The 54,298-nt window shown below is 72.9% G+C and carries 59 protein-coding genes, 1 tRNA gene, 1 other RNA gene and 1 riboswitch (1 of these 62 cut by a window edge); of the genes, 17 read left to right on the plus strand and 44 right to left on the minus strand.

Going from position 1 to position 54,298, the window contains the following annotated elements:
* The first annotated feature begins 493 nt into the window (after window positions 1–493).
* Both ACIPN7_RS27190 and ACIPN7_RS27195 read left to right on the plus strand, forming a co-directional pair.
* Window positions 494–1,729: an NAD(P)/FAD-dependent oxidoreductase gene (locus ACIPN7_RS27190; RefSeq protein WP_400549872.1), complete on the plus strand. Its 1,236-nt coding sequence runs from the start codon at window positions 494–496 to the stop codon at window positions 1,727–1,729.
* A gap of 22 nt (window positions 1,730–1,751) precedes the next feature.
* The gene (locus tag ACIPN7_RS27195; RefSeq protein ID WP_400549874.1) at window positions 1,752–3,113 is read left to right on the plus strand and encodes a DUF4232 domain-containing protein; all 1,362 of its coding nucleotides are present in this window, start codon (window positions 1,752–1,754) and stop codon (window positions 3,111–3,113) included.
* Here the strand turns inward: ACIPN7_RS27195 and ACIPN7_RS27200 are convergent.
* The 15 genes from ACIPN7_RS27200 to ACIPN7_RS27270 form a co-directional block, all read right to left on the minus strand.
* Window positions 3,110–3,757 (minus strand): hypothetical protein, encoded by a 648-nt coding sequence (locus ACIPN7_RS27200; protein ID WP_400549876.1) that lies wholly within the window; start codon window positions 3,755–3,757, stop codon window positions 3,110–3,112. The genes ACIPN7_RS27195 and ACIPN7_RS27200 overlap by 4 nt on opposite strands.
* Window positions 3,758–3,803: 46 nt before the next feature.
* Window positions 3,804–4,436, minus strand: a complete 633-nt coding sequence (locus ACIPN7_RS27205) for a hypothetical protein (RefSeq protein ID WP_400549878.1) — start codon at window positions 4,434–4,436, stop codon at window positions 3,804–3,806.
* Between the two features lie 71 nt (window positions 4,437–4,507).
* Window positions 4,508–5,620 (minus strand): 3-deoxy-7-phosphoheptulonate synthase, encoded by a 1,113-nt coding sequence (locus ACIPN7_RS27210; protein WP_377231953.1) that lies wholly within the window; start codon window positions 5,618–5,620, stop codon window positions 4,508–4,510.
* A 285-nt stretch (window positions 5,621–5,905) separates the two neighbouring features.
* The gene (locus tag ACIPN7_RS27215) at window positions 5,906–6,637 is read right to left on the minus strand and encodes a glutamine amidotransferase (RefSeq protein WP_400549880.1); all 732 of its coding nucleotides are present in this window, start codon (window positions 6,635–6,637) and stop codon (window positions 5,906–5,908) included.
* 31 nt (window positions 6,638–6,668) lie between these two features.
* Entirely contained in the window at window positions 6,669–7,469 is an 801-nt protein-coding gene (locus ACIPN7_RS27220; protein ID WP_400549882.1) for an ABC transporter permease, read from the minus strand.
* Window positions 7,466–8,449: an ABC transporter ATP-binding protein gene (locus ACIPN7_RS27225; RefSeq protein ID WP_400549884.1), complete on the minus strand. Its 984-nt coding sequence runs from the start codon at window positions 8,447–8,449 to the stop codon at window positions 7,466–7,468. The genes ACIPN7_RS27220 and ACIPN7_RS27225 overlap by 4 nt, the downstream gene beginning before the upstream one ends.
* A gap of 26 nt (window positions 8,450–8,475) precedes the next feature.
* Window positions 8,476–9,282, minus strand: coding sequence for a hypothetical protein (locus ACIPN7_RS27230; protein ID WP_400549886.1), 807 nt, complete (start codon window positions 9,280–9,282; stop codon window positions 8,476–8,478).
* Between the two features lie 11 nt (window positions 9,283–9,293).
* A complete protein-coding gene (locus ACIPN7_RS27235; protein ID WP_400549888.1) occupies window positions 9,294–10,085 on the minus strand; it encodes a hypothetical protein in 792 nt (263 codons plus the stop codon).
* The gene (locus tag ACIPN7_RS27240) at window positions 10,082–11,029 is read right to left on the minus strand and encodes an ATP-binding cassette domain-containing protein (protein ID WP_400549890.1); all 948 of its coding nucleotides are present in this window, start codon (window positions 11,027–11,029) and stop codon (window positions 10,082–10,084) included. Before ACIPN7_RS27240 ends, ACIPN7_RS27235 begins: the two co-directional genes overlap by 4 nt.
* On the minus strand, window positions 11,026–11,400 hold the full coding sequence (locus ACIPN7_RS27245; RefSeq protein WP_400549891.1) for a GntR family transcriptional regulator: 375 nt from the start codon (window positions 11,398–11,400) through the stop codon (window positions 11,026–11,028). Before ACIPN7_RS27245 ends, ACIPN7_RS27240 begins: the two co-directional genes overlap by 4 nt.
* A gap of 151 nt (window positions 11,401–11,551) precedes the next feature.
* Window positions 11,552–12,658: an aspartate-semialdehyde dehydrogenase gene (locus ACIPN7_RS27250; RefSeq protein ID WP_400549893.1), complete on the minus strand. Its 1,107-nt coding sequence runs from the start codon at window positions 12,656–12,658 to the stop codon at window positions 11,552–11,554.
* Window position 12,659: 1 nt separating this feature from the next.
* On the minus strand, window positions 12,660–13,937 hold the full coding sequence (locus tag ACIPN7_RS27255) for an aspartate kinase (protein WP_400549895.1): 1,278 nt from the start codon (window positions 13,935–13,937) through the stop codon (window positions 12,660–12,662).
* A 150-nt stretch (window positions 13,938–14,087) separates the two neighbouring features.
* Complete coding sequence (locus ACIPN7_RS27260; protein ID WP_400549897.1) at window positions 14,088–14,861, minus strand: TSUP family transporter; 774 nt, start codon at window positions 14,859–14,861, stop codon at window positions 14,088–14,090.
* 76 nt (window positions 14,862–14,937) lie between these two features.
* Window positions 14,938–15,852 (minus strand): RNA polymerase sigma-70 factor, encoded by a 915-nt coding sequence (locus ACIPN7_RS27265; protein ID WP_400549899.1) that lies wholly within the window; start codon window positions 15,850–15,852, stop codon window positions 14,938–14,940.
* A complete protein-coding gene (locus ACIPN7_RS27270) occupies window positions 15,849–16,775 on the minus strand; it encodes an NAD-dependent epimerase/dehydratase family protein (RefSeq protein WP_400549901.1) in 927 nt (308 codons plus the stop codon). Before ACIPN7_RS27270 ends, ACIPN7_RS27265 begins: the two co-directional genes overlap by 4 nt.
* A gap of 101 nt (window positions 16,776–16,876) precedes the next feature.
* Here ACIPN7_RS27270 and recR point away from each other — a divergent pair, with 101 nt between their 5' ends.
* Together recR and ACIPN7_RS27280 are read left to right on the plus strand one after the other, a co-directional pair.
* Window positions 16,877–17,482: a recombination mediator RecR gene (gene recR / locus ACIPN7_RS27275; RefSeq protein ID WP_182619587.1), complete on the plus strand. Its 606-nt coding sequence runs from the start codon at window positions 16,877–16,879 to the stop codon at window positions 17,480–17,482.
* 11 nt (window positions 17,483–17,493) lie between these two features.
* Window positions 17,494–18,063 carry a DUF5063 domain-containing protein gene (locus tag ACIPN7_RS27280; protein ID WP_400549903.1) on the plus strand — a complete coding sequence of 190 codons (570 nt, stop codon included), beginning with the start codon at window positions 17,494–17,496 and terminating at the stop codon, window positions 18,061–18,063.
* Window positions 18,064–18,066: 3 nt separating this feature from the next.
* On the opposite strand, the gene ACIPN7_RS27285 is transcribed toward ACIPN7_RS27280, so the two are convergent.
* From ACIPN7_RS27285 to ACIPN7_RS27315, 7 genes are all read right to left on the minus strand, one after another.
* Window positions 18,067–19,209 carry an ABC transporter permease gene (locus ACIPN7_RS27285; RefSeq protein WP_400549905.1) on the minus strand — a complete coding sequence of 381 codons (1,143 nt, stop codon included), beginning with the start codon at window positions 19,207–19,209 and terminating at the stop codon, window positions 18,067–18,069.
* Window positions 19,206–20,126, minus strand: coding sequence for an ABC transporter ATP-binding protein (locus tag ACIPN7_RS27290; RefSeq protein WP_400549907.1), 921 nt, complete (start codon window positions 20,124–20,126; stop codon window positions 19,206–19,208). The genes ACIPN7_RS27285 and ACIPN7_RS27290 overlap by 4 nt, the downstream gene beginning before the upstream one ends.
* Before the next feature lie 83 nt (window positions 20,127–20,209).
* Complete coding sequence (locus ACIPN7_RS27295) at window positions 20,210–21,643, minus strand: serine hydrolase domain-containing protein (protein WP_400549916.1); 1,434 nt, start codon at window positions 21,641–21,643, stop codon at window positions 20,210–20,212.
* Between the two features lie 91 nt (window positions 21,644–21,734).
* A complete protein-coding gene (locus ACIPN7_RS27300; protein WP_400549918.1) occupies window positions 21,735–22,562 on the minus strand; it encodes a DNA polymerase beta superfamily protein in 828 nt (275 codons plus the stop codon).
* A 9-nt stretch (window positions 22,563–22,571) separates the two neighbouring features.
* Entirely contained in the window at window positions 22,572–23,177 is a 606-nt protein-coding gene (locus ACIPN7_RS27305; RefSeq protein WP_400549920.1) for an NADAR family protein, read from the minus strand.
* 57 nt (window positions 23,178–23,234) lie between these two features.
* Complete coding sequence (locus ACIPN7_RS27310) at window positions 23,235–23,627, minus strand: VOC family protein (protein ID WP_400549922.1); 393 nt, start codon at window positions 23,625–23,627, stop codon at window positions 23,235–23,237.
* Window positions 23,624–24,088 (minus strand): MarR family winged helix-turn-helix transcriptional regulator, encoded by a 465-nt coding sequence (locus tag ACIPN7_RS27315; protein WP_400549924.1) that lies wholly within the window; start codon window positions 24,086–24,088, stop codon window positions 23,624–23,626. The genes ACIPN7_RS27310 and ACIPN7_RS27315 overlap by 4 nt, the downstream gene beginning before the upstream one ends.
* 77 nt (window positions 24,089–24,165) lie before the next feature.
* On the opposite strand from ACIPN7_RS27315, the gene ACIPN7_RS27320 reads away from it, so the two are divergent.
* Window positions 24,166–24,342: a hypothetical protein gene (locus ACIPN7_RS27320; RefSeq protein ID WP_377230630.1), complete on the plus strand. Its 177-nt coding sequence runs from the start codon at window positions 24,166–24,168 to the stop codon at window positions 24,340–24,342.
* Window positions 24,343–24,353: 11 nt separating this feature from the next.
* Here the strand turns inward: ACIPN7_RS27320 and ACIPN7_RS27325 are convergent, their stop codons facing one another.
* From ACIPN7_RS27325 to ffs, 7 genes are all read right to left on the minus strand, one after another.
* Window positions 24,354–24,770: an NUDIX domain-containing protein gene (locus tag ACIPN7_RS27325; RefSeq protein WP_400549926.1), complete on the minus strand. Its 417-nt coding sequence runs from the start codon at window positions 24,768–24,770 to the stop codon at window positions 24,354–24,356.
* Window positions 24,767–27,340 carry a DNA polymerase III subunit gamma and tau gene (locus ACIPN7_RS27330; protein WP_400549928.1) on the minus strand — a complete coding sequence of 858 codons (2,574 nt, stop codon included), beginning with the start codon at window positions 27,338–27,340 and terminating at the stop codon, window positions 24,767–24,769. The genes ACIPN7_RS27325 and ACIPN7_RS27330 overlap by 4 nt, the downstream gene beginning before the upstream one ends.
* Window positions 27,341–27,412: 72 nt before the next feature.
* Window positions 27,413–27,748, minus strand: coding sequence for a hypothetical protein (locus tag ACIPN7_RS27335; RefSeq protein WP_400549930.1), 336 nt, complete (start codon window positions 27,746–27,748; stop codon window positions 27,413–27,415).
* 18 nt (window positions 27,749–27,766) lie between these two features.
* Complete coding sequence (locus ACIPN7_RS27340) at window positions 27,767–28,429, minus strand: methionine ABC transporter permease (RefSeq protein WP_400549932.1); 663 nt, start codon at window positions 28,427–28,429, stop codon at window positions 27,767–27,769.
* Window positions 28,426–29,478, minus strand: a complete 1,053-nt coding sequence (locus ACIPN7_RS27345; RefSeq protein ID WP_400549934.1) for a methionine ABC transporter ATP-binding protein — start codon at window positions 29,476–29,478, stop codon at window positions 28,426–28,428. Before ACIPN7_RS27345 ends, ACIPN7_RS27340 begins: the two co-directional genes overlap by 4 nt.
* Window positions 29,478–30,365, minus strand: a complete 888-nt coding sequence (locus ACIPN7_RS27350) for a MetQ/NlpA family ABC transporter substrate-binding protein (protein ID WP_400549936.1) — start codon at window positions 30,363–30,365, stop codon at window positions 29,478–29,480. The genes ACIPN7_RS27345 and ACIPN7_RS27350 overlap by 1 nt, the downstream gene beginning before the upstream one ends.
* A 380-nt stretch (window positions 30,366–30,745) precedes the next feature.
* Window positions 30,746–30,842: signal recognition particle sRNA small type (ffs, locus tag ACIPN7_RS27355), an RNA gene on the minus strand.
* A 175-nt stretch (window positions 30,843–31,017) separates the two neighbouring features.
* Between ffs and ACIPN7_RS27360 the strand changes: the two genes are divergently transcribed.
* A tRNA-Ser gene (locus ACIPN7_RS27360) sits at window positions 31,018–31,102 on the plus strand.
* 51 nt (window positions 31,103–31,153) lie between these two features.
* Here the strand turns inward: ACIPN7_RS27360 and ACIPN7_RS27365 are convergent.
* Complete coding sequence (locus ACIPN7_RS27365; RefSeq protein ID WP_400549938.1) at window positions 31,154–31,306, minus strand: hypothetical protein; 153 nt, start codon at window positions 31,304–31,306, stop codon at window positions 31,154–31,156.
* Here ACIPN7_RS27365 and ACIPN7_RS27370 point away from each other — a divergent pair.
* A complete protein-coding gene (locus tag ACIPN7_RS27370; protein WP_400549940.1) occupies window positions 31,296–31,532 on the plus strand; it encodes a hypothetical protein in 237 nt (78 codons plus the stop codon). The two genes, ACIPN7_RS27365 and ACIPN7_RS27370, sit on opposite strands and share 11 nt — an antisense overlap.
* Before the next feature lie 43 nt (window positions 31,533–31,575).
* Window positions 31,576–32,499 carry an arginase family protein gene (locus tag ACIPN7_RS27375; RefSeq protein ID WP_400549942.1) on the plus strand — a complete coding sequence of 308 codons (924 nt, stop codon included), beginning with the start codon at window positions 31,576–31,578 and terminating at the stop codon, window positions 32,497–32,499.
* Window positions 32,500–32,502: 3 nt separating this feature from the next.
* Here ACIPN7_RS27375 and ACIPN7_RS27380 read toward each other — a convergent pair whose 3' ends face one another.
* From ACIPN7_RS27380 to ACIPN7_RS27440, 13 genes are all read right to left on the minus strand, one after another.
* Window positions 32,503–33,234, minus strand: coding sequence for a TetR/AcrR family transcriptional regulator (locus ACIPN7_RS27380; protein WP_400549945.1), 732 nt, complete (start codon window positions 33,232–33,234; stop codon window positions 32,503–32,505).
* Window positions 33,235–33,313: 79 nt separating this feature from the next.
* Window positions 33,314–34,063: a TetR/AcrR family transcriptional regulator gene (locus tag ACIPN7_RS27385; protein WP_400549947.1), complete on the minus strand. Its 750-nt coding sequence runs from the start codon at window positions 34,061–34,063 to the stop codon at window positions 33,314–33,316.
* Window positions 34,064–34,153: 90 nt separating this feature from the next.
* Complete coding sequence (locus tag ACIPN7_RS27390) at window positions 34,154–34,891, minus strand: YcnI family protein (protein ID WP_400549949.1); 738 nt, start codon at window positions 34,889–34,891, stop codon at window positions 34,154–34,156.
* A gap of 66 nt (window positions 34,892–34,957) precedes the next feature.
* Window positions 34,958–35,587, minus strand: coding sequence for a hypothetical protein (locus tag ACIPN7_RS27395; protein ID WP_400549951.1), 630 nt, complete (start codon window positions 35,585–35,587; stop codon window positions 34,958–34,960).
* Between the two features lie 10 nt (window positions 35,588–35,597).
* On the minus strand, window positions 35,598–36,260 hold the full coding sequence (locus ACIPN7_RS27400) for a LytR C-terminal domain-containing protein (RefSeq protein WP_400549953.1): 663 nt from the start codon (window positions 36,258–36,260) through the stop codon (window positions 35,598–35,600).
* A 19-nt stretch (window positions 36,261–36,279) separates the two neighbouring features.
* Entirely contained in the window at window positions 36,280–36,576 is a 297-nt protein-coding gene (locus tag ACIPN7_RS27405; protein ID WP_400549955.1) for a type II toxin-antitoxin system VapB family antitoxin, read from the minus strand.
* Between the two features lie 136 nt (window positions 36,577–36,712).
* Entirely contained in the window at window positions 36,713–38,383 is a 1,671-nt protein-coding gene (locus ACIPN7_RS27410; RefSeq protein WP_400549957.1) for an ABC transporter permease, read from the minus strand.
* On the minus strand, window positions 38,380–39,363 hold the full coding sequence (locus ACIPN7_RS27415) for an ATP-binding cassette domain-containing protein (RefSeq protein ID WP_400549959.1): 984 nt from the start codon (window positions 39,361–39,363) through the stop codon (window positions 38,380–38,382). The genes ACIPN7_RS27410 and ACIPN7_RS27415 overlap by 4 nt, the downstream gene beginning before the upstream one ends.
* 72 nt (window positions 39,364–39,435) lie before the next feature.
* Window positions 39,436–40,119 (minus strand): TetR family transcriptional regulator, encoded by a 684-nt coding sequence (locus tag ACIPN7_RS27420; RefSeq protein WP_400549961.1) that lies wholly within the window; start codon window positions 40,117–40,119, stop codon window positions 39,436–39,438.
* 96 nt (window positions 40,120–40,215) lie between these two features.
* Window positions 40,216–41,505 (minus strand): uracil-xanthine permease family protein, encoded by a 1,290-nt coding sequence (locus tag ACIPN7_RS27425; protein ID WP_400549963.1) that lies wholly within the window; start codon window positions 41,503–41,505, stop codon window positions 40,216–40,218.
* Window positions 41,506–41,571: 66 nt separating this feature from the next.
* Window positions 41,572–42,432 carry a serine aminopeptidase domain-containing protein gene (locus ACIPN7_RS27430; RefSeq protein ID WP_400549965.1) on the minus strand — a complete coding sequence of 287 codons (861 nt, stop codon included), beginning with the start codon at window positions 42,430–42,432 and terminating at the stop codon, window positions 41,572–41,574.
* 129 nt (window positions 42,433–42,561) lie between these two features.
* Window positions 42,562–43,491, minus strand: coding sequence for an LLM class F420-dependent oxidoreductase (locus ACIPN7_RS27435; RefSeq protein ID WP_400549967.1), 930 nt, complete (start codon window positions 43,489–43,491; stop codon window positions 42,562–42,564).
* A gap of 23 nt (window positions 43,492–43,514) precedes the next feature.
* On the minus strand, window positions 43,515–44,132 hold the full coding sequence (locus ACIPN7_RS27440; RefSeq protein ID WP_400549969.1) for a DsbA family protein: 618 nt from the start codon (window positions 44,130–44,132) through the stop codon (window positions 43,515–43,517).
* A 24-nt stretch (window positions 44,133–44,156) separates the two neighbouring features.
* On the opposite strand from ACIPN7_RS27440, the gene ACIPN7_RS27445 reads away from it, so the two are divergent.
* From ACIPN7_RS27445 to ACIPN7_RS27480, 8 genes are all read left to right on the plus strand, one after another.
* Window positions 44,157–44,414 (plus strand): hypothetical protein, encoded by a 258-nt coding sequence (locus ACIPN7_RS27445; RefSeq protein WP_400549971.1) that lies wholly within the window; start codon window positions 44,157–44,159, stop codon window positions 44,412–44,414.
* Between the two features lie 10 nt (window positions 44,415–44,424).
* Window positions 44,425–45,174: a helix-turn-helix domain-containing protein gene (locus ACIPN7_RS27450; RefSeq protein ID WP_377219627.1), complete on the plus strand. Its 750-nt coding sequence runs from the start codon at window positions 44,425–44,427 to the stop codon at window positions 45,172–45,174.
* An 81-nt stretch (window positions 45,175–45,255) separates the two neighbouring features.
* Window positions 45,256–45,391, plus strand: a riboswitch (FMN riboswitch).
* Window positions 45,392–45,506: 115 nt separating this feature from the next.
* Entirely contained in the window at window positions 45,507–46,193 is a 687-nt protein-coding gene (pnuC, locus tag ACIPN7_RS27455; RefSeq protein ID WP_400549973.1) for a nicotinamide riboside transporter PnuC, read from the plus strand.
* A gap of 19 nt (window positions 46,194–46,212) precedes the next feature.
* Window positions 46,213–47,364, plus strand: a complete 1,152-nt coding sequence (locus tag ACIPN7_RS27460; RefSeq protein ID WP_400549975.1) for a Gfo/Idh/MocA family protein — start codon at window positions 46,213–46,215, stop codon at window positions 47,362–47,364.
* A 50-nt stretch (window positions 47,365–47,414) separates the two neighbouring features.
* Entirely contained in the window at window positions 47,415–48,635 is a 1,221-nt protein-coding gene (locus tag ACIPN7_RS27465) for an acyl-CoA dehydrogenase family protein (RefSeq protein WP_400549977.1), read from the plus strand.
* A gap of 86 nt (window positions 48,636–48,721) precedes the next feature.
* On the plus strand, window positions 48,722–50,131 hold the full coding sequence (locus ACIPN7_RS27470; protein WP_400549979.1) for a histidine kinase: 1,410 nt from the start codon (window positions 48,722–48,724) through the stop codon (window positions 50,129–50,131).
* Window positions 50,119–50,778: a LuxR C-terminal-related transcriptional regulator gene (locus ACIPN7_RS27475; RefSeq protein ID WP_400549982.1), complete on the plus strand. Its 660-nt coding sequence runs from the start codon at window positions 50,119–50,121 to the stop codon at window positions 50,776–50,778. Before ACIPN7_RS27470 ends, ACIPN7_RS27475 begins: the two co-directional genes overlap by 13 nt.
* A complete protein-coding gene (locus ACIPN7_RS27480) occupies window positions 50,778–51,692 on the plus strand; it encodes a DUF4097 family beta strand repeat-containing protein (protein WP_400549984.1) in 915 nt (304 codons plus the stop codon). The genes ACIPN7_RS27475 and ACIPN7_RS27480 overlap by 1 nt, the downstream gene beginning before the upstream one ends.
* A gap of 30 nt (window positions 51,693–51,722) precedes the next feature.
* Here ACIPN7_RS27480 and ACIPN7_RS27485 read toward each other — a convergent pair whose 3' ends face one another.
* The gene (locus ACIPN7_RS27485; RefSeq protein ID WP_400549986.1) at window positions 51,723–52,952 is read right to left on the minus strand and encodes an Nramp family divalent metal transporter; all 1,230 of its coding nucleotides are present in this window, start codon (window positions 52,950–52,952) and stop codon (window positions 51,723–51,725) included.
* 101 nt (window positions 52,953–53,053) lie between these two features.
* Between ACIPN7_RS27485 and ACIPN7_RS27490 the strand changes: the two genes are divergently transcribed.
* A protein-coding gene (locus ACIPN7_RS27490; protein ID WP_400549988.1) for a hypothetical protein crosses the window boundary here: on the plus strand, window positions 53,054–54,298 show its 5' portion. The gene runs 72 nt beyond the window's last position; the window shows 1,245 of its 1,317 coding nt (coding positions 1–1,245); it begins with the start codon at window positions 53,054–53,056; the stop codon falls past the right edge of the window.

Consider the following 54,298-nt stretch of genomic DNA (forward strand, 5'->3'; position numbering starts at 1 on the left):
GCGGCAGAAGACCACCCAGATCAGTGGCCGGGACGCGGTGGAGACGGTGACACCGACGGGGCACACCTACGTCTCGGTCGCGCCCGCACCACCGGAACCCGTCAGGACCAGCGAGACCACGATGACTCCTGAGAGCACCACCGTGCCAGCTCCCGATCGTCCCGCGACCCCGGGCTGGACCCCGGCCGTGAACATGACGGGTCCGAGCAAGGGACGCACACCCCGCAGCCGCTACCAGATCGGCTGCCACACCAACCCCCGCAACAGCCCGGTCCCCTACCGACCAGGCCCACAGAGCCGGCGCCGTCCGCCACCCCGCCCAGCCCCGCCGTCGGCCCGGCACCACGGAACCCGCCGGCCCGACCTTTCCTGGGCCCACCCCACCTGACGCCCTGCCCGAGCAGCGCGCCCGGGAACTGGTGCCCGCATCCAGCTCGGGTGCAAGACTGATCGCCTACCCGAAGCCCGGGAGTCCGAGCCCAGGAGGAGTCCAATGAACCCGTACGTTCTGATCGGTGGTGGACTGACGACGGCCCGCGCGGCGGAAGCGCTGCGCAACGGGGGATACCGCGGCGATCTCGTGGTCGTCACCAGCGAGCCCCATCATCCGTACGAGCGCCCGCCGCTGAGCAAGGACTACCTGCGCGGCGAGGCGGAGCGCGACGTCGTCTTCCCGCTGGACGAGACCTGGTACCGCGAGCACGAGGTCACCGTCCGCACCAACGAGACCGTGGTCGGGCTGAACCCTGACGAGCACACGCTGACCCTGTCTGACGGTGCCACGCTCCCCTTCGCCAAGCTGCTCCTCGCACCCGGGTCCACGCCGCGACCGCTCGATGTGCCGGGCACCGATCTCGCGGGCGTGCACTACCTGCGCACGATCGACGACTCCGACCGCATCTCCAGCATGCTGCTCGAGGCCTCGCTGGAGGGGGTGGGCCGGGTCGCCGTCGTCGGCGACGGCTGGATCGGGCTCGAGGTCGCGGCGTCGGCCCGGACCCTCGGGCTGGACGTCACGATCGTGGGCCGCGGGACGCATCCCCTGGGCCGCGTCCTGGGACCGGAGATGGGCGACTTCTACGCCGGGGTCCACGTCGAGCACGGCGTGCGCCTACTGCGTCGGACGTCGGTCTCGGGGTTCCAGGGCGCGGAGGGCCGGGTCACCGGGGTCGACCTGTCGGACGGGACGCACATCGGCGCCGACGTCGTCGTCATCGGCGTGGGCGCGACCCCGAACATCGGGCTCGCGGAGGTCGCCGGGCTGGACCTGCGGGCCCCGTCCGAGGGCGGCGGCATCGTGGTCGACGGCACGCTCACGACGTCGCACCCGGACATCTTCGCCGCGGGCGACGTGGCCAGCATCCCCTCGCCGCACTACGGGCGTCCGCTGCGCGTGGAGCACTGGGCCACGGCGGAGCGGACCGGCGCGCACGCCGGCCGCGCGATGCTCGGCGCCACCGATCCGTTCGACCGGCTGCCATACTTCTACAGCGACCAGTACGACGTCGGCATGGAGTACACCGGATGGGTGGACGTGCCCGGCGGGTACGACGACGTGGTGATCTCCGGCGACCTGAGCGCCCGCGAGTTCGTGGCGTTCTGGCTGCTCGACGGGCAGGTCGTGGCCGGGATGGCCGTGAACGTGTGGGAACAGATGGACCGTGTGGAGGAACTGATCAGGTCTCGGAGGAAGGTTCCGCGCGAGGAGCTGGACGCCTTCGTGAGCTGAGGCGCGGTGGGACGATCGCGGGGTGCCGCCACACCGCCGGGTCCTGCTGCTCACCACCGCGTCTGCGCTCGTCCTCGCCGGGTGCACCCCGGGGCCGCCGGACGAGGTCGAGTCGGCCGCGGAGGCGGTGCGCGCCCTACCCGGCGTCGCCGACGTGGCGGTGACCAGGACGTTCGGGCCCGAGCCCGTCCAGGGCAACTTCGGGCAGCGGAGCGAGGCGGCGCCGAGCACCGTCAGTGTCGAGGTCGCCCTGACGGCGGCGCTCGATCCGCATGCCGCGGGCGAGGCCGCCGCCAGTGCCCACCGGCTCCTGGCGGGGGCGGCAAGGGACGTGGACGAAACCGAGAACGTCACCGTGACGTCGGACTTCGTCGGGTCGGGACTCAGTGTCCGTGCCGGGCCGAACACCGCGGCCGACATCGTGGTCGACGCCGTCGAGGACGGCTACGACCTGCTCGCGGCAGGAGCCACGACCGTCGGCCTCGGGCTGGGCGAGGGCAATGGCTCGGACCCGCTCGCCGCGACCGCGCACGTCGCCGCGGCCGCTCCGGACGACCTGGTCGACGTCGCCGAAGCGGCCGACGAGCTGGACCGCCGGGTCGAGCTGGAGGCCCCCGGCGCCCGCTACCGCTCGGCGGCCAGTGTGCCCGACGTCGACACGGTCCGGCTGCTGGTCGCCGCGGCGGGCCAGCCCGGTGTCCAGGACGCCACCTACCTCGCCCAGGAACGACGACTCACGCTCCAGTCCGATGCTGAGTCAGGCGCCCAGAGCCTTGCTGACCTGCGACGTTGGCTCGAGGCGCGGGACTTCGCCACGGTGGACGCCCCGGTGGCCTACACCGTCCTGGACGCGGGGTACGCCGAGACGACCGGCTGGGTGTCCGGCGCGGAGCCCGCCCCGCGCTCCCCAGGGCCGGCCGGCGGGGCGACCCCCTGGCCCGACGACCCCGCTGCCCTCGACTGCACGGGGCAGGACCTGGAGGTCACGCTCGGCGTCGTGGACTCGGCGGCGGGCACGCGGGGTGTCTCGGTCCGGGCCCGCAACGTGTCGGGACAGCCGTGCGCCCTGAAGGGCGTGCCCGACCTCGTCTTCGAGAACGCGGCCGGGCAGCCCCAGCCGGACGTCACGGTCCAGCCGTCCGATCCCCGCGAGCTGCCCGCCCGCGTGGTGGTGCCCGACGGTGGGGCCGTGCTCGCCCTCCTGCTCTGGCACACCATGTCGACGGCCAACGACCCGGACACCACCACGACGGTCCAGGTCACCCCGGTCCCGGGCGCCGACCCGGTGCCGCTCGACGCGACGACGGACGGGACACCGGCGACGGGGCTCGACGTCCTCGACGGCGCGGAGGTCCGCGTCGGACCCTGGATGCAGGGCGATTAGCGCTCGCACGCCTCCTGCAGCGCACGGTCGAGGCGACCGGCCGTGGGCTCGGCCCCGCCGACGGCGATCATTCCTTGCAGCGGCAGGGGCAGCTCGCGCTCCACACCGAGTACGCGGACCGTGAGGTCCGCGGTGTCGAACACCATCCAACCGCCGGAAATCGGGAGGTCACCCTGCGGATCGACGATCCACATGGTCGCCTCACGGTCGGGCGGGATGACCACCCGGTCCGAGGTCTGCGAGCGGTCCGGCGCGCCGTCCGCGGCGTTCTTCAGGTACAGGTAGTCGTCCCGGAAGTCGTCGGCCATCGGCTCGAACCGGAACACGTCCGGAATCGTGCTGATCACCGTGACCGGCCACGGCGAAGCGTTCCGCACCGTCTGCACCAGCACGACGTCCTCGTCCGTACCGAACAGCGCCCACAACCCCTCCCCGGGCACGCAGTCCGGGAGGGTCGCGCCTGCCCCGCTGTGGCTCCCCGAGCCGAGCCCCACCACGGCCGTCCGGGCCGCGATCTGCCAGGCTGCGACCCCCGCGACCAGCGCCAGGGCCACGCCGGCCCCCACGATCCGGACAACCCGCCGCCCGCGGGGCTGCTCACCCTGCACGGCCTCGGCCGGCTCCACCCCTGCGACACTGGTCATGGCCGGACAGTAGGGGCAGATCGCCCGGGCAGTCCACAAAACGCCCTCAGGCGTCGCACGCCTCCTGCAGCGCCGCGCCGAGCCGGTCGCCGTCCGTGCCACCGCCGACGTAGAGGGTGCCGGGAAGCTGGAGCGAGGACTCGCGCTCCACACCGAGCGTCCGCAGCGTCACGGGCACCTCGTCGAACGAGTACCAGACGCCGGAGTCCTGGACGCTGCCACGCTGCGGGTCCACGATCCACAGCGTGACCGCACGCCCCGGCGGGAGCACGACCTGGCCGGAGGTATCGGCGGGTGCCGCGCCGTCCGGCGCGGCCGACACCGCGGTGTCGTCCCCCGGTTCGTCGCTCAGGGCCCCGAACCGGTAGACCTCCGGATCGGAGCTGGTCACCGTGACCGGCCACCGTGACGGGTTGCGGACCGTCTGCCCCACGACCACGTCGTCGCGGGTGCCGTACACGGCCAGGGCCATCCGGGGAAGGCAGTCCGGAAACGCCATGCCTCCGCTCAGGGTGACGCCGTCCGCCACGATCCGGGCGCTGCGCGCCGCGTACTGCCAGACGCCGATGCCGGCGACCAGCGCCACCACCACGACGGCCGCGCCCACGATCCAGGCGGTCCGGCGGGACCCCCGCCGTCCCGACGCTCCGGCGCCCTCGACCCCACCCATGTCCACCATCCGCACAGGATAGGGGGCGGGAACACGGAACCGGCCGGGCGCCAAGGCGCCCGGCCGGTTCCGAGACGAGATCAGCCGCGCCGCTCGCGGACCGCCTTGGCGAGGTCGCGGAGCAGGTCCTCCGTGGTGTCCCAGTCCATGCACTTGTCGGTGACGGACTGGCCGTACGTGAGCTCCGACAGCGGGCCTGGCTGCTGCGCGCCGGCCTCGATGAAGCTCTCCATCATGAGGCCCGTGATGCCGTGCTCGCCGTCGGCGATGCGGTTGGCGATCTCGTGCACCACGCCCGCCTGGCGCACGTGGTCCTTGCCCGAGTTGCCGTGGCTCGCGTCGACGATCACGCCGTTCTCGACGGCGCCGCCGAGTCCGGAGGTGCGCGCCACGCGCAGGGCGGCGGCGACGTCCTCGGCCGAGTAGTTGGGTCCCGACCGCCCGCCGCGCAGGATCACGTGGCAGTCCGGGTTACCCGTCGTCTCGACGGCGGCGGCGCGGCCCTCGGCGTCGGCACCGAAGAAGGTGTGCTCGCTCGCGGCGGTGATGCAGCCGTCCACGGCGATCTGCACGTCGCCGTCGGTCGCGTTCTTGAACCCGACGGGCATCGACAGGCCCGAGGCGAGCTGCCGGTGCACCTGCGACTCCACGTTGCGGGCACCGATCGCACCCCAGGTCACGGCGTCCGCGATGTACTGCGGGCTGGTGGGCTCCAGGAACTCGGCCCCGGCGGGCACGCCGGCGTCGAGCACGCCGAGCAGCACCTCGCGGGCCAGGTTCAGGCCGTGCCGCACGTCGTGCGACCCGTCCAGGTGCGGGTCGTTGATGAGGCCCTTCCAGCCCACCGTGGTGCGCGGCTTCTCGAAGTACACACGCATCACCACGACGAGGTCGTCGGACAGCTCGCGCCGGAGCGCGGCGAGCCGGGCAGCGTAGTCGAGCGCGGCCACCGGGTCGTGCACCGAGCACGGGCCGACGATCGTCAGCAGCCGGTCGTCCTCACCGGTCAGCACGTCGCGCACCTCACGGCGGGACGTCGTGACGAGGTCGCTGCGGGCGGTGCCGAGCGGCATCGCCTCCAGCAGGCTCCGCGGGGCGGGCAGCGGGTCGAGAGCGCGGATGCGCAGGTCGGAGGTGCGGGTACCGAGGTCGGTGGTCGCCTCGGTGCTGGGTTCCGCGGGGGTGATGCTCATCGGGATCGGGGCTCCTGGTTGGCGGGGTCTGGTTCGAGGAACCGGACGGCCCGCCACCGACTCCTGGTCCGGAGCGGCCCGTCTCGGTAAAGACGAAGGGCCTGGACGCGATCGGCGTCCCAGGCCCTGGCTCCGGGTGGAAGGTTGGTCAGGCGTACGCCCGCCGAGCTCCACCAGGAGCCGACGTAAAGCGCCAATACCAACGGATGTCCACGGCCAAAACGGTAGCCCCACCCCCGGCGACTGTCTACCGGATCCCAGGATGCGGTCGATCACACCCCGCCGCTACCTCGCGTAACGGTCCACGAACGCCCGCGTGATGCGCATCGGCTCGGTGACCTCCACGGCGAGGCAGCGCTCTCGCACCGCCTCCGCCTCCTCGGGCGGGAAGTAGCCGTAGTCGCGGTAGACCGCGATCCGCTGGCCGATTCCCGGGCCGTCGAGCTCGGGGTGGAACTGCGTGGCGTACAGGTTCTGCTTGATCCGGAACATCTGGACCGGGCAGCCGGCCGACGACGCGAGCAGCACCGCGTGGTCGGGCAGCTTGCGCACCGCCTCCTTGTGACCGACGTACGCGGCGAACGAATCCGGGAGCCCGGCCAGCAGCGGGTCGTCCGCCGCGCCCGGGGTGAGCTCGATGGTCACGGGCCCCACCGGCTCGGCGTAGGTCGCGTCGATCACCGCGCCCTGGTGCGCCCCGAGCGTGCCGACGCCGTAGCAGGCGCCCAGGAACGGGAAGTCGCGCGCCACGACCTCGTCGAGCAGCCCCATGAGCTCGGCCTCGACGCGCCGCTGCACGGGACCCTTCCGCTCCGCGGGGTCCGAGGAGTTGAAGGGTCCCCCGCCGACGATGACACCGGAGTAGTCGTCCAGGTTCACCGGCGGCAGCGGGTCGCGCTCGAGGCGGACCCGGTGCAGCTGCTCCGGTTCGAGGCCTCCGTACCGGAGGAACGCCTCGTGCTCACCGTCCGCGGCGAGGTCCTCCGCACGCGTCGCGAGCAGCAGAAACGGCTTCATGACACGAGCGTAGGGGACCCCTGACCAGGGGTCACGTCCAGCGGAAGAGCTTCACGCCGAGCGGGAAGAGCACCACCGTCCAGGCGACCAGGACCAGCACCTGAGCCAGCGGAAAACCCTCGGTGCCGAACCAGCCGACGGTCAGTCCCTGGGCCGCCGCGCCGAGCGGGAGGTAGAGGCCGATCGTCTCCATCCAGTCCGGCATGACGGACAGCGGGACCCACACGCCGGAGAACATCAGGGACGGGAAGTAGAGCAGCATGCCCAGCCCGGACGCCGTCGCGCCCTTCTCGGCCCGCGCCGCGACCAGCAGCCCCAGCGAGAACATCGCGGTCGTCGAGAGCACCAGGACGAGCAGCACCGTGAGCGGATCGGCCGCGAACGGGACCCCCAGCACCACCATGCTGCCGACGACGGCCGCGCTCGTGGACACGATGAGAGCCAGCACGTTGATCACCAGGTGCGCGCCGATCAGGTTCTGCGGCGGCATCGGGGTGGTCGAGAGCCGCTTGAGGATGCCCTTCTCGCGAAAGGTCGCGAACTGCACCGGCATGGTGGTCAGCGCGATGGTCCCCACCGCGAGCGCGATGATGGTGGGCAGGTAGCTGGTCACACCGGGCGCCTCGTTCCAGGGTGGCGGCGCGTCGGTCATCGGCTTGGAGAAGTCGGGGATGGCCAGCCCGAGGCCGAGCAGCAGCAGGCTGGGGAAGACGAGCGCGAAGAAGACGCCGGTCGGCTCTCGCAGCCACACCTTGAGCTCGGTGGTGAACAGGGTGCCGAAGCCCCTGGCCCGCAGGCTCCCCGGGACGACGACGGTCCGGACGGCGGTCATGCCGCCACCTCCTCGTTCTCCTCAGCCCGGTACTCACGACCGGTGACCTGCACGAACACGTCCTCCAGGGTGCGTTCGACGGTCCGCACGTCGTCGGGGACGACGTCGGCGGCCGTGAGCGCCTGCACGACGGCGAACAGCACCCTGCGGGTGCCGGTCACCTCGATCTCGTCCCCGGCGGGGACGACGGCGGCGACGTCGGCGTCCCGCTCGGAGAGGGTGGTGAGCAGCCGGGCCGCGCGGGCGCGAGCCCCGTCGTCCGCGAACCGGAGCCGGACGCCGCGGTGGCCTTCGAGCCCCTCGATCAGGGCCGCGGGCGTGCCCTCGGCGACGATGCGGCCGGCGTCGATCACGACGAGCCGGTCGCAGAGCCGCTCGGCCTCGTCCATGAAGTGGGTGACGAGCAGCACGGTCACGCCGGAGTCGCGGACGCGTTCGACGAGGTCCCAGGTGGCGCGCCGGGCGGCGGGGTCGAGGCCGGTGGTGAGCTCGTCGAGGATGGCGACCTGGGGCCTGCCCACCAGGGCGAGCGCGATCGAGAGCCGCTGCTTCTGCCCGCCGGACAGCTTGCCGAACTGCTGGTCGCGCTGCGCGGTCAGGTCGAGCAGCTCGAGCAGCTCGGCCGAGTCCGCCCGCTGCGGGTAGAAGGAGCCGAAGACGTCGAGCGCCTCGCCGACGGTGATCTTGTCGTGCAGGGCGGCCTCCTGGAGCTGCACGCCCACGTGCTCGCGCACCGCGGTGGGGTCGGCCTGCGGGTCGTGGCCGAGGATCCTGACGGTTCCGCCGTCGGCGTGCCGCAGCCCGGCGACGCACTCGACGGTGGTGGTCTTGCCGGCCCCGTTGGGGCCGAGGATCCCGAAGATCTCGCCGCGCGCGACCTGGAACGACACGTCGGCGACGGCGGTCTTGGGCGTGGCGCCGCGACCGGCGCCGGGATAGGCCTTTCTGAGGTGGCGGACTTCGACGACTGGGGACGTCATGGTCACTCCTTCTGGGGTCGGGGGGGTCAGGCGGCGCGTACGGGCGCCGTGCGCAGCAGGGCCCGGAGCACGACGGCGGCGAGGACGGCGGCGAGCGCGGCCCCGCCCAGGCCGATCAGCAGGGTCGCGAGACCCTCGGACGAGGGCACCTCGGCGTGCTCGATGTCGGGCACGAACTGGACGTTGGCGATCGTGCCGACCACACCGGTGCGGGTTGCGAGGTCGGCGAGCACGGCGGGCAGGGCCAGGGGAACGATCAGGAGCGTCCCCCAGGCGCCGGTGTGCGTGAAACCGAGGCCGATGCACGCGCCGACGAGGATGTAGGTGATGAGCACGAGGGCCTCGGCGGCCGTGGTGCCGAGCACCGTGAGGGGCGAGTCGAAGGGCAGCGCGCCGAGCCGGCGCCAGGTCATCCCGAGCGACGTGCTGAGCAGGCGCTCGCCCAGCAGGGCGAGGGTGGTCACGACGCTCCAGCCCGCGCCGACGACGACGGCACCGCGCACCACGCCCTCGGACATGGACCGGCGGCTGCCGCCCGCAGCCACGTGGAGCGTGAGGATGCCGGAGGACGCGAGGACGCCGAGCGCGATCATCGGCCAGCGGGCGGCGCCGAGGGTCGCGTCGAGCGCGCTGATCTCCAGGTCGTTGCCGGCCGCGGCGTTGCCGACGGTGATCCCGACGGCGTAGAGCGCGTAGACGCCCCAGAACCAGATCCCGACGGTGACGCCGGAGCCGCGTAGCCGCCGGGCCACGCCGGCGACGCCGCGCAGGTGCCCGGCCCGGGCCAGGTTGATGCGGCCCATCGTGGTCTCCTCGATGGTCGGTGTTGTCATGGTCGTGCCCCTCAGACGGAAGGTCGCAGCGGGATGGAGCGCAGCGGGGCGCTGAACAGCCAGGCCGCCAGGGCGACCGCGAACGCACCGCCGACGAGGCCCAGCAGCACACCGGCTCCGCCGTCCGGCAGCCTGTCCAGGCCCACGACCAGGGCCGTGACACCGGTGTGCGACGCCAGGTCGACCAGCGCCGCCGGGACGAGCGCCGCGAACACGTACGCGATGCCCCGCAGCACGCCGAGCCGGTAGTAGCCGGCCGAGATCGCGGCACCGGCCAGGTAGTACGTGGCTGCGACCAGCGCCTCGGTGACGAACGTCAGCGCGATGCCTCCGTAGCCGTCCACCGGCAGCCCGTACTCGCGCGCCCAGGTCAGGTCCAGCGCTCCGAACAGCGCGCGCTCGCCGACCATGTACAGCGCGGTGACCAGGCCGATCAGCGCACCGCCGACGAGGGCGCCCTGCACGGTGCCGGCCGCGAGCGACCTGCGGGTGCCGCCCGCCGCGACGTGCAGCCGGAGGTACGCGGCGGGGACGATCATGCCGAGCACCAGCACGAACCACCGGGACGAACCACCGATCTGGGCGTCGACGACTCCCTGATCCAGGCCCGAGCCGTACCGCACGTTGCCCAGGATGACCGCCACGGCGACGACCACGAAGATCGCCCAGTACCAACCGCCGATGACGCTCACGATCCGCACCGTGACCGCGGCCGCCCGCCGGGCGCCACGCCGGTCGGCCGCGCGGACCAGGTCATCCCGGCCCGAGCGCGCGGTGACGGCAGGGGCCGTCGCAGCACTCATCGCTGCACGCTCCCCGGACTGGTCAGGCGGACGAAGAGGTCCTGCACCGGGACGGCGCCCACCTCGACGCCGGCACCGCGCGCGGCGGCGAGCTCGTCGTCGTCCAGGGCGCCCTCCAGCGTGACCTGCACGGTCGCGCCGAGCTGCTGGCGGTGCAGCACCCGGCGCTCCCCCGCGATCCGCTCGACCGCGTCCTTGGTGCCGGTGAGGCTGAACCCGCGCGCCCGCATCTGGTCGGCGGACTCGGCCAGGAGCACCCGCCCCCGGTCGATGACCACGACGTCCTCGAACAGCCGCTCGACCTCCTCGACCAGGTGGCTCGACAGGAGGATCGTGCGCGGGTGCTCGGCGTAGTCGGCGAGGAGCTCGTCGTAGAACGCGTACCGCGTGGGCGCGTCCATGCCGAGGTACACCTCGTCGAAGATCGTCAGCGGCGCGCGTGTGGCCAGGCCGATCGTGGCCCCGACCGCCGAGCGCTTGCCGCGCGACAGGGCCGACGGGTTCTTGCGGACGTCGACCTCGAACAGATCCAGAAGGCGCTCCGCCGTCTCCGCGCTCCAGTCCGGACGCATGTCGGCGTAGTACTTGAGCGAGGTGGAGACCTTCTCTTCGGTCATCAGGTCGCCGCTCTCCCGGACGAGCTGCGTGCCCGAGGTGATCCACGGGTTCTCCCACGGGTCCTCCTCCTCGCCCTCCGGCCCGACGACGACGGTGCCGCTGGTCGGGCGGGTGAACGCCGCCAGCAGCGAGAGCATGGTCGTCTTGCCGGCGCCGTTGCGGCCGAGCACCCCGGTGATGACCCCGGGCCGGATCGCGAGCGTGGCGCCGTCGAGCGCGGTGCTGGCGTCGTCCCGGACCATGGTGCCGTTCTGCAGCATCCGGTGGCTCCTGCCGAAGTGGACGACGACGTCGTCCAGCCGGGCTCCGAAAGGTGCGGTCGTCATGACTCCTCCGTGGTCCGCTTGCCGGTGCCGAGGACGTAGGCGACGACGTCCTCGGTCGAGATCCCGAGGATGTCCGCCTGCTGCAGCGCCGGGGCCAGGACCTCCTCGAAGTAGCGCTTGCGATGGTCCTCGAGCAGGCGCTCCCTGGCCTGCGGCGCGACGAACATTCCCAGGCCGCGGCGCTTGTAGAGCACGCCCTCCTCGACCAGACCGGCGAACGCCTTCTGGGCGGTGGCCGGGTTGATGCGGAACGTCGTCGCGAACTGTGTGGTGGACATGACCTGTTCCTCCTCCTTCAGCTCACCGGCGAGTACCTGCGCGCGGATCATCTGCGCGATCTGGATGTAGATCGGCTCGGGCCCGTCGAACACCGGCTCACCCCCTCCATTGGTTCATTACTTGACTAATGAACCATAGATGCGGGAGCCGGCGCAAGCATGTCGGGGAAACTCGTGCGAAGAAGAAGAGGGGCGGGACGGACAAGTAGTCCGTCCCGCCCCTCGGCGGTGCTGCGGGCGTGCTCTACGTGTCGGCCGCCTCCGCGGCGTCGAGCACCGCGAGCTCCGCCAGGTCGTTCGCGATGAGCTCCGCGATCTGGATGGTGTTCAGGGCCGCCCCCTTGCGGAGGTTGTCGTTGCTGACGAACAGGACGAGGCCGCGGCCGTCCGGCACGGACTGGTCCTGCCGGATCCGGCCCACCAGGGACGGGTCGACGCCGGCCGCCGCGAGCGGCGTCGGGACGTCGGCGAGCTGCACGCCCGGGGCGTCGGCCAGCAGCTTGCGGGCCTCGTCCGGCGTGATGGGCCGGGCGAACTCCGCGTGCACCGAGAGCGAGTGCCCCGTGAACACGGGCACGCGCACGCACGTACCCGCCACGGCCAGGTCGGGCAGGCCCAGGATCTTGCGGGACTCGTTGCGGAGCTTCTGTTCCTCGTCGGTCTCACCCGAGCCGTCGTCGACCAGGTTGCCGGCCAGCGGCAGCACGTTGAACGCGATGGGCGCGGCGTAGATCGTGGGGTCCGGCAGGTCCACGGACCCGCCGTCGTGCACCAGCCCCTCGATCTCCTGCCCGACTGCGGCGCGCACCTGCCCCGCGAGCTCGGCCACGCCGGCCAGGCCGGAGCCGGACACCGCCTGGTAGGTCGCCACGCGCAGGCGCTCCAGCCCGGCCGCCTGCGCCAGCGGCGAGAGCACCGGCATCGCGGCCATCGTGGTGCAGTTCGGGTTGGCCACGATGCCCTTGACGGCGTCCCCGATCGCGTCGGGGTTCACCTCGGAGACCACCAGCGGCACCTCGGGGTCGCGCCGCCAGGCCGACGAGTTGTCGACCACGAGGGCGCCCGCGTCCGCGAACCGGGGCGCGTGCTCGCGGGACGTGCCCCCGCCGGCGGAGAAGAGCGCGATGTCGATGTCGGCGAGGTCCTCCGTGGCGGTCGCGGCGACGTCCTCGACGGGCACGTCCACGCCCGCGAACGGGAGGGTGGTGCCCGCCGAGCGGGCCGAGGCGAAGAACCGGATCGCCGCCACGGGGAACTCCCGCTCCTCCAGGAGGCGGCGCATGACGGCGCCCACCTGGCCGGTGGCGCCGACGACGGCGACGTTGACGCCCTGTTCGGAGATGGCAACCATGTCAGCGCCCCGTTCCCGCGTAGACGACGGCCTCGCCGTCGGACGCGTCGAGCTCGAACGCGGTGTGCACCGCGCGCACCGCGTCGTCCAGCGAGTCCGCGCGGGTCACCACGGAGATCCGGATCTCCGAGGTGGAGATCATCTCGATGTTGATGCCCGCATCGCGCAGCGCGCCGAACAGCCGCGCCGAGACGCCCGGGTGCGACTTCATGCCGGCGCCCACGAGCGAGAGCTTGCCGATCTGGTCGTCGAACTGCAGCGAGTCGAAGGCCAGCTCGCCCTGCACGGCGGTGAGGGCGGCCATGGTGGCCGGGCCGTCGCCGTCCGGCAGCGTGAACGAGATGTCGGTGAGGCCCGTGGCCGCGGCCGACACGTTCTGCACGATCATGTCGATGTTCGCGCCCGCGCCGGCGACGACCTCGAAGATGCGGGCGGCCATGCCGGGCACGTCCGGCACGCCGATCACGGTGATCTTGGACTCGGAGCGGTCGTGCGCGACACCGGAGATGATCGGGGCTTCCATGGCGTTCTCCTTCGACTTCTTCTCGGCCGCGACCACCCGCGTGCCGTCGTGGGCGCTGAACGAGCTGCGCACGTGCACCGGCACGCCGTAGCGGCGCGCGTACTCCACGCTGCGCAGCGCCAGCACCTTGGCGCCGCAGGCCGCGAGCTCCAGCATCTCCTCGTAGGAGACCTCGTCGATCTTCCGGGCGGCGGGGACGATGCGCGGGTCGGCCGTGAACACGCCGTCCACGTCGGTGTAGATCTCGCAGACGTCGGCGTTCAGGCCGGCGGCGAGCGCCACGGCGGTGGTGTCCGAACCACCGCGGCCGAGGGTGGTGACGTCGTTCGTGGCCTGGGTGACGCCCTGGAAACCGGCCACGATCGCGACCTGTCCCCGGTTCAGCGTCTCGCGGATGCGGTGCGGCACGACGTCGACGATCCGCGCCCGACCGTGCACGGCGTCCGTGATGACGCCGGCCTGCTGGCCCGTGTAGGACTTGGCCTTCACGCCCAGGTTGGTGATCGCCATCGCGAGCAGCGACATGGAGATGCGCTCGCCCGCGGTGAGGAGGATGTCGAGCTCCCGCTGGGGCGGGAGCGGGGTGATCTGCTGGGCGAGGTCGAGGAGCTCGTCGGTGGTGTCGCCCATGGCGCTCACCACCACGACCACGTCGTTGCCCGCTCGCTTCGCCTCGGCGATCCGCTTGGCGACGCGCTTCACGCTGCGCGCGTCCCCGACCGAGGATCCGCCGTACTTCTGCACGACAAGTGCCATGCGCCTGCCTTCCGTTGCCGGCCTCCGTCTGTCTCAACGGCCCGCCGGGTGGTTGGGTTTGCGGATCGATGGTACGACGGCGGGAATTCCGGGCGCTGAGGCGTTCACCGTGCGGGACGCCGGGCGTCCACCGGGCGACGCTCGTGGCGCTCAGGCGAAGAAGACGTCCCAGGCCAGCCGGGCGATGAGGGCGCCCACCACGATCACGAAGACCACGCGGACGAACTTCGAGCCCTTGGCCACCGCCATCCGGGCGCCGATGTAGGCGCCGACGAGGTTGGCCACGCCCATCCCGAGGCCGAGGGACCAGATGACGGCGCCGCTCGGGACGAAGAAGATGAGCGCGCCCAGGTTGGTCGCGAAGTTCACGATCTTCGCGATGGCCGACGCCGGGAGGAACGAGTACCCGAGGAAGCTCACCAGGCTGATCACCAGGAACGTGCCGGTGCCGGGCCCGAGCAGCCCGTCGTACGCGCCGATGAGCAGGCCGATCAGCGCCGCGATCCGCTTGTGCCCGTTGCCGACCCAGCGCAGGTTGTCGTGCTGGCCGACGTTCGGCTTGAGCAGCGTCCAGGTCAGCACGCCGACGAGCACGACGAGGATGATCGGCTTGAAGAGCTGGGCCGGGATGTGTGACGCGCCGACCGCACCGCCGAACGCACCGACCAGCGCCGCGACAGCCATCGGGCCGGCGGTGCGCATGTCCGGCTGGACCCGCCGGTAGTAGGTGATGGCGCTGGTGGAGGTGCCCATGATGCTGCCGAGCTTGTTCGTCGCCAGGGCCTGCACGGGGCTGATCCCGGGTACGAGCAGCAGTGCGGGAAGCTGGATGAGCCCGCCCCCGCCGACGACGGCGTCGACCCAGCCCGCGGCAAGGCCGGCGAGCAGGAGCAGGACGATGGTGAGCAGATCGAGTTCGGGCACGCATGCATTCTGCGCGAACCGCGCGCTTCGTCCCGCCCCGTCTCGTTCCCGGGAGGCGTCTCGTTCGCCCGGACGCTCACGGCCGGGGCTGTCGCACGATCTCCCATGCGTCGGCGACCGGGCCGACGTGGCGGAGCTTGTCGGGGTTGATGACCGACCGGATCACCTGGATCCTCCCGCCGACGACGTCGAGCGCCAGCACGTTGATCACCTTGCCGTCGGCGTCGCGGATCACCGCGCCCGGCTGCGCGTTCACCTCGTGCGGCTCCGCGGACACACCCGTGCCGGCGAAGCGCTGACCGAGCCCGCCGAGCATTCGTGCGACCTTGTCGACGCCCACGACCACCCGCATCCACTGGGGTGCCTTGCCGCCGCCGTCGCCGTAGACCTCGACGTCGGCCGCCAGCAGCTCGCGCAGCCCGTCGACGTCGCCTTCGACGAGCGCACCGAAGAACCGCCCGGCCAGTTCCTCGCGCTCCTTGCGGTCGACGTCGAACCGTGGTCGCTCGTCGTCCATGTGTCGTCGGGCACGCGCGGCGAGCTGCCGGCAGGTCGCCTCGGACTTCCCGACCACGCCGGCGATCTCGCGGAAGGGGAATCCGAACACGTCGTGCAGCACGAACACCGCCCGCTGCTCCGGGCTCAGCCGCTCCAGCACGAGGAGCGCCGCCATGGACACCGAGTCGGCGAGCTCCGCCGTGTGCTCAGGATCGGCGTACGGGGCCGGGGCATCATCGGTCAGCAGGGGTTCGGGGAGCCAGTGACCCACGTAGGTCTCGCGCCGCACCCGCGCCGACCGCAGCACGTCGATCGAGACCCGGGTCACGACCGCGCACAGGAAGGACTTCAGCGACAGCGGCGGCGCGGCGCTCGCCTGGTAGCGGATCCAGGTCTCCTGGACGGCGTCCTCCGCCTCGCCGACGCTGCCGAGGATCCGGTAGGCGATCGAGAACAGCAGCGGTCGCAGGTCTTCGAACTCGTCGACGCTCACGCGCTCACCCCCGCGACGTGCCGGAATCCCTGGCGCCACGACGGCCAGGCCGGCTCCCAGCCGAGCGCCCGCTTGGCGCGCTCGTTGGACGAGCCACGCGTGCGGGTCAGCATCGAGACCGCCACGTCGCCGGCCGCGAGCCGGACCAGCCACAGCGGCAACCGCAGCGGTGGCTTCGCGCCGACGCACCCGGCCAGGTACGGCAACCACTCCGACGCGGGAGCCGGCTCGTCGTCCACGACGTTGAACACGCCGCGCACGTTCTTCTCGAGCGCGAGCACGGTGGCAGACGCGGCATCGTCGAGGTGCACCCATGACATGTAACCAGGCCCACCGCCTGCCAGGGGGAACTGGCGCTTGCGCACGATCTCGGCCATCACGTCGTCGGGGTCGCCGTAGAAGCCGCCGTACCGCAGCACGGTGCCGTCGACCGCGCGCACGGCAGCCTCGAGGTGACGGATCGCCGCCAGGCTCTCGCGCTGTGCCGCGGGCGGTGTCGGGTCCAACGGGTCGTCCTCGTCCTTCACCCAGCCGCCGGTGCGCTCGTTGGTCCAGCCCGTGTAGCTGCCCGCCACGACGTGCGGCACGCCGGTGGCCTGAGCAGCGGCGACCAGGTGGTCGATGCCCTCCGTGCGCAGCCGGTTGGTGACCGCGAACGACCGGTCGAACTGCTTGGTGGAGATCCCGCCCGCGAGAGCGGTCATCTGGTGCACGACCGCGTCCGGGCGCACGGTCGCGACCGCCTCACCGACGGCGGCGGCGTCCAGGCCGTCGACGACGATCGCGGTCGCGCCGAGGTTCTCGATCCGGGCGACCTTGGCCGCGCTCGTCGTGGTCGCGGTCACCTGGTGACCACGCTGGACGAGCTGACGGACCAGCCGGGGTCCGATGGCGCCGGTGCCACCTGCCAGGTAGACGTGCATCGCTCTCACCTCTCGTCGCTGATGTGGACGATCCCGAGACGATATGCCCGCGCGAGAAGTGACAGCCCGCATGTCGGTGCCGACCCGTAGGCTGACCTCTTGTGTACGAAGGCGCGGTCCAAGACCTGATCGACGAGCTCGGCCGGCTTCCCGGCGTCGGGCCCAAGAGCGCGCAGCGCATCGCGTTCCACCTGCTGGCCACGGACAACCACGAGGTCAAGCGGCTGGTCGACGCGCTCACCGAGGTGAAGCTGCGCGTGCGGTTCTGCGAGCTGTGCGGCAACGTGGCCGAGGCCGAGCGGTGCCGCATCTGCCTGGACCCGCGACGCAGCGACGAGGTGATCTGCGTCGTGGAGGAGCCCAAGGACGTGGTCGCCATCGAGCGCACCCGGGAGTTCCGCGGGCGCTACCACGTGCTCGGCGGGGCCATCAATCCCATCGAGAACGTGGGCCCGGACGACCTGCGGATCAGCGAGCTCCTGGCCCGCCTCGCGGACGGGACGGTGCAGGAGGTCATCCTCGCCACCGACCCCAACGTCGAGGGAGAGGCCACGGCGACCTATCTTTCCCGACTGATGGGTCACATGGGAATCACTGTCTCGCGGCTGGCCTCGGGTCTGCCCGTGGGTGGAGACTTGGAGTACGCGGACGAGGTGACGCTCGGTCGTGCGTTCGAAGGCCGCCGTGTCATCGGCAACGACAAGTAGGTGGGATCACGATGAGTGAGATAACCCCTGGGTCGGACCTCCGAGAGGTCGCAGACCAGGTGTCCGCACAGGCACGGACGTTCCTGTCGACGGTGACCCAGGTCGCCTCCGGCGGGATGCCGGGGGCGGAGCTCTCGCTGCTCGTGCTCGCCGCGTCCGACCTGCTGGCGGCGGGGGCACGGCTCGCCGCGATCGTGGACGTGGTGCCCAAGGAGCGCTACGAGCCCGACGCCGGTCCCGACACCGACCTCGACCCGCTGCGCGAGGCCCTGTCCAAGATGTTCGACGGGTTCGACGACTACACCGAGGTGGTGGACCCCGTGCTCGGCGAGGACGTCGGGTCGGCGTCGCTGTCGGGCGACCTCGCGTGCGTCGCGGAAGCCCTGGCCAAGGGCCTGCAGCACTTCGACAGCGGCCACGAGCTCGAGGCCCTGTGGTGGTGGCAGTTCTCGTACTTCTCGCTGTGGGGCGAGCGCGCGGCCTCGGCGCTGCGCGTGCTGCAGGTGCTGCTGGCGCACCTGCGCCTGGACGTGGAGGACGACGTCGCCGCCGAGGCGGAGTACGACGCCCTCCACTCCTGACGGTCAGGCGACGCGGGTGCCCTGCGGGAGCTGCGCCGTCGGTACGCGCAGGCGGTTGACCGCCACGATCACCCCGGCGGCACCGAGCAGCAGGTCGAACCCGAGCCCCCACGGCCAGACGAGCTGGTCCGTGACCTCGACGGGCTCCACGGGCGACTCGGCCTGCGGTCCGCCGCCCACGTAGATCCCCGTGCACCAGTCCTGCGGCCCGGCGTCGCCGGTCCGCGCGTAGCGGACGCCGTACTGCAGCAGCGCGAGCACGTTGCCGTCCTCGGACAGCGCCTCCGGGTCACCGAGCGGCTGCGCGTCCGCGACCACCACGAACGGGTTGGGGGCCAGCAGCCACCAGGTGCGCTCGCTGTGCCACACGTCGACCTCGTGGGTCTGCCACTCGCACTCGGGCGCCGCGGTCTCCTCCCAGGTGTAGCCCGGCTCGACGTCCCACACCCGGATGCTCTCCGTGGTGGTGGTCGCGGGGACCAGGAGGCCGAACAGGATCGGCAGCACGGCGGTGATCCCGCCGACCGTGAGGTAGGTGAGCACGGCCGACCCCGACGTCTTGGAGACGACGGCCGAGAAGCCCAGCCCGATGGCGCACACGACGCCGAGCACGAGCGCCAGCATGAGCACGGTCGTGAGCAGCGCCAGCCAGGACACGCCGCCGCCGACCAGCGCCCAGATCAGGAACGGGATGCTTGCCACGAGGAACGCGAGCGCCGCGATCCAGGCCGCGGCGAGCTTGCCGAGCACGATCTCCGCGGGCGTCAGCAGGGTGACCTGCAGCGTCGCGAGCGTTCCCGCGTTCCGGTCGCCGTTGATCGCGCCCGACGACAGGGTCGGCGCGACCAGCAGGCCGAGGAACAGGACGAAGCCGACGACGATGCTGTAGACCATCCCGCCGAAGGTCTCGTCGGTGGTGCTCCCGTCGCCCGAGATGATGGCGAACGCGCCGGTGGTCAGCATCGTGATCAGGCCGACCACGAGGAACCAGACGATCAGCGCGGTCTTCCAGCGCGTCGAGCGCACGCGCTGGCGCAGCTCCAGCACCGTGACGGTGCGCAGGCCGTGCCAGGACAGGGACCAGGTGCCGCGCCCGCCAGGCACCGGAGCCGGGGCCGGCTCGACGACTTCCAGGTCAACGCTCATCGCCGCTCCTCCTCAAGGGCCAGGTAGGCCTGCTCCAGCACGCCGCCCGCAGGGGCGAGGCTCGACACGTCGACGCCGGCCTCGACCGCGGACCGCAGCAGCGCCGCGGCCGCGGCGTCGCCCGCCAGCTCGACGAGCACGGCGGGGCCGTCGGACTCCCGGCGGTACGCCGGGCCGTTCTGGTCCAGCCAGGCCGCGAGCGCCTCGGGGTCCAGCCCGGTCAGGCGCCACTCGCGCGGCCGGTCGCCGTCGGCCACCGACTGCGTGGCGACCGTGCGCCCGCGCGAGATGAACACGGCGTCGTCGGCCATCTCGTCGAGCTCGGTGAGCACGTGCGAGGAGACCAGCACCGTCTTGCCCTCGGCCGCGAGCCGGCGCACGAGCACGCGCAGGTCCACGCGGGAGCGCGGGTCCAGCCCGGAGGCGGGCTCGTCCAGCAGCAGGACGGCGGGGTCGTGCACCAGGGCACGAGCCAGGCCGAGGCGCTGCTTCTGACCGCGGGACAGGACGTGCGCGGGCTGGTCCGCGAGCTCCGACAGGTGCACCAGCTCCAGGAGCTCGCCGGCCCGGGCCTGCCCGGCCGCCGCGTCCATCCGGTACGCCGCCGCGACCGTCGTCAGCACCTCGCGCGCGGTCAGCGAGTCCCACGTGCCGAACACGTCGGGCATCCAACCGGTGCGCGAGCGGGCGGCGTAGTTCTGGGTCACCGGGTCCGCCCCGGCGATGCTGATCGTGCCCGCGTCGGGCGTCAGCAGCCCCGCGAGCATGAGCAGGAGGGTCGTCTTGCCCGACCCGTTGGGACCGATGAGCGCGGTGACGCGGCCTGGTGCGGCGACCAGGTCGACGTCGGCCACGGCGTGGACCGGCCCGAAGGAACGCCGCACGCCCTGCGCGCGGATACCACCGTCTGGTGTCATGCCGGGACACTAGCGCGAGTGGCCCACACGGGCCGTCGACCCCGGGGAGGACCGGGCGTACGACCAGGGGATGACGTCGCAGGTCAGTCCCGGCGCGCCCGGCCCTTCACGTGCAGCAGCTCCCGCTCGCCGAAGGCGACGTTCTGGTCGATCGTCACCGCGACGTCGTCGCCCGAGAACCGCAGCTCCAGGCGCCACTCGAACGGGGTGCCGAGGAACACCGCGCGGCCGCGCAGCGTCGACTCGTCGGCCCAGGCGGCCGCGGTCGCGACGTCGGCCGGCGGACCCAGGAACGACCGGGTGCCCGAGACCCACTCCCCGTACCCGAACGACACGGCGTGGTGCAGCCCGCCGACGGTCAACGTGACCTCGGTGCGGCCGTCCGCATCGCGGCCCACGGCGAGCGCGCTGACGTCCCGCGGGTTCGGCTCCAGCGCGAAGGCCACCCCGCGCAGCGCCTCCTCCAGCGGGGACGACGCCGCGCCGGACCGCGTCGGCAGGGCCGGCTCGAACGGGACCACCTCCGCGTCAGGCGCTGTCGAGGCCGGGGCGACCCAGGCGGCATCGGGCAGCAGGGTGTCCCAGACCGCGTCCAGCACGGACTGCAGGTCCGAGAGGCCCGAGGTCATGGTGATGACCAGGTCCTTCTCCGGCCAGACGACGATGTACTGCCCGAACGCTCCGTCGGCCCGGTACGCGCCGTGGCGGCACTGCCAGAACTGGTAGCCGTACCCCTGGTTCCACTCGGGCCAGTCGTGCGGGCCGTTCGGGACCTGGGCGGCGGTCGCCGCCGCCACCCACCCCGCGGGCACGAGCTGCCGCCCCTGCCAGACGCCGCCCTGCAGGTAGAGCTGCCCGAACGCCGCCATCTCCTCGGTGGTGACCGACAGCCCGAAGCCGCCCACATCGATGCCGTCGGGGTCCTGCTCCCATGTGGCGTGCGTGATGCCGAGCGGCTCCAGCAGGCGCGGCGTCAGGTAGTCGAGCAGCCGCTCGCCGGTGAGCCGGTGCAGGATCGCCGACAGCAGGTAGGTCGCGCCCGTGTTGTAGACGAAACGGGTCCCCGGCTCGTGCTCCACGGGCTGGGCCAGGATCGCGCGCGCCCAGCCGGCGCCCGGCAGGGAGATCGTGCGGTCGATGCCCTCCATCGTGGAGGCGCTGTGGCCCGTCGTCATGGTCAGCAGGTCGCGCACGCGCAGGGCGCGCAGATGCTCGCCCGGGTCGGCGGGGGCGTCGTCCGGCAGGAGGTCGACGACCCGGTCGTCCAGGGTCAGGAGCCCCTCGTGGACCGCGATGCCGACCGCCGTGGACGTGAAGCTCTTGCTGACCGAGAACATGACGTGCGGGCGGTCGGCCGTGTGCGGGTGCCACCAGGCCTCGCCGACCACGCTGCCGTGGCGCAGCACCATCACGCTGTGCACGTCCTCCAGGGCGTCCAGGCGGTCGACCAGACGGCGCAGCGCCGCGGGGTCGAGCCCCTCGGCCTCGGGGGTGGACCGGGGCAGGATCCGCGACATGCTGGAGCACGTCCTTTCGCTCGGCGACGCGCCATTGTTGCGGACCGGGCGCGACGCCGGAAGCCCGGGCCCGGCATGCGATATGGGCGGCTCAGCCGACGGGCTGGGGAACGCCGCCGACCAGCCGCCGGAACAGGTCGTCCGCGAGCGACCAGGCGCGGTCGCGGGCTCCGCCCGCCCGCGGCGGCCTCGGCTCCGCCAGCGTCGCCTCGGCCCGCGCCAGCTCCGCCTCGACGAAGTCCAGGAGGACGTCCGGCACCGCGATCGAGCCCATCTCCCGGGAAGCCGACTTGTGGCGGACCAGCTCCTCGACGGCCGCCCGGACGTCCGCGGGCAGGGCGCACCCCGCGACGAGCGTCGGCAGGTCCATCGGCGGCGTCGCCGCACCCTCCTGCACCCGCATCCAGCGCAGCGTGACCGCCGGCCGCAGGGCGTAGAGGAACTTCTTGGCGACCTTGGTCGACGCGTACAGACCCAGGCTGTTCCTGCCGACGTGAAGGTAGTGGTTCGTCAGCGCGCGCCGGTCCGTGACGTCGCCGGCCAGGGCCAGCAGCTCGTCGCGGACGGCGGCGTCCCCGCGGTACACGATCGGCGAGCGCAGCCACTCCCCGACCGTCGCGTTGCCCTTCACCATCAGCCCGAGCGCCTTGCGCACGTCCCAGCCGTTGACGTCGAAGATCTTGTCCAGCGGCGTCTCGATCACGTCGCGTCGCGCGCGCAGGCCCAGGTAGTCGTGGGCGCGTCGCACGTACAGGAACCGGCAGTCGTAGTCGGAGTCCGGGGACGGGAAGCCCCAGGCCCGGCTGCCGCTCTCGATCGCCCACAGCACCCGCACGTCGTACTCGTGCTCGACCCGGTCCAGGCGCGCGTCGACGGCCCGGACGACGTCCGGGTCCATCGAGTCAGGGATGCTCCGCATCCCCGGAAACTAGTGCCCGGACGACGGCGGAGTCGTGCTCTTTTCAAGCCGCTCCCGGGCCTCCATCAGGGCGAAGCCCAGCAGGTTGAGGCCGCGCCAGGCGGCCGGGTTCTCGGCGTTCTCGTTCTTGGCACCCATTCCGATGCCCCAGACCCGGTCGCGCGGGCTCGCCTCCACGAGCACCCGGGAGCCGGTGCGCAGCAGGTACTCCCGCAGGTCCGGGTGAGCGGCGAACTTGTGCTCGTTGCCGCGCACCACGATCTCGAACCGCTCCCGCACCCACACCGCGTCGTCGAAGTCCCGGACCGTGCGCCCGGCGGCCTTCGCCAGCGCGGGGTTCGGCGCGTCGACCGCCGCGCGCTCGGCCTCCGGATCGTCGAACAGGCGGGCCTTCTGCGCCATCATCCAGTGCTCGGCGGTCCGGTACCGGACGCCGTCCACCTCGAACGACGCCTCGAACCACTGGCTGAGGCTGCCCCGGCCGGCGGTCCCGTCCGCCTCGGGCTGGTGCCCCCAGAAGTGCAGGTACCTGGGCGTCGCGCCGGCCTCGACGAGCCTGCGGAGCTCGTCGACGGTGCGGGCGGCGGCGGGTCGGAGCGTCGTCACGTCGGGCATGCCGGGAAGTGTGCCAGGAGCCACTGACACGCCCCCGGGAACCCCGCTCAGGCCAGGTCAGCCGGCGACGACCTCGGCCTCGTAGCCGTCCTCGTTCTCCAGGTAGGCCGCGTAGTGGTCGGGGCCGCCGGCGTGGGGGTGCTTGTCGGAGAAGAGGAGCGCCCAGCCGTGCGCGGCCGCCTCCTCGACGAGCCGGTCCACCTCGCCGCGGGTGCCGCCGTGGAACGCGAGGTGGTTGAGCCCGGGCGCGAGGCGGTCGTGCGGTCCGGCACCCTGCGCCGGGCTCTGCTCGACGACGACGTAGGTGCCGTCCAGGATCCAGCTCACCCCGGCGGACCAGCGCTGGTGCTCGGTGTAGCCGAGCGTGGTCAGGAGCCAGCCCCACGACCCTTCGGCGCGGGCGAGGTCCGGGACCCAGAGCTCGACGTGGTGCAGGCGGCCGCGGGTCACGGGGCGGCCGCCGCGATGACGCGGGTGAGGCTGCGGTGGAGCAGCCCGAGCTCCTCGGCGGACATGCCCAGGCGCTCCATGACGGCGGGCGGCACCCGCAGGGCCTGCTCGCGCAGCGCGCGCCCCTCCTCGGTGAGCTCCACGGCGAGGGCGCGCTCGTCGCGCGGGTCCCGGCGCCGGCTCACGTAGCCGATCGCCTCGAGCCGCTTGAGCAGCGGGGACAGCGTGCCGGGGTCGAGCTGCAGCAGCCCGCTGAGCTGCTTGACCGACAGCGGCGACTGCTCCCACAGGGCGAGCATGACCAGGTACTGCGGGTGCGTGATGCCCATCGGTTCGAGCAGCGGCCGGTACAGCGCGATGACGCTGCGCGAGGCGACGGCCAGGGCGAAGCACACCTGACGGTCGAGGGCCAGCAGGTCCTCGGGGTCGGGCGTGACGTCGGCGCGGGACGTGACGGTCATGCGGCTCCTCTCGGATCTTGACCAGCGTAACAGTTGGTGTGCAAACTATTGGTACACCAATTAAACGGAGGCAGAACATGCGCAACCGCGACGGCTTGACCCTGGGCTACCGCGTCCTGTGGCGGCTCAACTGGCTGCTCCTGCACGTGGCGGGACCGGCCGAGCAGTCTGAGGACCGCGATCCGCGGCGCAGGCTGGAGCGCGAACGCGCCGAGAAGGTGGCCCGGTACCGCGCGCAGCACGCAGGGGACTGACGGCCCGCGGCTCAGTGCCCGGCCGCGGTGAGCAGGTCGCGCGACAACGGCGCGATCGGGTAGCTCGCCACCGGGTCCGCGGGGTCGATCCACACGAGCTCCTCGAGCTCCGCCCGGACCGCGACCTCCGCGCCGGGCCGCAGCCGCACCCGGTAGGCGTGGGCGTCGACGACGTGGTCGGGCTCGTTCGCGGCGGGTGCCCCGAACCGGCCGAGGCTCTCGATGTCCGCCGGGTCGAGCCGCAGCCCGACCTCCTCCTCGAACTCCCGGATCAGCGCCGCCAGCGGCTCCTCGCCCGGCTCGATCTTGCCGCCCACCTGCATGAACGCCTCGGTGCCCCGCTTCCGGACCAGCAGATGCCGACCGTCGGCCCGCTCCACGACCGCGGCGACGATGCGCAGCGTCGTGATCCGGTCGTCCACGCTCATGACTGCTCCACGATCTCGTCGATGACCGTTCCGCCCAGCACCTGCACCACGAGCGACACCCCCGCGAGCCCGCCCGAGACGATGTCCGGGTCGTCGTCCGACGGCTCGTCGTAGTACTCGGAGGTGTCACCCGGCGGCGTCGCCTTCGCACCGGCCGGGCTCGCGGTGCGCGGCTCCGCGGACGCGCCGCTCGCGGCGGCCCGGGCGCGGCGCTCGGCCGCCTGCCGGAGCGCCTCACGCGCGCTGACCGCGCCCGACATCGGCGGCCCGGCCGGCGGCGGGGCCTGGTCCTCGTAGACCGGCTCGGGCTCCGGCATGTCGTAGTCCGCGGGCGGCTCGGTCGCGCTGGCGCCCGACAGCCACGCCTGGTCGGCGGCGCTGGCCGCGGACGACGGTGCGGCCGCGGGACGCGACGGCTCCGGACGGCCGGCCTCGGGGCCGGACGGCTCGGGCCGGGCCGGCTGGGGGCGCTCGGCGACGGCGACGGCGCCCTGTGCCGGGGCAGCCGCCTGGCGCGCGCTGGTCGCCCCGGCAGGGCTGGGGGCGGCGGCGGACGGCGCCGCCGGTACCGACACCGTGGCGACGCCGCCCGGCGTCGGTACGTCGGGCCAGTCCGGCTCGGGTGCCGCGGCGGGGGCCGGCGCCTCACGCCGCGGCTCGCCCGCCGGTGCCGCCTGGCCCGATCCGCCGCCCGACGGGCTACCGCCGGACGCACCCCCGCCCCCGGACGGGCCGCCGCCAGGCCCCTCGTCGAGCGTCGCCTCGACCCGGACCCGGATGCCGAGGGTCTGGTAGACCGCCTCCTCGACGGCGCTGGTGTGCCGCGCGTTCGAGAAGGCGCGGGCCAGGCCGGGGGCCGCGAAGCCGAGCTTGAGCGTGCCGCCCTCGAGGGCCGCGACCTGCGCGTTCGGGCCGACGAGCGACCACGTCACGCGTGCGGCGGCGAGCGCGCCGAGCACCTCCTGCCAGCGGCGGCGGACCGTCTCGGTGGTGACCTCGGGGTCGGTGCCGGAGGTCGGCTCGGGCTCCGGCGCGGCCTCGACGACGGGCTCCCGCTCCGCGGGCGCCGCCGGGGCTGGGCTCTGTGTCGGCTTCGGGGTGGGGCTCGGCGTCGGCTCCGGGGTGGGGCTCGGCGTCGGCTCCGGCGCCGCACCGACGGGCGGGGCCAGGGCTGGGGCCGGTTCGGGGGTGGGTCCCGGTTCGGGGGCGGGCGCTGCCGCCTGCGCCACTGGTGCCCGGCCGGCCGCGACGGGCTGCTCCCCCCGCTTCTTGCGCGCGTCGAGCACCGCCCGCGCAGCGGCGGCGCCGGCGAGCCCGACCGCCGCCGGGTCCTGGGCCGGGCCGGCGTCGCCGGACGGGACTGCGCCGGCTGGGGCCGCGCCGGCCGTCCCGGACGCCACGATGCCGCCCCGTTCGAGGCGGTCGATCCGCGCGGCGAGGCCCGCCGCGCCGTCGTCGGCCCCGGGCAGGAGCAGGCGCGCGCACAGCAGCTCCAGGTGCAGGCGCGGCGAGGTGGCGCCGGTCATCTCGGTGAGGGCCACGTTGACGAGGTCGGCCGCCCGGGACAGCTCGGCCACTCCGAGCCGGCCCGCCTGGGCGCGCATCCGTTCGAGCTGGTCGGAGGGGATGGCACGCAGCACGGCGTCCGCGGCGTCGCCCGAGACCGCGATGACGATGAGGTCGCGCAGGCGTTCCAGGACGTCCTCGACGAACCGGCGCGGCTCGTGCCCCGTCGCGATGATCTGGTCCACGACCCGGAAGATCGAGCCGCCGTCCCGCGCGGCGAGCGCGTCCACGACGTCGTCCAGGAGGGTCGCGTGGGTGAAGCCGAGCAGACCGACGGCGAGGTCGTAGTCCACGACGCCGCCCGTGGCGCCGGCGATGAGCTGGTCCATCACGGAGAGGGAGTCGCGCACCGAGCCGCCGCCCGCGCGCGTGACGAGCGGAAGCACTCCCCCGCCCACCTCGACACCCTCGGCGCCGCAGAGCTGCTCCAGGTAGGGGGACAGCACGTCCGGCGGCACGAGCCGGAACGGGTAGTGGTGGGTGCGCGAGCGGATGGTGCCGATCACCTTGTCCGGCTCCGTGGTCGCGAAGATGAACTTGATGTGCGGCGGCGGCTCCTCGACGATCTTGAGCAGCGCGTTGAAGCCCTGGGGCGTCACCATGTGCGCCTCGTCCAGGATAAAGATCTTGTACCGGTCGCGGGCCGGGGCGAACGTGGCGCGCTCGCGCAGGTCGCGCGCGTCGTCGACACCGTTGTGCGACGCGGCGTCGATCTCCACCACGTCGAGCGAGCCGGGCCCGCCGCGCGCCAGCTCGACGCACGAGGGGCACTCACCGCACGGGGTGTCGATGGGCGACTCCGGCGTGTTCTTCGCGCAGTTCAGTGTGCGCGCGAGGATCCGGGCCGACGTCGTCTTGCCGCAGCCGCGCGGGCCGCTGAACAGATAGGCGTGGTTCACCCGTCCGCTGCGCAGGGCCTGCATGAGGGGGCCCGTGACGTGGTCCTGGCCGATCACCTCGGCGAACGTCTCGGGCCGGTAGCGGCGGTAGAGGGCGGTGCTCACCCCCGCAACGATAGACGCCACCACCGACACTGACGACGTGGCCGTCCACAGGCGGACGGCCGCGTCGTCAGGTCACACCGCGGTGCCGCCGAGGGCCTGCGGCGTGCGCCGCACGCGCGCCCGCATGACCAGGCCGGGGATCCCGGTGCCCAGGAGGACCGGGAACGCGGCGAAGATCGCGAACCAGAGAAAGATCGCGAGGTAGCCGTACGCGCCGGCGCCGGGGTCGGTGCTGTTGTCGGCCACGCCGAGCAGCACGAGGCTGGCCACGAACGCGACCACCACGAACGCCAGCACGATCACCGCGATCCAGACGAGGGCGGTGGCCCACTTCCGGTAGGCGTCGCTGATCGGCTGCGGCGCAGGCGGGTGCTGGGCCGGGTACGGGGCTTGCTGCTGGTCCGACATGCGCCACACTCTCCCATGTCAGCGGCGCAGCGCGCGGCGCGCCAGGCCGTTCCCGAGCCACTGCACCGCCTGGACGATCAGCACGATGATCACCACCACGACGGCGGTCACGGCCCAGTCGTACTGCCGGTAGCCGTAGACGATCGCGAAGTCGCCCAGCCCACCGGCACCCAGGTACCCGCCGATCGCGGACATGTCGAGCACGCCGACGAACAGGAAGGTGTACCCGAGGACCAGGGGCGCGAGCGCCTCGGGGACCAGCACGGTGCGCACGATCCGGAAGGGCGACGCCCCCATGGCCCGTGCCGCCTCGACCACACCGGGGTCGATCGAGACGAGGTTCTGCTCCACGAGCCGGGCGAAGACGAACGTCGCCATGATGCACATCGCGAACGTGAACGCCTCGATCCCGATCGTCGAACCGATGACGGCGCGGGTCAGCGGCCCGAGCGCCACCAGGAAGATGATGAACGGGATGGGCCGCACGATGTTCACCGCGAGGTTCAGCACGGCGAACACGAACCGGTGCTGCAGAAGGTTGCCCGGCCGCGTCAGGTACAGCCCGAGCCCGAGCGCCAGGCCCAGGAAGCCGCCCACCAGCAGGGCGATCAGCACCATGTAGGCCGTCTGGCCCGCCGCCTCCCAGAGCAGCGGCGTCAGCCGCTCCCAGTCCCCGCTCATGCGTCTGCCCTCCCGTGATCGTCCACCCAGGTCACGGCGCGCAGGGCCGCCACGGCGGCCTCCACGGAGCCGCCGTCGCCGACGAGCTCCACCGTCAGCGACCCGTACGGCCGCTCCGCGACCTCCGTGATGCCGCCGAACACGACGGTCCCGTCCACGCCGTGCTCGCGCAGCGTGCGCGTGAGCACGGCCGACGAACCGGCCACCTCGTCCACCCCGACCGTCACGATGTGGCCGGTGTGCCGCGTCCGCAGCCGCGCCAGCACCTCGGGCGAGGGCCGGTCGCGCAGCGCCGTGGCGACGAACCGCCGCGTGGTGTCGTGCGTGGGCGCGCTGAACACCTGGTAGGCCTCGCCCACCTCGACGACGCGGCCCCGCTCCATCACCGCGACGCGGTGGCAGATCGAGCGCACCACGTCCATCTCGTGCGTGATCACGACCACGGTGATCCCGAGCTCACGGTTGACGCGCTGGAGCAGGTCCAGCACGTCGCGCGTGGTCTCGGGGTCCAGGGCCGACGTCGCCTCGTCCGCCAGCAGGATGCGCGGGTTCGTGGCGAGCGCGCGGGCGATCCCGACGCGCTGCTTCTGCCCGCCCGACAGCGTGGACGGGTAGACGCCCGCCTTGTCCGCCAGGCCGACGAACTCCAGCAGCTCCGCGACCCGCGCGTCGCGCTTCGCGCGCGACCAGCCGGCGACCTCCAGCGGGTAGGCGACGTTCCCCGAGACGGTCCGGGAGGCCAGCAGGTTGAACTGCTGGAACACCATCCCGATCCCGGCCCGGACCGGCCGCAGGCGCGCCTCGCTCAGCGAGCCGAGCGAGAGGCCGTCGACCACCACGTCGCCACCGGTGGTCCGCTCGAGCGCGTTGATCAGCCGGACCAGGGTGGACTTGCCGGCCCCGGACTGCCCGATGACGCCGAAGATCTCGCCCGTCCGGATGTCGAGCGTGACGTCGTCGACGGCGCGCACCTCGGCGCCCTTCCCCCGGCCCGGGAACACCTTGCTGGCGCCCTCGAACCGGATGATGCTGCTGGTCGCCGCAGGCATCAGGAGGCGTCCTCCTGGATGCCGGCCAGGATCTCCTGCAGCTCGGCGGCCGAGTTGTCCTTGATCACGCCGGTGCCGCCCGAGGCCTCGATCACGCCCTCCTCGACCTCCGGGGAGTGGTAGATCTCGACGAGCTGCTGGAACACCTCGTTGTCCGCGTCGGCCCCACGGGCCACCCACACGTTGATGTACGGCTCGGCGGCGGAGGAGTCCGGGTCGTCCGAGTAGATGGCGTCCTCGGCGGTCAGGTCGGCGTCGCCCACGAAGTCGTTGTTGATGATCGAGGCGTCGACGTCCTGCAGCGCCAGCGCCGTCTGTGCGGCGTCGACCGGGGTCACGGTGACCTTCGACTCGTCCTCGAGCACGTCGGCCGGCGTGGAGAACGCGCTCCCGCCGTCGCGCAGGGCGACCAGGCCGGCCTCCTGCAGCACGAGCAGCGCACGGGCCTGGTTGGTGTCGTCGTTGGGGATGGCGATCTCGCCGCCGTCGGGGATGTCCTCGACGCTGTCGTGCTTCAGCGAGTAGAGACCCAGCGGGTAGACGGCAGTCGCCGCGATCGGCGTGAGGTCCGACCCGGTGGCGGTGTTGTAGTTGGCGAGGAACTGCAGGTGCTGGAACTGGTTCAGGTCCAGGTCGCCGTCGGTCAGACCCTGGTTGGGGAGCTGGTAGTCGCTGAAGTTCACCAGCTCGACGCTGATGCCCTCCTCCTCGGCCAGGTCGGTGAACGTGGTCCAGTAGTCGTCGCCGGAGTTGACGACGCCGATGCGGACCGGGTCGTCGGCCGAGCCGGTGGCGGGCGCGGCCTCGTCGGCGCCGCCGCAGGCGCTCAGCGCGAGGACGGCGGTGACGGCGAGGCCGGTGGTCAGGAACGAGGTGAAGCGAGACATGGGTGGTCCTCTCGGGCGCACGGGCGCGGGTATGCCTGTGCTCAGGATGCGGGGGGCCTGCGTCGGGCGCAGGCCGAGGGTGTGAGACGACGGCGGGCCACGGCCATCAGCAACGTGGCGAGCTCGGGACGATGCGGGGCGGTCCGGGAGGGACCGCGGGAACGTGCGGCGCTGTCAGCGCTCGCGCATTCGCCCGCCACGCACGCGGCCGCGACACATGGCGTCGCGACAGGTGCGCGACGTCGTGGCGGAGGTCCAGGTGCGGGTCATACGGACATCGTGCGGCACTGCACGACGTCGAAGCCAATCCCTGCGGGGTAAATCCCACGATGCGGACGAAAATCAGTCCACATCGTGGCGCACCCGCCAGAACCCGGGCATGAAAGGACCCCTCGCACACCCACCAGAGCTCACTTACCCTTGCTGCCTTCCGGCCCTGGGGGAGTTCGGCGAGATGGTGCCGCACGAGGGGTCTGCCGCAAGCCTAACCGATCCGGGCGCCCGGACCGAACCGCGCCGGACCCGCTGTCCGCGACCTCACAGCGCCGGCCCCGGTCTCCGATTCGTTGTCCGAGCGCAGCGTCCGGTATCCTCGTCAGGCCGCGCCAGACTCCGGTCCGTGGTCGTGCGCCCGCCGTGGTGCGGTGCACGAGGAGGATTCGCCTAGTGGCCTATGGCGCACGCTTGGAAAGCGTGTTGGGTTAACGCCCTCGGGGGTTCGAATCCCCCATCCTCCGCAGTGTGATGACGCGGGACATCGTTCATAGATGTTCCGCGTCATCGTCGTTTCACGACCCTTCCACGGTCCGCGCCACGGCGTCGTCGAGGACGGCGAGCACCTCGCCCAGGGCCGCCAGCCGGTCCGGGCCGAGGCCACCGAAGATCCGCCGCAGGATCTCGTCGCCCGCGGCCTCACCGACGGCGAGCGCCGTGCTGGTCACCGAGGGCGGGCTGCAGGACACCTGGCTCGCCGCCGACGGGCAGCTCACGCCCTACGCGGGCACGTTCCCCAACTACGGGACGCCTGACCCGGACGGCACGCGGATCGACTGGATCCTGGCCACGCCCGGCATCGAGGTCCGCTCGGCGGCGATCAACACCTGGACCAGGGACGGCCGCTACCCGAGCGACCACACGCCGGTCCAGGCCCTGCTCCGCATCGGCTGAGACCGGTGGTGCCCATGCTGCCCGCGCCGGGCAGCATGGGCGCATGCCCGCACTCACCCGCACAGAACACACCGCCATCAGGCGCGTCGTCGTCCTCGACGCCCCGTCCAACCTCGGGCTCCGCCCGCCGGCGCCCGGCGTCGTCCCCGGGACCTACAAGGCGCCCGGCGCCCTCCGGGACCACCGGCTCCTGGACCGGGTGGGCGCCGAGGACGCCGGGTGCGTCACCCCGCCTCGGTACGACCGCCACGACTGGCGACCGGGCGACGGCGTCGCGCACGCGCAACAGCTCGCCGCCTACTCCCGGACGCTCGCGGACCGGGTGACGGCGCTGCTCGACGCCGGGAGCTTTCCGCTGGTTCTCGGTGGCGACTGCAGCATCCTGCTCGGCACGAGCCTGGCCCTGCGCGAGCGCGGCCGGTTCGGCCTGGCCTTCCTGGACGGCCACTCCGACTTCCGCCACCCGGGCAACTCGCCCGCGGTCGGCGCGGCCGCCGGCGAGGACCTCGCCCTGGTCACCGGGCGGGGCCAGCCGGATCTCACCGACCTCGACGGGCTGCGGCCGTACCTGCGCGACGACGACGTCGCGGTGCTCGGCATCCGCGACGACGACGAGCACGCCGCCGAGCTGGCGCGCGCCGAGCTGCTGGTCCGACCGGTCGCCTCGGTCCGCGCGGCCGGTGCGGCCGCGGTCGCCCGCACCGCGCTGGACCGCCTCGAACGCGCCGAGCTGGACGGGTTCTGGGTGCACGTCGACGCCGACGTGCTCGATCCGGCGGTCATGCCGGCGGTCGACAGCCCCGACCCCGGCGGGCTCCACCGGCCGGAGGTGCTGGAGCTGTTGACGGTCCTGTGCGCGTCCTCGCGCTGCGTGGGGCTGCAGCTCACGGTCTTCGACCCCGACCTCGACCCGGACGGCACGCTCGCCGAGAGCCTGACGGACCTCCTGGTGGACGTCCTCGGCTGAGGCTCAGGCGGCCCCGGGCACCACGACCAGGCGCACCGCCGGGCTCGGCGCCAGGCCCACCAGGTCCAGGAGCGACCGGTTCAGGTGCGTGATGGAGTCGCCGAACGCGCTCACGGGCCTGGCCCCGGGATCGAACGAGAGCATGCACAGGAGACCGAAGATCTGGCGCCAGCCCACCGTCATCAGGTAGACGACGCCCAGGGGCAGGTCGTCGCCCATCCCGGGGTTGGCCCGCAGGAGCAGCCGCCGGTACACGTCGAGCTGCGCCGCGAGGTCGGCCGGGATGTCGGCGTCGGGCGGGTAGGGCGCGCCCGCGCGGCGAACCCGGTCGAACAGTGGCGCCCAGGCCCCGCCGAGCCGGGAGGCGACGCTCTGCCGCACGGCCGCCCGGGCGCCGACGGCCTGCCGGAAGCCCGGGCCCATGAGCAGGTCGAACTCGGCGCGGTGCGTGCCGCACCAGACGACGATCGCGTGCGTGCCCGCCTCGACCTGCGCCGCGAGGTCGTCGGGGTCCTGCTGGGCCACCGCCGCGCCGAGGAACGCCAGCAGGCGGTCCATCGTCGACTCGTACAGGGCCTCCAGCAGCGCCACGCGGTCCACGCCGGCGCGGCCCAGCTCGGCGTCCGGCACGGCGAGGTCGCAGGCGACGGCGGACATCGTGACGCCGCGCACGCCGTCAGCCTCCAGGAGGCGGCGCGCGGCCGCGAGCGCGTCCTGGCGCAGATCGCGCTCCATCCGACTCCCGTCCCGGGCGAAAACTCCGAAGTGATCGGCGCCGCACTCTAGCCGGACAACCGGTTCCGGGGCGAGGAACTCAGACCTCGACGAGGCGCACCCGAGGGCTGGGCTCGAGCCCCAGCGACGCCAGGAGCCCGCGCATCATGTCGTCGAACATCGCGTCGAAGTTGCCGAACGCGTAGTCGAGCTGGTCGTACGCCACCATGCAGAGCAGGCCGTAGACCTGGCGCCAGAACACCATGATGGTGTGGACCACGCCCACGGGGACCTCCTCGGCCACGCCGGGGCCGTCCTGCGTGAGCACGGCCCGGTACGTGTCGAGCTCCGGCGCCAGGCCGGGTGCGACGTCGGAGTCCGCCGGGAAGGGGACGCCGGCGCGCCACAGAGCGGCGAAGGTCGGCACGAACACCGAGCCGGGCCGGTGCGCGAAGTGCGGCCGGGCCGCACCGGCGACCCCGACGGCGTGCTGCGCGTCGGCGCCGAGCAGCAGGTCGAACTCGTTCCGGTGGCCCCGGCACCACACGAACAGCGCGTGCGTCGCGGCGTGGAGCCGCGCGGCGTGGTCGTCGTCCGGCTGCCGCCCGACCGCGACCTCCAGGTAGGCGATGAGCTCGTCCAGCGTGTCGTCGTAGACGGCGGCGAGCAGCCCGGGGCGCCCCTCGAAGTACCGGTACATCCCCGGGCCGGCGATCCCGACCTCCTTGGCGACCGCGACCATCGTCACGCCGTCCACCCCGTGCTCGGCGAGGAGCCGGCGGCCGGCGGCACGTGCGTCACGCAACAGCTCGGCGCGTAGTCGCTGCCTGCGCGTCGGGGTGGCGGTCACGGTCCTCCTGCGGTGCTGCTCACGCGCCCGTCGTCCGGCGCGTGAGCTGAGCTCCCAGTCTTGCACGCGGGACCGCCACCCCGACGGCCGTCAGGCGCGGCGGCGGGTGACCAGGGCGACGCCGATCCCGACGGCGCCGACCAGGATCCCGGCAGCGCCGAGCCAGCGGCCCACGGGGTCGACGGCGGGCTCGTCCGCGGCGGCCGCGGCGCCGTCCGCGCCCGACGCGGCGGAGTCGTCCCCGTCCGTGTGGCCGGCCGTGGCGTCGTGCCCGTCGCCCTCGGCGGCAGTGGTCGTGAACAGGGGCGCGGGCGCCTCGGGCTCCTTGCCGTCGTCGCCGACCAGGTCGTCCCAGTCGACGACACTGCCGTCGGTGTACGTCTGGTGGGCGGGGAGCACCACCTCGGTGCCCTCCGCGGGCAGCGCCCCGACGCGCACGGCGAACTCCTGGTACTCGTGCGGCGGCACCTCGTGGCCCTTCTGGGCCGTCCAGGTCACGCGTGCGGGGGCCTCGTCGACGGTCGCGCCCTCGACCTCGAACGGCTCGTCGAGCTTCTCGACCTCCACCTCGACGTCCCAGCCGGGCAGGCTGCGCGGCGTGACGCTGAGGAACGGGGTGTCCGTGGGCAGGTCGACGACGAGCTGCTCCGTCGACGCGGTGTCCGACTCGGTCGGCACGCGGAACGTGAGGCTCGCGTAGCTCTCGGCGGCGGTCGTGTCGGGACTCACACCGACGTGGGCGTACGCCGCGGTGGGCAGCAGCACGAGGACGGCGGTGGCGGGGACGGCCGCGAGGGCGCGGCGGGTGGGCAGGCTGAAGCGAGTCATGTGCTCGGTCCTTCGGTACGGGGTGGGTGGGAGGGCGTGCGGCGACCCGCCTCCCGCCCGACTCCGTCAGGCCGCGAGGCGCATCACCAGGGCCGACGGCGGCCCCCGCTCCGGCGCCACGTGCACGTCCACCCGGCCCGGCACCGTGCGGAGCAGCGCCGGCACAGGGGCGCGGCGCACGGCCGGGAGCCGCAGGGGCTCCACGGTGAGCGGCCGGACCAGCCACGTCGCGAGCAGCCACACGCCGCGCTCGACGCCCACGAGCAGACCGACGGAGACGAGAGTCGCCACCGCGTGCCACGCGAGCATCCCGGGGGCGATCGCCGCCGGCTCGGCGGCCCCGACGCACGCCCCGTACACCCCGGGGGCGGCGCCGGCCAGGTGCGCGTGCGCCCCGGACGAGGCCCCGCCGCCGGGCAGCGCGGACGGCGGACAGGCGCCGGCGAGGAAGGAGAACGCCTGGTGCGAGGCGTACTGGCCGAGGCCCGCCAGGAGGAGGCCGCCCGGCCAGCGGATCTGTCGCCGCACCGCGAACGCGGCGGCCGCGAGCAGCAGGGCGCCCAGCAGGGCGATCGCCTCGGCGGGCGGCACGTGACCGCCCGCCTCGAAGTGCGCGGTCAGGGACAGCGCGAGCACGACCGCCGCCCACAGGAGCGCGCGGCCGAGGCCCACTGCTCCCGAGGACGGCGTCAGCACGGCACAGACCCTACTTGGCGGGCTGGCCCTCGTCGCCGGTCTTGGTCCGCTTGACCTGCTCCACGGGCTCGATCGACTTCGCGGGCACGCAGCCCTCGGCGTTCAGCAGCGGCTGGTCGGACGCCACCTCGACGGCCTCGACGTCGAGGGGCGCCTCGAACTCCTCGCCGATGAGCAGGTCGATCTTGCGGTCGGTGCGGTCGTCGAGGACCAGCCGGATCTCGGGGAACTGCGCGGCGAGCGTGTACGCCTGCACGATGCCCTTGCGGCCGAACCGGATCTCCGACTCCTGGAGCTGCATCGGCACGTTGCCCTTGGCCACGATGCTGAACCCGCGGTCCGCGAGCACCGACTCGTGCGCGCTGGCCAGGCCGATCTCCTCCGACGCGTTCAGCAGACGGACCTCGACGTCCGAGTAGGCGGTCGGCAGGGCGCCGTCGGGCTGGCCCTTGATCGGAGGCAGGCACGGGACCGGGTAGGTCTCCTGCTCCCCCACGCCGACCGTGGTGAACGGGCGGTTGAACGGCGAGCTGATGGCGCCGGAGTAGACCGCCAGCGCGAAGATGCCGCAGACCGCCAGGAACGCGATGAGCACACCGAAGACCACGGCCTGGCGCTCGTGCTCTCGGCGCCGGCGCTCCACGCGCGCCTGGTCGTACCCGGGGGATGTCACGCGACGAACCTACCTGAGGTCAGCGGATGGTGAGCACGCGAGCGTGCAGGACTGGACGTTGCTGGAGGGCGGCGCGCACGGCACGGTGCAGGCCGTCCTCCAGGTAGAGCGTGCCCTCGAACTCCACGACGTGGGCGAACAGGTCGCCGTAGAACGTGGAGTCCTCCGCGAGGAGCTGGTCGAGGTCGAGCGTGCGCTTGGTGGTCACCAGCTCGTCGAGCCGCACCTGGCGTGGCGGCACGTCGACCCAGTCACGGGTGCGCGTCCGCCCGTGCTCGGGGTACGGGCGGCCGTCTCCTACGGCCTTGAAGATCATCGGTCCGTCCTCACTGGACTCGGCGGTGGCACGGTCCGGGAGCGGCTGTGCGAACCTGCCTGCTGACACCGGACGGCGTCCTGAACCCTACCGGACCGAGGATGCCGAGAACAGCCGGCCCGCGGCCCGGCGGGGTTCAGACGACCGGCACGTCGCGGCGCCGGAATCCGGCGAACGCGAGCGTGAGCAGGGCGAACGCGATCAGCAGCAACCAGCCCAACGGAGCCCAGTCCACGTCGGCCCACGCCACCGCCGGGACGGCCGGGGCGTGGGCGAACGGCGACAGGTCGACGACGGCGTCCGGCAGGTCGAGGAGGCTGCCGAGCAGCGTCACCAGGAAGCTCGCTGCGATGACGGCCCACCCCAGGCCCACCAGCCGCGGGAACCAGCCGAACAGCGCCGACGTGAGTCCGATCACGACCAGCACGGCCGGCACGTGCACCACGGCTGCGCCGAGGCCGTCGCCGAGCGACTCGCCCCACCCCGTGTCGGACGCCAGGGCGTTGCCCGCCCCGAGGGCGAGCCCCGCCACGCCGAGCAGCAGGATCGCCCCGCCGACCGCCCCGACCAGCCAGGCGGCGAGGTACCCGGAGCGGGACGTGCGGGTGGCGAGCACCGCCTCGGTGCGCCCCAGCGCCTCCTCCCCGCGGATGTCCTGCACCACCGTGACGCCGTACCCGGCACCCGCGTACGCCGTCCAGGACATGATGAGCGCGGCGAAGCCCGCGGCGATGTCGGAACCCCGGACGCCCATGGCGGCGATGTAGTCGGCGAACTGCTCGTTCTCGGTCACCAGGTTCCCGGCGGTCGCCATGAGGTACCCGACGAAGAACATGTAGACGCCGATCGAGACCGCCCAGATGACGAACGAGGAGCGGGTGAGCCGTGCCATGAGCGCCCCGGTCGAGGTGAGCGACGTGGAGTGCGCCGGCCCGCGCCGTTCCGCGATCAGGCCCGCGCCCAGGTCACGGTGCAGCGTGAGCCAGCCGGCGGCCGCCCCGCCCACGACGAACAGCGCGGCACACAGGAGGAACGGCCCGTAGTCGTTCGCGCCGTAGGGGTCGATCTGCTGCGCCCAGCCGACCGGCGAGACCCAGTGGAGCCAGCCCAGCTCGTCCGGGTCGACGTCAGCCCCGCCGCGCAGCAGGTAGCCGCCGATGACGATCCACACGCCGAGCGCGTTCGCCGCGCGGGACGACGAGGCGACCTGCGCCGCCACCGCCGCGAGGCCGGACGCCGCCAGGCCGATCGCGGCGACCTGCGCGCCGAGGGCCACGGCGCCGGCGGACGGCCCCTCCGGCCACACCACCGCGGTGGTCAGCGCGCCCGAGACGACCGAGAAGAGCACGCCGACGACCAGGCCGGTCACCAGCGGCGCCAGCGATCCCACCCGGGCGGCCCGCACGAGCTCCAGCCGGCCGAGCTGCTCCTCCTTGCGGGTGTGCCGCACCACCGCCATGGCGGCGAGCACGCCGAAGACGGCGACCATGAAGATGCCGACGCGCCACGAGACGGTCGACGCGATCGACCCCGTGTTCTCGTAGGGCCCGAGCAGCACCAGGAATGCCGGGTTGGTCACCAGGGTGGCCTGGATCGTGTCGCGCTGCTCCTGGGTCCCGTACAGCTCGGACACCGAGCTCAGGGTGCTGACGAACAGCAGCACGCACACGGCGATCTGCGCGGGCAGAAGCACGCGGTCGCGGCGCAGCGCGAGCCGCAGCAGGTCGCCCGTGCCCGCGAACGCGCCGCGCAGCGCGAGCGCGGGGCGCTCCAGTGCCGGGACGGCCGGCAGCGTCGTGGCGGTCATCGCCGGCCCGCCTTCAGGGAGCCACCGTCGGCGGGGGCGTCCTCCAGGCGCTCGAGCTCGTCGCCGTACTGCCGCAGGAAGAGCTCCTCCAGCGACGGCGGCTCGATGGTCAGACCGTGCGGCTCCAGGCTCGCCAGGACCTGGGTGACCCGGGGCAGCGCGTCGTCGTCCACGTGGAACGCGATGCGGAACGACGCCGCGTCGGACACCGCAGCGCCACCGCCGTCGCTCACGACGAGGTCGTGCACGCCCGCGACCGAGTCCAGCACGGCGACGTCCCCGCTGACCACGGCGGAGACCTTGGACCGCGTGAGGTGCCGCAGCTCGGCGAGCGTGCCGGACTGCACGTCCTTGCCGTTGCGGATGATCGTCACGGTGTCGCACAGTGCCTCGACCTCGCCGAGGATGTGGCTGGAGAGCAGCACCGAGGTGCCCTTCGCCGTCGCCTCGCGGATGGACTCCTGGAACACCGCCTCCATGAGGGGGTCCAGCCCGGAGGTGGGCTCGTCGAGGACCAGCAGCTCCGCGTCGGCGCTCAGCGCCGCGACCAGGGCGACCTTCTGCCGGTTGCCCTTGGAGTAGGTGCCGGCCCGCTTGGTGGGGTCGAGCTCGAAGCGCTGGAGCATGCGCTCCTTGCGCGCCCGGTCGACCTTGACCCCGCGGAGCCGGAGCAGGAGGTCGATGGCCTCCCCGCCGGTCAGCTTGGGCCAGAGGGTGACGTCGCCCGGCACGTACGCGAGGCGCCCGTGCAGGTCCACCGCCTGGGCGAACGGGTCGCCGCCGAGCAGGCTGGCCCGGCCGGCGTCGGGGCGCAGCAGGCCGAGCAGCACGCGGATGGTGGTGGACTTGCCCGCCCCGTTGGGGCCGAGGAACCCGGCCACCTCCCCGGGGCGGACGGTCAGGTTCAGGCCGTCGAGCGCCTTCACGGCGCCGAAGGACTTGTGCAGGTCTTGGATCTCGATCGCAGGTGTGGTGGTCATGACTCGTTCGCTCTCTGACGTCGGTATGGGGACGTGGCAGGGCGGCGCCAGGGGTCGGCCGGCAGGGGCCGGTCAGCCGGAGGCAGGCGTGGGCGCCGGCCCGTCCTGCGACGGCGGGTCCGGCACGTACATGAGGTAGTCGTCGAGCATGCGGCGAGAGGTGAGGTATCCCTCGGTGAACAGCTCCATCATCGGCAGGTAGCTGCTGGTCAGATAGCGGCGGACGATCCCGGCGAGATCGTCGGGATCCTCCGGCGGGTTGAGCGTCACCTCGAGCAGCAGGGCGCCGAGGGCGGAGAGCGTGAGGTAACGGGCGCGGGCGGCCTCGTCCCGGCTGGGCACGATGACGCCGGCGGCGACCCCCTCGCGGGTGTAGCCGACGGCGTCGGTGACCATGTGGTCGATGAACTCCCGGGCCAGCCGGCTGCCGTCCTGCATGGACCGCAGGACGTAGCCGACCAGGCTCGCGTTCTTCTCCGCGGCCGCGAACTTCTGGAAGAAGCTCTGGTTCGCGGCCGCGTCGGCGACGTTCTCGCGCTTCTGCCGCCGGATCGTGGCCAGCACCTGCGCGTCGCACTCGGCCCGCAGCCGGTCCTTGGAGCCGAAGTGGTGCATCACGAGGCCGGCGCTCACCCCGGCGTCGGCGGCGATCGAGCGGATCGAGGCGCCGAAGCCCTCCACCGCGAACCGGCGGACCGCTGTGTCGCGGATCCGGGCGCGGGAGGTGAGGTCCTCGACGTCGTCGGCTGAACGCATGTTCAATATGCTAACCACGTGTTCAGCCGACTGTCCATACCGGTGTCAGACGTACAGGTCACCAGGGTGACCTGTACGTCTGACAGGTGGTGGGAGTCAGCCCTTGGCAGTACCGCGCCAGCGGCCGATGGCGCGCATGACGTGGTAGATGACCAGGGCCGACGCGGTGCCCAGCGCGATGCCGCCGAACTGCAGGTCGCCGGCCGTCCACGTGAAGTCCGCGATGCCGATGACGAGGGGCACGGCCGCCGTGGTCAGGTTCACCGAGTCGGAGAAGTCGACCTTCGCCTGCACCCAGATGCGTGCGCCGAGGATGCCGATCATCCCGTAGAGCATGGTGGTGACGCCGCCGAGCACGCCCTGCGGCACGGTGTTGATCAGCGCGCCGAACTTGGGCGACATGCTGAGCACCAGCGCGCCGAACGCGGCCACCCAGTACGCGGCCGTGGAGTACACGCGCGAGGCCGCCATGACGCCGATGTTCTCGGCGTACGTGGTGGTGCCGGAGCCGCCGCCGAGGCCGGCCAGCGTGGTCGCGAGGCCGTCGGCGAACAGGGCGCGGCCGGTGAGCTTGTCGTAGTCGCGGCCGGTCATCGCGGCCACCGACTTCACGTGCCCGACGTTCTCGGCGATGAGGACGAGCACGACCGGGAGGAACAGCCCGAGCACGCCCGGGTCGAACGACGGCGCGGTGAAGTGCGGCAGGCCGACCCAGCCGGCCTCCTTGACCTTCTCGAAGTCGACCTCACCGCGGGTCGCGGCGAACGCGTAGCCGATCACCACGCCGAGCAGGATCGCGAGGCGCCCGACGAGGCCCCGGAACAGCACCTGGATCAGGATGATCGAGGCGAGGGTGACCACGGCAGTGACGGGCGAGGCCTGGAAGCCGGTGCAGGCGCCCTCCTCGTCGCACGACCCCCAGGCCACCGGCGCCAGGTTGAGCCCGATGAGCGCCACGATCACGCCGGTGACCACGGGCGGCATGGCGACCTGGATCCAGCGCGCCCCGGCGAAGTGCACCACCACGCCGACGACCGCCAGGAGCAGGCCCGTGGCCAGGATGCCGCCGATCGCGACGGACTGGCCGCCCGACGCCGTGGCCGCGGTGATCGGCGCGATGAACGCGAAGCTCGACCCCAGGTAGCTCGGCAGCTTGTTGCCCGTGATGAGCAGGAAGAGGATCGTGCCGATCGCCGAGAAGAACAGCGTCGTCGCCGGGTCGAACTGGGTGATGGTCGGCACCAGGAAGGTGGCGCCGAACATCGCGACGATGTGCTGCAGGCCGATCCCGACCGTACGCGGCCAGCTCAGCCGCTCGTGCGGGGCGACCACCTCTCCGGGGGTGATGCGCGCGCCATCACCGTGCAGCGTCCAGCCGAGTCGCATTGTGTTGTCCTTGATCTCGCAACGGGAATGTCGCGCGGATCCTATAGGTCAACGGGTGCTGCCGGGTCAGCAGGTGCTGCGGTACTCGCTGATCTGCTCGTCCGGCTCCGGCGCGGGGCAGAGGAACCGGGCGTAGCGCTCGTCGTCGTCCACGTAAAGCTTGAGCCACGAGATGCTGTACCGGGCGATGGCCGCGTCGGGCAGGTTCGGCGCGTCGTGCGCCGCGCCGCGCAGCTCCAGGTAGGCCTTGTCGCCGCCGGCCGGGAGCGACTCGTACATCGGCTCGGCGTGCAGGCGCACCCGGGCGACCGTGTCCCGCTCGGCCCCGATCACCAGGGTGGGCGCGCTGACCTCGGGAAACGACTTGTCCACGTTCCACGGGGTGAGCGGCACGACCGCCCGCAGCGCGGGCCGGTCCTTGGCCGCCTCCAGGCTGCCTCCGCCGCCCATCGAGTGGCCCATCACGGCGAGCCGCGCGGGGTCGATCCGGTCCGCCACCGCGGTGCCCCGCAGCTGGTCCAGCGCGGCGAGGAGCTGGTCGCCGCGGCTGGCGGGCGAGTCGCCGCCGGTGAACGTGTCGATCGTCACGACGACGAAGCCCTGCGAGGCCAGGCGCGGACCGAGCCACGCGATGCCCGCCTGGGTACCCGTGTAGCCCGGCGCGACGGCGACCGCACCGAACGTGCCCTCGGAGGTGTCGGTCGGGTAGTAGACGGTGCCGCCGCCGAACCCGACGGCGGCGGCCCGGGAGATGACGGCGACGCCGACGTCGAACGAGCCCAGCGGCGCCTCGATGCTCGCCTCGGTCGGGTCCGGACCCCGCCGGAAACCGTCGACGGCGGAGGCAGCCGGGCCGGCGACGAGCGCTCCGGCGACGAGCAGGGCGGCGGCCAGGGAAGCACGGGCAACACGAGAAAAGCTCGGCATGACTTCTCCTGGGTGTGTCGCGAGGAGCGGCTGAGACGACCCTAGGGAACTTTCACCGCGACGGCCTGCGGAAGCGAACGGGCCGCCCCGCGAGTGGCGGGGCGGCCCGGAGGTCAGGCGGGAGCGGCGTCAGCCGAGCTGTGGACGCACCTCGCGCGCGACCAGGTCGAGGTGGTCGAGGTCCGCCAGGTCGAGCACCTGCAGGTAGACGCGCTCGACGCCCTCGGCCTCCAGGGCCTTGAGCCGGTCCGCGGCCTCGGCGACGGTCCCGGCGATGCCGTGCTCGCGCAGCTCGGCGGGCTCGCGCCCGATCGCGCCGGCGCGGCGGGTGAACTCGGCCTCGTCCCGGCCGATCGCGGCGACGAGCGCCACCGACTGGACGATCGAGCCGGGCGCGCGCCCGGCGTCGGACAGCGCCTTCTCGACCACCTTGATCCGCGGGCCGATCGCGCCGATCTCCGGGAAGGACTGGTTGTACTCGTCGCCGTACCGCGCGGCCAGGGCGGGCGTGCGGCGCGGGCCGCCGCCCCCGACGAGCACCGGGATCTTCGCCTGCGCGGGCTTCGGCAGCGCCGGCGAGTCGGTGACCTGGTAGTGCTCGCCCGAGAAGGAGAACTTCTCGCCCACGGGCGTGCCCCACAGCCCGGTGACGACGGCGAGCTGCTCCTCCAGGATGCCGAACCGCTTCTCGGGGAACGGGATGCCGTACGCGGCGTGCTCGGCGGCGAACCAGCCGGTGCCGAGGCCCAGCTCCACGCGGCCGCCGGACATCTGGTCCACCTGCGCCACCTGGATGGCGAGCACGCCGGGGTGCCGGAACGTCGCCGAGGAGACGAGGGTGCCGAGCCGCACCGTGGACGTCTCGCGGGCGAGGCCGGCCAGCGTGATCCAGGAGTCGGTCGGGCCGGGCAGGCCGTCACGGTCGCCCATGGCGAGGTAGTGGTCGGAGCGGAAGAACGCGCTGAACCCGAGCTCCTCGGTCGCGCGCGCGACGGCGAGCTGGTCGTCGTAGCTGGCGCCCTGCTGGGGCTCGATGAAGATACGCAGGTCGAGAGTCATGTTTCCTCTGGTGCCGGTGGTGGTCAGTCGAACTGGGGGTCGGTCGTGCGCGACCGCTTGATCTCGTAGAAGTACGGGTAGCGCGCCAGCGCCACGGAGGCGTCGAACAGCGCGCCCGCCTCCTCGCCGCGCGGGATGCGCGTGAGCACCGGACCGAAGAAGGCCACGCCGTCGACGTGGATGGTGGGCGTGCCGACGTCGTCCCCGACGGGCTTCATGCCGGCCTCGTGGGAGGCGGCGAGCTCCTCGTCGTAGTCCTCGGACGTCGCCGCGTGGGCGAGCTCCGCGGGCAGGCCGGCCTCGGCGAGCGCCGCGACGGCCACGTCGTCGAAGGCCTTGTCCTGCTGGTTGTGGATGCGCGTGCCGGCGGCGGTGTAGAAGGCCGAGAAGGCCTCGGGGCCGTGGTCGGTCTGCACGGCCGCGGCGATGCGGCCGATGCCCCGGGAGCGCTCGATGCGCGCCCGGTAGTCGTCGGGGATGTCCCGGTCCTTGTTGAGCAGGTAGAGGCTCATCAGCTTGAAGGTGAGCTCGACGTCGCGGATCTGGGCCACCTCGAGGGCCCAGCGCGACGTGATCCAGGCGAAGGGGCACATGGGGTCGACGTAGACGTCGACGACGGGACGGGCTGCGGTCTCGGTCACGCGCAGCAGACTACGCTCAACCGCGTGACCGGGATCCGATGGGGAAGCCTCGCCACCGTCGTGGGTGGCGGGGTGATCTTTCTGGTGTGCCTGGTGGGGGTGATCCTCGGCCACCCGTGGTCCGCGGTACCCGGTGTTCTCGGCCTGTTGATGGCCGTGCGCGAGGTGCGCTACCTGCGCAGACTGCAGTCAGGGAAGATCTCCGGCAAACGGGAAAATTCGCATCATGAACCGCATTCTTCGCTCAAAGACTCTTCACGGTGGCCGGGGGGCACGCGGTAGCCTGCCTGGCATGACCGCCGTCCGTACCCACACGCACGCGCAGGCAGTCGACGCTGCGGTGGACCTGTTCACTCGGCAGGGGTACGAGGGAACCACCGTCGAGGAGATCGCCGACGCCGCGAAGGTGAGCCGCGCGACGTTCTTCCGCCGGTTCCGCTCGAAGGAGGACGTGGTCTTCGCGGACCACGAGCTGCTGCTCGAGGAGGTGGTGGTCATGCTGGCCGCGACCCGCCCCGATGCGCGGGCGAGCGAGGAGTCCGGCCACGACCTGGGGCGCGCGTGGGACCCCGACGTCGACCCGTACCTCGAGGTGTGCCGCGCGGCGCGCATGGTGTTCGACCACCACGTGGGCCAGCGCGAGACCTCCCTGGCCCGGTACGCGCTGCTGCAGCAGGTCCCGGCCCTGCGCGACCGCGAGCTCATCACGACGCACCGCTACGAGCGGGCGTTCACGCACTACCTGCGCGACACCCTGCCGCCCGAGCGCTCCGCCTCCACGGCGTCGATCGCGTTCGCGGCCTCGGTGGTCGCGGTGCACAACGCGATCCTGCGGCGCTGGCTGCGCACGCCGTCGCTCGAGCTGCGGCCCGAGCTGGAGGAGGCCTTCGCCGACCTGCGGCGCGCCGCCGTGCTCGGCACCGCCGCCAGCCCCCTGGCCGACGACGGCACCCCGGTCACCCGCCGCGTCGTCGTCACCGTCGTCGAGGGGGTGGCCGGGCCCGACGAGGTGGCCCGCGCCGTCCGGGACGCGCTCGTCTGACGACCGGACCCGCGGTACTTCCGGCCGGGAATGCCGCCGTGGCATCCTGTGTTCCGCTAGACATCGTGCAGCAGCAGTTGCACACGTGCTCCGGGGTCGGTGAAATTCCGAGCCGGCGGTGATAGTCCGCGACCCGGGTGCTCCTTCGGGAGAACCCGGTTGACCTGGTGAGATTCCAGGACCGACGGTGAAAGTCCGGATGGGAGGAAGCACGTGCGGCGCGCGCCGTCGACCCCTCGGGGTCCCCGGCACCGTGTCGTCGTCGGCGCCCTCGTGGCGTGCCGGCCCTCACCCCGGAGTCCCGTGTGCGGACTTCGGAAGAGGGAAGAGACATGGACTGGTTCCGCGCCGCCTACGACGCGACGTTCCTGGTCGGCGACCAGCAGATCTACTGGCGCGAGGTCATCGGCAACCTGTTCGGCCTGACCTCCGCAGTGGGCGGCCTGCGCCGCAAGGTGTGGGCGTGGCCGGTGGGCATCGTCGGCAACATCCTGCTGTTCACCGTCTTCATGGGCTCCTGGTTCGGTGAGACGGGGCGGGCCGACATGCTCGGCCAGGCCGCCCGGCAGATCATGTTCATCGCCGTCTCGATCTACGGCTGGTACCGCTGGCGGCAGACCCAGCGGGCGGGCGGCGCCGGCACCGTCGCGGTGCACCCGCGCTGGGCCTCGTGGCGGGTCCGCATCGGCCTCGTGACCGGGATGCTCGCCGGGACCCTGCTCCTGACCCCCCTCTTCCGTGCCCTCGGCTCGTACGAGCCGGTCTGGGCCGACGCCTGGATCTTCACGGGCTCGGTGCTCGCCACCTACGGCATGGCCAAGGGCTGGGTCGAGTTCTGGCTGATCTGGGTGGCCGTCGACCTCGTGGGCGTCCCGCTGCTGTTCTCCGCCGGGTACTGGGCCACCGCGCTGATGTACGTGATCTACGGGGCGTTCACGCTGTTCGGCTTCTTCGCGTGGTGGCGCATCAGCCGCCGGGAGAACGCCGGCCCGGACCGCACGGCGGTCGCGACCGCCTGATCGCGTACCGTCGGCGCTCGTGAACGCACAGGAGCGTACGGCCAGGATCGGGATCGTCGGCTCGGGCTTTCGCGCCCGCACCATGCTGCGGGTGCTGCACGCCCTGCCGGACCGCTTCGAGGTGGCCGGGGTGGCCACCCGCAACGCGGCGGACCGCGAGGCGCTGGCGGCGCGCGGTCTGTCGGCCGCCGGGCTGGCGGGGCTGCCCGCCCCGGTCTTCGCCTCGGTGCGGGAGCTGGTCGACGGCGGCGCCCCGGACCTGGTGCTGCTGACCCTCCCCGCGGGCGCGGCCCAGCCGGTGGTCCGCGAGCTCGCCGCCGCCGGCGTCCCCGCGCTCACGGAGACGCCGGCGGCCGGCACGGTCGAGGAGCTGGCCGCGCTGCAGCGGCTCGTGGACGACGGCGCCTGCGTGCACGTGGCCGAGCAGTACCACCTGGAGCCGCTGGTCGCGGCGCAGCTCGCGGTGGCGGCGTCCGGCCTGCTCGGCGCCGTGACCGACGCGCACGTCGCCGTGGCGCACGACTACCACGGCATCAGCGTGCTGCGCCGCGCCCTGGGCGCCGGCTTCGAGGACGTCGAGATCACCGCCCGGCGGGACGCCCGCCGGGTGCTGCCGAGCCCCAGCCGGGCGGACGACCCCGACGACCTCGCCCTCGTCGACACGGTGCACGCGACCGCGTGGCTGGACTACGGCGACCGCCTCGGCACCTACGAGTTCGACGACGTCCAGTACCGCTCCTGGGTCCGCTCCCCCGCCCTGCTGGTGCGCGGCGAGCGGGGCGAGCTGCGCGACGACGTCGTGCGCCGCGCCGGTGCCGACGGCCTGCCCCGCCGCTCCGCGCTGGAGCGCGTGGCCGCGGGCGGCGCCGGCAGCCACGAGGGCCTGTTCCTGCGCGGGTACACGCTCGACGGCGAGTGGCTGTACCGCAACGCGTTCCGCCCGGCCCGCCTGCCCGACGACGAGCTGTCGATCGCGCGCATCGTCGCCGACATGGCCGACCACGTGCTGCACGGGGCGCCGCCGCCGTACTCCGTGGCCGAGGCGGCGCAGGACCAGTACCTCCAGCTCGAGGTGCGGCGCGCCGCGGCGTCGGGCGAACGGGTGCGGACCCGCCCGCAGCCGTGGGCGCACGGGCGCGCCTGCCGCCACGCCGAGACCTCGATCGGGTGAGACGTAGTATCGCTTGACCTGAGATCCGGTACCGGCGCACCATGGGAGGCATGACTCAGACCCCCGGGGTGACGGCGCCCGCCTACGACGTCTCACAACCGCTCGACATCGACTTCGCCGGCGTGTTCGCCGACATCACGGCGGAGGAGCGGGCCCAGCAGCTCGCCGTCCGCCAGTTCGTGCAGGACGAGGTGCTGCCTGTCATCGACGGCTACTGGGAGCGGTACGAGGTACCGATGGACCTGGTCAAGCGCATGGCCGAGCTGGACTTCCTGCGCGACGGCGTGGACGTGCCCGGCTTCCCGAAGATCTCCAAGATGGCCGAGGGCCTGTCCGCGATGGAGATGTCGCGCGGCGACGGCTCGGTGACCACCATCTGCGGCGTGCAGGGCGGCCTCGCGCTGCGCTCGATCGTGATGCTCGGTTCCGACGAGCAGGTCGAGAAGTACGCCGGCCCGATGGCCCGCGGCGAGATCCTGGGCGCGTTCGCGCTCACCGAGCCCACGCACGGCTCGGACTCCGTGGGCCTGGAGACCTCCGCCGTCAAGGAGACGCGCGACGGCGTCGAGGGGTACGTGATCAACGGCGAGAAGAAGTGGATCGGCTTCGGCTCGATCGGCGACATCTCCGTGGTGTGGGCGCGCGGCGAGGACGGCCAGGTCCACGGCTACATCGTGCCGCAGGACACCCCGGGCTACGAGGCCACGACCATCCAGGGCAAGCTCTCGCTGCGCGCCATCCACCAGGCGCACATCGTGCTGGACGACGTGTTCGTGCCGGCCGACAGCCTGCTGCCGAAGTCCCGGTCCTTCAAGGACACCGGCCGCGTGCTGTTCGCCACGCGGCTCGGCGTCGCCTGGGGCGCCGTCGGGCAGGCCATCGCCTGCTACGAGACGGCCGTGGCCTACTCGAAGCAGCGCGTGCAGTTCGGCCGCCCCCTCGCGGCGAGCCAGATGGTGCAGGAGCGCCTCACGAAGATGCTGTCGATCCTCACGCAGATGCAGCTCCTGGTGAAGCAGATGACGCGGCTCGACGAGGCCGAGCAGCTCACCGGCCCGCAGGCGTCGCTCGCCAAGTACACGTGCACACGCGGCGCACGCGAGATCGCGTCGATCGCCCGCGACCTGCTCGGCGGCAACGGGATCCTGCTGGAGAACCGCGTGGCCCGGCACTTCGCCGACATCGAGGCCCTGCACACCTACGAGGGCACCGAGAGCATGCAGGCCCTCATCATCGGCCGCGAGATCACGGGCACCAGCGCCTTCGCCTGAGCCGTGCGGAGGTAGGGAAAACCCCACCCGCACCCGGTGGGGTCACTCAATGTGCCGGGGGCGCCGGTCCGCCTAGTGTCGTGTCCATGACCAGCGATGACGGCCCGACGCCGGCGCCCCCGCCCCCGCCCCGCACCCTCGCGGACCAGGTGGCCCCCGCGCTGACCTCGGGCGCGGGATTCCTCCGGGGCCCGTACGACCCCGCGACCCGGCGCGCCCTCGCCGCGCTGGCCGTGGGCTGGATCTGGCACCTGACGGCCGGCCTGACCCTCTGGATCCTCGTCCTGGTCTCGGCCGGGCTCGTCCCCGCGCTCGGTCTCGGGGTACCGATGCTCGCCTTCTGGCTCGTCGTCGCCCGGCGGTTCGGCACGGCCGAACGCGCCCGCGTCGCCCGCCAGACCGGTGTCCGGATCCCCGCCCCGCGGCCGACGCCCGCGCCGGTCCGCCCCACGTTCTGGTCCCGGCTGTGGGCGCCCGTCCGCGACGACCGCGCCTGGGCCGCCACGCTCCACGCCTTCCTCGGGATGCTCACCACCTGCGTGTTCTTCTCGGTCACCACCGCCCTGGCGGCCGCGGCTGTCGCCGCCGTCGCCTTCACGCTGGTGGGCCGGGACAGCGCGCTCGCGCAGTGGTCCGGCCTGCCCTGGCCGGCCACGGTCGTCGGCGCCCTCGGCGGCGCCGTCGTGCTCGTCTGGGCGGCGGCCGCCCTCGCGCAGTACGGGTCGTACCTCATGGTGCGCCTCGCGACGGTCCTGCTCGGGCCGTCCGCGGCCGAGGTGGCCCATGCCCGGGCCGCCGCCGCCGAGCGGGAGACGCGTGCGGCCGAGGCCGCCGCGCACACCGCCCGCGAGCGCGCCGTGGTGCTCACCGAGTCGCGCACCGCGGCGGTCTCCGCCGCCGACACCGAGCGCCGCCGCATCGAGCGCGACCTGCACGACGGCGCCCAGCAGCGCCTGGTCGCCCTCGGCGTCGAGCTCGGCGTGGCCCGCCGCCTGGCCGACAAGGACCCCGAGCACGCCGTCGCGGCCCTGGAGCTCGCGCACCGCGAGATCAAGGAGACCCTCGCCGAGCTGCGCGACCTGGTGCGCGGCATCCACCCCGCCGTCCTCTCGGACCGCGGGCTCGACGCGGCCCTGTCCGCGCTGGCGGGCCGCAGCCCGGTCCCGGTGCGCGTGGAGGTGACGGGCGACCTCTCGCCCGCGAGCGCGGCCGCGCAGGCCGCGGCGTACTTCGTGGTCGCGGAGGCCCTGACCAACGTGGCCAAGCACGCCGGGGCGGACATGGTCCTGGTGCACGCGAGCCTCGTGCCCGACGACCACCCGGCACGCCTGCGCGTCGCGGTGTCCGACGACGGCCGCGGCGGCGCCGAGCTGTCCGCAGGCAGCGGGCTCGCCGGACTGCGCGGCCGGGTCGCCGCCCTGGACGGCACCTTCGAGCTCGACAGCCCGCCCGGCGCGGGAACCCGCCTGACCGTGGAGGTCCCGTGCGCATCGTGATCGCGGAGGACTCCGTCCTCCTCCTGGACGGCCTGACCCGCCTGCTGGTGGCCGAGGGGCACGAGGTGACGGGGTACGGCACGGCGGACCGGCTGGTCCTGGCGCTGTCGAAGCCGGACGCCGAGCTGCCCGACCTGCTCGTCACCGACGTCCGCATGCCGCCGTCGCACACCGACGAGGGACTGCGCGCGGCCGTGCACCTGCGCAGCCTGCACCCGGACCTGCCGGTGCTCGTGCTGTCGCAGTACGTGGAGCAGAGCTACGCGAGCGAGCTGTTCGCCCGCGGTGCGCGCGGCCTGGGCTACGTCCTCAAGGACCGCGTGGCCGACGTCGACGAGTTCCTCGACGCGGTCGCCCGGGTGTCCGGCGGCGGCACCGTCGTCGACCCCGAGGTGGTCTCGCAGATCATCGCCCGCCACCCCGGCTCCGACCTCGACGTCCTGACCCGCCGCGAGCGCGAGGTGCTCGCGCTCATGGCCGAGGGACGCTCCAACGCCGCCATCGCGGACCGCCTCGTCGTGGGGCTGGCCGCGGTGGAGAAGCACGTCACCAACATCCTGACCAAGCTCGGCCTCCCGCCGGCCGCCGACGACCACCGCCGGGTGCTCGCCGTGCTGCGCTGGCTCGACCAGAACGGATCCCGCTGATGACACAGCCTGTTCCCGGCAGCTACCCCCAGGACGCCGGGTACGCACCCGGTCCCCCGCAGCGTGGTGCGACCGCCCGCGTGCTGACCACGCTCGGCGTGGTGCTCGGTGTGGTCGTCGTCGGCTTCGGGGCGCTGTTCCTCGTCGACCTGATGATGTCGGAGACGAGGACCAACCACTTCTCCTACGACGCCGTCGGGACGGTGGAGCTGGTGACCGACGGAGACGTCAGCGTCACCGCCGCCGAGGGCGGCATCGAGGTCGACGCCATCGCGCACAGCGGGCTGCGGCACCCCACCTACTCGGACGAGGTGTCGGCGAACCAGCTCGTGGTCACCCACCGCTGCGGCTGGTCGATCCTCCTGCCCCGCTGCTCCGGCGAGCTCGACGTGACCCTGCCCGCCGACACGGAGGTGGTGGTCCGCAGCGAGAACGGCGACGTCGTCGCGAGCGGCGTGGCCGGCGACGTGTCGCTGCGCACGAGCAACGGCCGGGTCGAGGCCGCCGACATCGCCGGCCAGCTGTTCGCCCGCTCCAGCAACGGCGACATCACGGTCGCGAACGCCGGCGCCGACGTGGAGGTCTCGACCTCCAACGGCGAGATCTCCGTCGACGACGTGGACGGCGCGGTCACCGGCGACACCAGCAACGGCCGGATCACCATCGACTCGGTGACGGGCAACGCCTCGGCGACGACCAGCAACGGGTCGGTGGAGATCTCGGCCGTGGCCGGGAACGTCGAAGCCGTGACCAGCAACGGCCGGGTCACGGTGCACGGCGACGGCGAGCCGGTGGCCCTGACGATCCAGACGTCGAACGGCAGCGAGACCATCGAGGGGCCGACCGACCCCGACGCCGAGCGCACCGTCGAGATGCGCAGCTCGAACGGGGACGTCGCCTACCTCGACGAGTAGGCGGGCCGTCACCCCGGCCCGCCGCCCCGCTCAGCCGGTGAACGTGAGCCAGAGCAGGGTGACGTTCAGCGCCACGATCACGCCCGCGACCACCCAGGCCAGCACCTGGGTGGTCACGGCGTTCCGGTGCTCGCCCAGCAGCTCGCGGTCCCGGGTGAGCCGCACGAGCGGGATCATCGCGAACGGGATGCCGAAGCTCAGCACCACCTGGCTCACCACCAGCAGCCAGGTGGGCGAGATCCCGGTCATGAGCAGCACGATCGCGGGCAGCAGCGTGACCACACGCCGGGTCAGCAGCGACACGCGGACCTTCAGCAGGCCCGACATGATCTCGGCCCCCGCATAGGCCCCCACCGACGTGGACGCGAGCCCCGAGGCCAGCAGCCCGACGGCGAACAGCACGCCCACGACCGGCCCGAGCGTGCCGGCGATGGCGGCGTGCGCGCCCTCGATGGTGTCGGTCCCCTCCCGGCCCGCCAGGTTCGCGGCCGCGAGCAGCAGCATCGCGATGTTCACGCTCCCGGCCAGGATCAGGGCCAGCACCACGTCGACGCGGGTGGCGCGCAGGATGCGCGGCACCGACGTGGACGGGGCGTGCAGGTGGTCGCGCGCCAGCGACGAGTGCAGGTAGATCGCGTGCGGCATCACCGTGGCGCCGAGCATCGAGGCGGCCAGGAGCACGGAGTCGGCACCCTCCAGGCGGGGCACGAGGCCGGCCAGCATGGCGGCGGGGTCGGGCGGCGAGAAGAAGAGCCCGGCGCAGAAGCCGACCGTGAGCACGGCGAGCATCGAGGTGACGACGCCCTCGAAGGCCCGCTGGCCGCGCCGCTGCTGGATCCCCAGCACCAGCAGGGACACCACCCCGGTGATGACGCCGCCGAGCACGAGCGGCACGCCGAACAGCAGGTTGAGCGCGATGGCGCCGCCGATCACCTCGGCCAGGTCGGTCGCCGCGGCGACGACCTCCGCCTGCACCCAGTACGCCAGGCGCGCCGGGCGGGGCAGCCGCTCCCCCAGCACCTCGGGCAGCGACCGGCCGGTCACCACGCCGAGCTTGGCCGACAGGTACTGCACCAGCACCGCCATCGCGTTGGCCGCCACGAGCACCCAGACGAGCAGGTACCCGAACCGCGCGCCCGCGGTGAGGTTCGCGGCCACGTTGCCGGGATCCACGTAGGCGATGGCCGCCACGAAGGCGGGTCCGAGCAGGACGAAGAGACGGGCGCGGCCGGTCCGTGGCTGCACTGCGGTGCGAGTCATCTGGGCTCCAGAAAGTTCGGGTACCCGAACTCTAACTCGCGAATGTCCGAACTTGTACCCGTCCCGGCCGATCGCCGACGCGATCCTCGATCAGTGCAAAGATGTGGCCCGTGCCGAGCCCGTCAGACCTGTCGACATCGCCCAAGGCCGTGGGCCAGGACATCCTGCGGTCCGCCATCCGCGTGCTCTCGTCCTGGCCGGCCCTGTGGGTCGCGTTCGCCCTCACCCACGCCTGGATCATCTTTCAGACCTGGGTCTTCGGGGGGCAGATCCTCGGCGACGTGAACCTGTACGAGTGGTGGGTCCGCAACGGCATGAACACCGGCTCGTGGCCCGTGTTCACCTACGCCTGGGTCTACCCGCTCGGTGCCCTGGGCCCGATGACGGTCCCCGCGCTGTTCACCGACACCACGGTCGCCTACGGCTGGGTGTGGATGGGCATGGTCACCGCCGCCAACGCCGGGGCCGTCGCCCTGCTCGGCCGGGCCAAGCCCCACGGGCGCGCCGCCGTCTGGTTCTGGCTGTTCTTCCTCGTCATGCTCGGGCCCATCTGGATCGGGCGCCTCGACGGTCTGCTGGCACCGATCATCCTCGTCGCGCTGCTCATCGCGGTGCGCCGGCCGGCGCTCGCGATGGCCCTGGCCACCGTGGGCGCGTGGATCAAGATCGCCCCGGGCGCGGTGGCCCTGGCGCTGGCCGCCACGGCCAGGGACGCCAAGGCCTTCCTGCGAAACGTGGTGCTGCCGGGCGCGGCGGTGTCCGCCGTCGTCATCGGCATCGCCTTCGCGGGCGGCGGGCAGGACAACGTGCTGGACGTGTTCGGCGAGCAGGGCGACCGGCAGCTCCAGGTCGAAGCCGTCGCCGCCACACCGTTCACGGTGGCCCGGCTCTGGGACTCCTCGATCCAGGTCGAGTACGACGACGTCATCTTCACGTACGAGGTGCTCGGCGACGGCGCCGACGCCGTCGCGCAGGCGCTCGACGTCGCCCTCCCGCTCGCCGCGGTCCTGATCGCGGCCCTGATCTGGTGGGCGGCCCGGCGCCGGCCCGAGCGGGTCGGGGACATCCTGCTGGTCGGCGCGGCCGCCGAGCTGCTCGCGCTGATCGTCTTCAACAAGGTGGGCTCACCGCAGTTCATCGCGTGGATCGGCCCGCCCGTCGCGGCCGCGATCGCGCTCGGCAGCCGCAGCCAGGGCACCCGGCGCACGTGGTTCGTGCCCGCCGTCGGCACCCTGGTCGTGGCCCGGCTGACCATGGAGATCTACCCGCTGCGGTACGGCGAGTTCCTGGGCGGCTGGCCTTTCGCGACGAGCGTCGGCGCCCTGCGCAACGCGCTGCTGGTGGCC

This window comes from Promicromonospora sp. NPDC090134 (assembly GCF_044746965.1).
In the GTDB taxonomy this organism is placed as follows: domain Bacteria; phylum Actinomycetota; class Actinomycetes; order Actinomycetales; family Cellulomonadaceae; genus Promicromonospora.

Coding starts and splice junctions, on each gene's coding strand:
- ACIPN7_RS27190 (WP_400549872.1), top strand. CDS start 494: ATGAACCCGTACGTTCTGATCGGTGGTGGACTGACGACGGCCCGCGCG.
- ACIPN7_RS27200 (WP_400549876.1), bottom strand. CDS start 3,757: ATGACCAGTGTCGCAGGGGTGGAGCCGGCCGAGGCCGTGCAGGGTGAG.
- ACIPN7_RS27205 (WP_400549878.1), bottom strand. CDS start 4,436: ATGGTGGACATGGGTGGGGTCGAGGGCGCCGGAGCGTCGGGACGGCGG.
- ACIPN7_RS27210 (WP_377231953.1), bottom strand. CDS start 5,620: ATGAGCATCACCCCCGCGGAACCCAGCACCGAGGCGACCACCGACCTC.
- ACIPN7_RS27215 (WP_400549880.1), bottom strand. CDS start 6,637: ATGAAGCCGTTTCTGCTGCTCGCGACGCGTGCGGAGGACCTCGCCGCG.
- ACIPN7_RS27220 (WP_400549882.1), bottom strand. CDS start 7,469: ATGACCGCCGTCCGGACCGTCGTCGTCCCGGGGAGCCTGCGGGCCAGG.
- ACIPN7_RS27225 (WP_400549884.1), bottom strand. CDS start 8,449: ATGACGTCCCCAGTCGTCGAAGTCCGCCACCTCAGAAAGGCCTATCCC.
- ACIPN7_RS27230 (WP_400549886.1), bottom strand. CDS start 9,282: ATGACAACACCGACCATCGAGGAGACCACGATGGGCCGCATCAACCTG.
- ACIPN7_RS27235 (WP_400549888.1), bottom strand. CDS start 10,085: ATGAGTGCTGCGACGGCCCCTGCCGTCACCGCGCGCTCGGGCCGGGAT.
- ACIPN7_RS27240 (WP_400549890.1), bottom strand. CDS start 11,029: ATGACGACCGCACCTTTCGGAGCCCGGCTGGACGACGTCGTCGTCCAC.
- ACIPN7_RS27250 (WP_400549893.1), bottom strand. CDS start 12,658: ATGGTTGCCATCTCCGAACAGGGCGTCAACGTCGCCGTCGTCGGCGCC.
- ACIPN7_RS27255 (WP_400549895.1), bottom strand. CDS start 13,937: ATGGCACTTGTCGTGCAGAAGTACGGCGGATCCTCGGTCGGGGACGCG.
- ACIPN7_RS27270 (WP_400549901.1), bottom strand. CDS start 16,775: ATGCACGTCTACCTGGCAGGTGGCACCGGCGCCATCGGACCCCGGCTG.
- ACIPN7_RS27280 (WP_400549903.1), top strand. CDS start 17,494: ATGAGTGAGATAACCCCTGGGTCGGACCTCCGAGAGGTCGCAGACCAG.
- ACIPN7_RS27285 (WP_400549905.1), bottom strand. CDS start 19,209: ATGAGCGTTGACCTGGAAGTCGTCGAGCCGGCCCCGGCTCCGGTGCCT.
- ACIPN7_RS27290 (WP_400549907.1), bottom strand. CDS start 20,126: ATGACACCAGACGGTGGTATCCGCGCGCAGGGCGTGCGGCGTTCCTTC.
- ACIPN7_RS27295 (WP_400549916.1), bottom strand. CDS start 21,643: ATGTCGCGGATCCTGCCCCGGTCCACCCCCGAGGCCGAGGGGCTCGAC.
- ACIPN7_RS27300 (WP_400549918.1), bottom strand. CDS start 22,562: ATGCGGAGCATCCCTGACTCGATGGACCCGGACGTCGTCCGGGCCGTC.
- ACIPN7_RS27305 (WP_400549920.1), bottom strand. CDS start 23,177: ATGCCCGACGTGACGACGCTCCGACCCGCCGCCGCCCGCACCGTCGAC.
- ACIPN7_RS27315 (WP_400549924.1), bottom strand. CDS start 24,088: ATGACCGTCACGTCCCGCGCCGACGTCACGCCCGACCCCGAGGACCTG.
- ACIPN7_RS27320 (WP_377230630.1), top strand. CDS start 24,166: ATGCGCAACCGCGACGGCTTGACCCTGGGCTACCGCGTCCTGTGGCGG.
- ACIPN7_RS27325 (WP_400549926.1), bottom strand. CDS start 24,770: ATGAGCGTGGACGACCGGATCACGACGCTGCGCATCGTCGCCGCGGTC.
- ACIPN7_RS27335 (WP_400549930.1), bottom strand. CDS start 27,748: ATGTCGGACCAGCAGCAAGCCCCGTACCCGGCCCAGCACCCGCCTGCG.
- ACIPN7_RS27340 (WP_400549932.1), bottom strand. CDS start 28,429: ATGAGCGGGGACTGGGAGCGGCTGACGCCGCTGCTCTGGGAGGCGGCG.
- ACIPN7_RS27345 (WP_400549934.1), bottom strand. CDS start 29,478: ATGCCTGCGGCGACCAGCAGCATCATCCGGTTCGAGGGCGCCAGCAAG.
- ACIPN7_RS27350 (WP_400549936.1), bottom strand. CDS start 30,365: ATGTCTCGCTTCACCTCGTTCCTGACCACCGGCCTCGCCGTCACCGCC.
- ACIPN7_RS27375 (WP_400549942.1), top strand. CDS start 31,576: ATGCCCGCACTCACCCGCACAGAACACACCGCCATCAGGCGCGTCGTC.
- ACIPN7_RS27380 (WP_400549945.1), bottom strand. CDS start 33,234: ATGGAGCGCGATCTGCGCCAGGACGCGCTCGCGGCCGCGCGCCGCCTC.
- ACIPN7_RS27390 (WP_400549949.1), bottom strand. CDS start 34,891: ATGACTCGCTTCAGCCTGCCCACCCGCCGCGCCCTCGCGGCCGTCCCC.
- ACIPN7_RS27405 (WP_400549955.1), bottom strand. CDS start 36,576: ATGATCTTCAAGGCCGTAGGAGACGGCCGCCCGTACCCCGAGCACGGG.
- ACIPN7_RS27410 (WP_400549957.1), bottom strand. CDS start 38,383: ATGACCGCCACGACGCTGCCGGCCGTCCCGGCACTGGAGCGCCCCGCG.
- ACIPN7_RS27415 (WP_400549959.1), bottom strand. CDS start 39,363: ATGACCACCACACCTGCGATCGAGATCCAAGACCTGCACAAGTCCTTC.
- ACIPN7_RS27420 (WP_400549961.1), bottom strand. CDS start 40,119: ATGCGTTCAGCCGACGACGTCGAGGACCTCACCTCCCGCGCCCGGATC.
- ACIPN7_RS27425 (WP_400549963.1), bottom strand. CDS start 41,505: ATGCGACTCGGCTGGACGCTGCACGGTGATGGCGCGCGCATCACCCCC.
- ACIPN7_RS27430 (WP_400549965.1), bottom strand. CDS start 42,432: ATGCCGAGCTTTTCTCGTGTTGCCCGTGCTTCCCTGGCCGCCGCCCTG.
- ACIPN7_RS27435 (WP_400549967.1), bottom strand. CDS start 43,491: ATGACTCTCGACCTGCGTATCTTCATCGAGCCCCAGCAGGGCGCCAGC.
- ACIPN7_RS27450 (WP_377219627.1), top strand. CDS start 44,425: ATGACCGCCGTCCGTACCCACACGCACGCGCAGGCAGTCGACGCTGCG.
- pnuC (WP_400549973.1), top strand. CDS start 45,507: ATGGACTGGTTCCGCGCCGCCTACGACGCGACGTTCCTGGTCGGCGAC.
- ACIPN7_RS27465 (WP_400549977.1), top strand. CDS start 47,415: ATGACTCAGACCCCCGGGGTGACGGCGCCCGCCTACGACGTCTCACAA.
- ACIPN7_RS27470 (WP_400549979.1), top strand. CDS start 48,722: ATGACCAGCGATGACGGCCCGACGCCGGCGCCCCCGCCCCCGCCCCGC.
- ACIPN7_RS27480 (WP_400549984.1), top strand. CDS start 50,778: ATGACACAGCCTGTTCCCGGCAGCTACCCCCAGGACGCCGGGTACGCA.
- ACIPN7_RS27485 (WP_400549986.1), bottom strand. CDS start 52,952: ATGACTCGCACCGCAGTGCAGCCACGGACCGGCCGCGCCCGTCTCTTC.